Origin of the sequence: Streptomyces sp. 2A115, from assembly GCF_052245575.1 — a bacterium.
Taxonomy (GTDB): Bacteria; Actinomycetota; Actinomycetes; order Streptomycetales; family Streptomycetaceae; genus Streptomyces.
This window is the reverse complement of sequence record NZ_JBQQCG010000007.1, coordinates 170,130-224,254: the sequence shown is the minus strand read 5'-3', so window position 1 is coordinate 224,254 and position 54,125 is coordinate 170,130. Positions and strand designations below refer to the sequence as shown.

General features: G+C 70.7%; 52 protein-coding genes, 5 tRNA genes and 1 pseudogene (1 of these 58 only partly in view). 39 read left to right on the top strand and 19 right to left on the bottom strand.

Annotation, left to right across the window (positions count from 1 at the left end):
* Positions 1 to 140: 140 nt before the first annotated feature.
* Positions 141 to 1,013: a 3-hydroxybutyryl-CoA dehydrogenase gene (locus tag ACTWQR_RS09570; RefSeq protein WP_443226500.1), complete on the bottom strand. Its 873-nt coding sequence runs from the start codon at positions 1,011 to 1,013 to the stop codon at positions 141 to 143.
* 173 nt (positions 1,014 to 1,186) lie between these two features.
* On the opposite strand from ACTWQR_RS09570, the gene ACTWQR_RS09565 reads away from it, so the two are divergent.
* Entirely contained in the window at positions 1,187 to 2,440 is a 1,254-nt protein-coding gene (locus tag ACTWQR_RS09565; protein ID WP_443226499.1) for a glycoside hydrolase family 10 protein, read from the top strand.
* 1 nt (position 2,441) lies between these two features.
* Here ACTWQR_RS09565 and ACTWQR_RS09560 read toward each other — a convergent pair whose 3' ends face one another.
* Together ACTWQR_RS09560 and ACTWQR_RS09555 are read right to left on the bottom strand one after the other, a co-directional pair.
* Positions 2,442 to 2,636: a DUF1918 domain-containing protein gene (locus ACTWQR_RS09560; RefSeq protein ID WP_443226498.1), complete on the bottom strand. Its 195-nt coding sequence runs from the start codon at positions 2,634 to 2,636 to the stop codon at positions 2,442 to 2,444.
* 102 nt (positions 2,637 to 2,738) lie between these two features.
* Positions 2,739 to 3,731 carry a DMT family transporter gene (locus tag ACTWQR_RS09555; RefSeq protein ID WP_443226497.1) on the bottom strand — a complete coding sequence of 331 codons (993 nt, stop codon included), beginning with the start codon at positions 3,729 to 3,731 and terminating at the stop codon, positions 2,739 to 2,741.
* Between ACTWQR_RS09555 and ACTWQR_RS09550 the strand changes: the two genes are divergently transcribed.
* The 3 genes from ACTWQR_RS09550 (at position 3,730) to ACTWQR_RS09540 (ending at position 6,295) form a co-directional block, all read left to right on the top strand.
* Complete coding sequence (locus tag ACTWQR_RS09550) at positions 3,730 to 5,178, top strand: aminotransferase-like domain-containing protein (RefSeq protein ID WP_443226496.1); 1,449 nt, start codon at positions 3,730 to 3,732, stop codon at positions 5,176 to 5,178. The two genes, ACTWQR_RS09555 and ACTWQR_RS09550, sit on opposite strands and share 2 nt — an antisense overlap.
* A 17-nt stretch (positions 5,179 to 5,195) precedes the next feature.
* Entirely contained in the window at positions 5,196 to 5,633 is a 438-nt protein-coding gene (locus ACTWQR_RS09545; RefSeq protein ID WP_443226495.1) for a GNAT family N-acetyltransferase, read from the top strand.
* Positions 5,634 to 5,710: 77 nt separating this feature from the next.
* Positions 5,711 to 6,295: a histidine phosphatase family protein gene (locus ACTWQR_RS09540; protein ID WP_443226494.1), complete on the top strand. Its 585-nt coding sequence runs from the start codon at positions 5,711 to 5,713 to the stop codon at positions 6,293 to 6,295.
* Between the two features lie 93 nt (positions 6,296 to 6,388).
* Here ACTWQR_RS09540 and ACTWQR_RS09535 read toward each other — a convergent pair whose 3' ends face one another.
* Entirely contained in the window at positions 6,389 to 6,856 is a 468-nt protein-coding gene (locus ACTWQR_RS09535; RefSeq protein WP_443226493.1) for a DUF6314 family protein, read from the bottom strand.
* Between the two features lie 282 nt (positions 6,857 to 7,138).
* On the opposite strand from ACTWQR_RS09535, the gene ACTWQR_RS09530 reads away from it, so the two are divergent.
* From ACTWQR_RS09530 to ACTWQR_RS09505, 6 genes are all read left to right on the top strand, one after another.
* Positions 7,139 to 7,663, top strand: coding sequence for an ATP-binding protein (locus tag ACTWQR_RS09530; protein ID WP_443226492.1), 525 nt, complete (start codon positions 7,139 to 7,141; stop codon positions 7,661 to 7,663).
* Between the two features lie 100 nt (positions 7,664 to 7,763).
* Positions 7,764 to 8,792: an N-acetyl-gamma-glutamyl-phosphate reductase gene (gene argC, locus ACTWQR_RS09525; RefSeq protein WP_443226491.1), complete on the top strand. Its 1,029-nt coding sequence runs from the start codon at positions 7,764 to 7,766 to the stop codon at positions 8,790 to 8,792.
* Entirely contained in the window at positions 8,789 to 9,940 is a 1,152-nt protein-coding gene (gene argJ / locus ACTWQR_RS09520; RefSeq protein ID WP_443226490.1) for a bifunctional glutamate N-acetyltransferase/amino-acid acetyltransferase ArgJ, read from the top strand. The genes argC and argJ overlap by 4 nt, the downstream gene beginning before the upstream one ends.
* Positions 9,937 to 10,839 carry an acetylglutamate kinase gene (gene argB / locus ACTWQR_RS09515; protein ID WP_443226489.1) on the top strand — a complete coding sequence of 301 codons (903 nt, stop codon included), beginning with the start codon at positions 9,937 to 9,939 and terminating at the stop codon, positions 10,837 to 10,839. Before argJ ends, argB begins: the two co-directional genes overlap by 4 nt.
* Entirely contained in the window at positions 10,836 to 12,035 is a 1,200-nt protein-coding gene (locus tag ACTWQR_RS09510; RefSeq protein WP_443226488.1) for an acetylornithine transaminase, read from the top strand. The genes argB and ACTWQR_RS09510 overlap by 4 nt, the downstream gene beginning before the upstream one ends.
* Positions 12,036 to 12,045: 10 nt before the next feature.
* A complete protein-coding gene (locus ACTWQR_RS09505) occupies positions 12,046 to 12,582 on the top strand; it encodes an arginine repressor (protein WP_443226487.1) in 537 nt (178 codons plus the stop codon).
* A gap of 125 nt (positions 12,583 to 12,707) precedes the next feature.
* Here ACTWQR_RS09505 and ACTWQR_RS09500 read toward each other — a convergent pair whose 3' ends face one another.
* The 6 genes and pseudogenes from ACTWQR_RS09500 to ACTWQR_RS09475 form a co-directional block, all read right to left on the bottom strand.
* Positions 12,708 to 13,445, bottom strand: coding sequence for an FAD:protein FMN transferase (locus ACTWQR_RS09500; RefSeq protein ID WP_443226514.1), 738 nt, complete (start codon positions 13,443 to 13,445; stop codon positions 12,708 to 12,710).
* A 79-nt stretch (positions 13,446 to 13,524) separates the two neighbouring features.
* Complete coding sequence (locus ACTWQR_RS09495; protein WP_443226486.1) at positions 13,525 to 14,352, bottom strand: FMN-binding protein; 828 nt, start codon at positions 14,350 to 14,352, stop codon at positions 13,525 to 13,527.
* Between the two features lie 28 nt (positions 14,353 to 14,380).
* Positions 14,381 to 15,751 carry a ferredoxin reductase family protein gene (locus ACTWQR_RS09490; RefSeq protein WP_443226485.1) on the bottom strand — a complete coding sequence of 457 codons (1,371 nt, stop codon included), beginning with the start codon at positions 15,749 to 15,751 and terminating at the stop codon, positions 14,381 to 14,383.
* 137 nt (positions 15,752 to 15,888) lie between these two features.
* Entirely contained in the window at positions 15,889 to 16,590 is a 702-nt protein-coding gene (locus ACTWQR_RS09485) for a L,D-transpeptidase family protein (RefSeq protein ID WP_443226484.1), read from the bottom strand.
* A 3-nt stretch (positions 16,591 to 16,593) separates the two neighbouring features.
* Positions 16,594 to 17,181, bottom strand: coding sequence for a pyridoxamine 5'-phosphate oxidase family protein (locus ACTWQR_RS09480; RefSeq protein WP_443226483.1), 588 nt, complete (start codon positions 17,179 to 17,181; stop codon positions 16,594 to 16,596).
* Positions 17,182 to 17,356: 175 nt separating this feature from the next.
* Positions 17,357 to 17,797 (bottom strand): annotated as a pseudogene (locus ACTWQR_RS09475) (hypothetical protein); the annotation flags it as partial.
* 211 nt (positions 17,798 to 18,008) lie between these two features.
* Between ACTWQR_RS09475 and ACTWQR_RS09470 the strand changes: the two are divergent.
* The 12 genes from ACTWQR_RS09470 to ACTWQR_RS09415 all read left to right on the top strand — a co-directional run bounded on the left by ACTWQR_RS09470 (position 18,009) and on the right by ACTWQR_RS09415 (position 31,388).
* Positions 18,009 to 19,202 (top strand): argininosuccinate synthase, encoded by a 1,194-nt coding sequence (locus ACTWQR_RS09470; RefSeq protein ID WP_443226482.1) that lies wholly within the window; start codon positions 18,009 to 18,011, stop codon positions 19,200 to 19,202.
* Positions 19,203 to 19,356: 154 nt separating this feature from the next.
* Positions 19,357 to 20,790, top strand: a complete 1,434-nt coding sequence (gene argH / locus ACTWQR_RS09465; RefSeq protein ID WP_443226481.1) for an argininosuccinate lyase — start codon at positions 19,357 to 19,359, stop codon at positions 20,788 to 20,790.
* Between the two features lie 184 nt (positions 20,791 to 20,974).
* Positions 20,975 to 21,946 carry an aldo/keto reductase gene (locus ACTWQR_RS09460; protein ID WP_443226480.1) on the top strand — a complete coding sequence of 324 codons (972 nt, stop codon included), beginning with the start codon at positions 20,975 to 20,977 and terminating at the stop codon, positions 21,944 to 21,946.
* A gap of 182 nt (positions 21,947 to 22,128) precedes the next feature.
* Positions 22,129 to 22,680 carry a TetR/AcrR family transcriptional regulator gene (locus ACTWQR_RS09455; protein ID WP_443226479.1) on the top strand — a complete coding sequence of 184 codons (552 nt, stop codon included), beginning with the start codon at positions 22,129 to 22,131 and terminating at the stop codon, positions 22,678 to 22,680.
* Positions 22,677 to 24,215, top strand: a complete 1,539-nt coding sequence (locus tag ACTWQR_RS09450; RefSeq protein ID WP_443226478.1) for an MFS transporter — start codon at positions 22,677 to 22,679, stop codon at positions 24,213 to 24,215. The genes ACTWQR_RS09455 and ACTWQR_RS09450 overlap by 4 nt, the downstream gene beginning before the upstream one ends.
* A 214-nt stretch (positions 24,216 to 24,429) precedes the next feature.
* Positions 24,430 to 24,693, top strand: coding sequence for a hypothetical protein (locus ACTWQR_RS09445; protein ID WP_443226477.1), 264 nt, complete (start codon positions 24,430 to 24,432; stop codon positions 24,691 to 24,693).
* A complete protein-coding gene (locus ACTWQR_RS09440) occupies positions 24,690 to 25,724 on the top strand; it encodes an AAA family ATPase (RefSeq protein ID WP_443226476.1) in 1,035 nt (344 codons plus the stop codon). The genes ACTWQR_RS09445 and ACTWQR_RS09440 overlap by 4 nt, the downstream gene beginning before the upstream one ends.
* A complete protein-coding gene (locus tag ACTWQR_RS09435; RefSeq protein WP_443226475.1) occupies positions 25,721 to 26,650 on the top strand; it encodes a DUF58 domain-containing protein in 930 nt (309 codons plus the stop codon). Before ACTWQR_RS09440 ends, ACTWQR_RS09435 begins: the two co-directional genes overlap by 4 nt.
* A gap of 88 nt (positions 26,651 to 26,738) precedes the next feature.
* Complete coding sequence (locus ACTWQR_RS09430) at positions 26,739 to 27,689, top strand: VWA domain-containing protein (RefSeq protein ID WP_443226474.1); 951 nt, start codon at positions 26,739 to 26,741, stop codon at positions 27,687 to 27,689.
* 425 nt (positions 27,690 to 28,114) lie between these two features.
* Positions 28,115 to 29,422 carry a trypsin-like peptidase domain-containing protein gene (locus tag ACTWQR_RS09425; protein WP_443226473.1) on the top strand — a complete coding sequence of 436 codons (1,308 nt, stop codon included), beginning with the start codon at positions 28,115 to 28,117 and terminating at the stop codon, positions 29,420 to 29,422.
* A 101-nt stretch (positions 29,423 to 29,523) separates the two neighbouring features.
* Positions 29,524 to 30,195, top strand: a complete 672-nt coding sequence (locus ACTWQR_RS09420; RefSeq protein ID WP_443226472.1) for a response regulator transcription factor — start codon at positions 29,524 to 29,526, stop codon at positions 30,193 to 30,195.
* Positions 30,192 to 31,388, top strand: coding sequence for a sensor histidine kinase (locus ACTWQR_RS09415; protein WP_443226471.1), 1,197 nt, complete (start codon positions 30,192 to 30,194; stop codon positions 31,386 to 31,388). The genes ACTWQR_RS09420 and ACTWQR_RS09415 overlap by 4 nt, the downstream gene beginning before the upstream one ends.
* A 148-nt stretch (positions 31,389 to 31,536) precedes the next feature.
* On the opposite strand, the gene ACTWQR_RS09410 is transcribed toward ACTWQR_RS09415, so the two are convergent.
* Positions 31,537 to 32,229 (bottom strand): lysophospholipid acyltransferase family protein, encoded by a 693-nt coding sequence (locus tag ACTWQR_RS09410; RefSeq protein ID WP_443226470.1) that lies wholly within the window; start codon positions 32,227 to 32,229, stop codon positions 31,537 to 31,539.
* Positions 32,230 to 32,723: 494 nt separating this feature from the next.
* Here ACTWQR_RS09410 and ACTWQR_RS09405 point away from each other — a divergent pair, with 494 nt between their 5' ends.
* From ACTWQR_RS09405 to ACTWQR_RS09395, 3 genes are all read left to right on the top strand, one after another.
* Positions 32,724 to 33,893 (top strand): glycerophosphodiester phosphodiesterase, encoded by a 1,170-nt coding sequence (locus ACTWQR_RS09405; protein ID WP_443226469.1) that lies wholly within the window; start codon positions 32,724 to 32,726, stop codon positions 33,891 to 33,893.
* Between the two features lie 130 nt (positions 33,894 to 34,023).
* Positions 34,024 to 34,530 (top strand): RNA polymerase sigma factor, encoded by a 507-nt coding sequence (locus ACTWQR_RS09400; protein WP_443226468.1) that lies wholly within the window; start codon positions 34,024 to 34,026, stop codon positions 34,528 to 34,530.
* 46 nt (positions 34,531 to 34,576) lie between these two features.
* Positions 34,577 to 35,080: a GNAT family N-acetyltransferase gene (locus ACTWQR_RS09395; RefSeq protein ID WP_443226467.1), complete on the top strand. Its 504-nt coding sequence runs from the start codon at positions 34,577 to 34,579 to the stop codon at positions 35,078 to 35,080.
* A gap of 85 nt (positions 35,081 to 35,165) precedes the next feature.
* Here the strand turns inward: ACTWQR_RS09395 and ACTWQR_RS09390 are convergent, their stop codons facing one another.
* Both ACTWQR_RS09390 and ACTWQR_RS09385 read right to left on the bottom strand, forming a co-directional pair.
* Positions 35,166 to 35,627: a hypothetical protein gene (locus ACTWQR_RS09390; protein ID WP_443226466.1), complete on the bottom strand. Its 462-nt coding sequence runs from the start codon at positions 35,625 to 35,627 to the stop codon at positions 35,166 to 35,168.
* Positions 35,608 to 35,967, bottom strand: coding sequence for a hypothetical protein (locus ACTWQR_RS09385; RefSeq protein WP_443226465.1), 360 nt, complete (start codon positions 35,965 to 35,967; stop codon positions 35,608 to 35,610). Before ACTWQR_RS09385 ends, ACTWQR_RS09390 begins: the two co-directional genes overlap by 20 nt.
* Before the next feature lie 69 nt (positions 35,968 to 36,036).
* Here ACTWQR_RS09385 and ACTWQR_RS09380 point away from each other — a divergent pair, with 69 nt between their 5' ends.
* The 9 genes from ACTWQR_RS09380 (at position 36,037) to ACTWQR_RS09340 (ending at position 48,696) form a co-directional block, all read left to right on the top strand.
* Positions 36,037 to 36,684: an HAD family hydrolase gene (locus ACTWQR_RS09380; protein ID WP_443226464.1), complete on the top strand. Its 648-nt coding sequence runs from the start codon at positions 36,037 to 36,039 to the stop codon at positions 36,682 to 36,684.
* A gap of 399 nt (positions 36,685 to 37,083) precedes the next feature.
* A complete protein-coding gene (locus ACTWQR_RS09375; RefSeq protein WP_443226463.1) occupies positions 37,084 to 38,136 on the top strand; it encodes a methionine ABC transporter ATP-binding protein in 1,053 nt (350 codons plus the stop codon).
* A gap of 62 nt (positions 38,137 to 38,198) precedes the next feature.
* Positions 38,199 to 38,885, top strand: coding sequence for a methionine ABC transporter permease (locus tag ACTWQR_RS09370; RefSeq protein ID WP_443226513.1), 687 nt, complete (start codon positions 38,199 to 38,201; stop codon positions 38,883 to 38,885).
* A 65-nt stretch (positions 38,886 to 38,950) separates the two neighbouring features.
* Positions 38,951 to 39,778, top strand: a complete 828-nt coding sequence (locus ACTWQR_RS09365; protein ID WP_443226462.1) for a MetQ/NlpA family ABC transporter substrate-binding protein — start codon at positions 38,951 to 38,953, stop codon at positions 39,776 to 39,778.
* Positions 39,779 to 40,238: 460 nt separating this feature from the next.
* The gene (locus tag ACTWQR_RS09360) at positions 40,239 to 40,877 is read left to right on the top strand and encodes a GNAT family N-acetyltransferase (protein WP_443226461.1); all 639 of its coding nucleotides are present in this window, start codon (positions 40,239 to 40,241) and stop codon (positions 40,875 to 40,877) included.
* Between the two features lie 117 nt (positions 40,878 to 40,994).
* A complete protein-coding gene (gene cbiE / locus ACTWQR_RS09355) occupies positions 40,995 to 42,206 on the top strand; it encodes a precorrin-6y C5,15-methyltransferase (decarboxylating) subunit CbiE (protein WP_443226460.1) in 1,212 nt (403 codons plus the stop codon).
* A 335-nt stretch (positions 42,207 to 42,541) separates the two neighbouring features.
* The gene (cobT, locus tag ACTWQR_RS09350) at positions 42,542 to 46,483 is read left to right on the top strand and encodes a nicotinate-nucleotide--dimethylbenzimidazole phosphoribosyltransferase (protein WP_443226459.1); all 3,942 of its coding nucleotides are present in this window, start codon (positions 42,542 to 42,544) and stop codon (positions 46,481 to 46,483) included.
* Positions 46,484 to 46,556: 73 nt separating this feature from the next.
* A complete protein-coding gene (gene cobA, locus ACTWQR_RS09345) occupies positions 46,557 to 47,813 on the top strand; it encodes a uroporphyrinogen-III C-methyltransferase (protein WP_443226458.1) in 1,257 nt (418 codons plus the stop codon).
* 64 nt (positions 47,814 to 47,877) lie between these two features.
* The gene (locus ACTWQR_RS09340; RefSeq protein WP_443226457.1) at positions 47,878 to 48,696 is read left to right on the top strand and encodes a TrmH family RNA methyltransferase; all 819 of its coding nucleotides are present in this window, start codon (positions 47,878 to 47,880) and stop codon (positions 48,694 to 48,696) included.
* A 176-nt stretch (positions 48,697 to 48,872) separates the two neighbouring features.
* On the opposite strand, the gene ACTWQR_RS09335 is transcribed toward ACTWQR_RS09340, so the two are convergent.
* On the bottom strand, positions 48,873 to 50,144 hold the full coding sequence (locus tag ACTWQR_RS09335; protein ID WP_443226512.1) for a serine/threonine-protein kinase: 1,272 nt from the start codon (positions 50,142 to 50,144) through the stop codon (positions 48,873 to 48,875).
* A gap of 196 nt (positions 50,145 to 50,340) precedes the next feature.
* Here ACTWQR_RS09335 and ACTWQR_RS09330 point away from each other — a divergent pair, with 196 nt between their 5' ends.
* The 4 genes from ACTWQR_RS09330 (at position 50,341) to ACTWQR_RS09315 (ending at position 52,536) form a co-directional block, all read left to right on the top strand.
* Entirely contained in the window at positions 50,341 to 50,607 is a 267-nt protein-coding gene (locus ACTWQR_RS09330) for a hypothetical protein (RefSeq protein WP_151485138.1), read from the top strand.
* Positions 50,608 to 50,829: 222 nt separating this feature from the next.
* Entirely contained in the window at positions 50,830 to 51,039 is a 210-nt protein-coding gene (locus tag ACTWQR_RS09325; RefSeq protein WP_443226456.1) for a hypothetical protein, read from the top strand.
* Between the two features lie 178 nt (positions 51,040 to 51,217).
* Positions 51,218 to 52,168, top strand: coding sequence for an aminoglycoside phosphotransferase family protein (locus tag ACTWQR_RS09320; protein ID WP_443226455.1), 951 nt, complete (start codon positions 51,218 to 51,220; stop codon positions 52,166 to 52,168).
* Between the two features lie 74 nt (positions 52,169 to 52,242).
* A complete protein-coding gene (locus ACTWQR_RS09315) occupies positions 52,243 to 52,536 on the top strand; it encodes a TFIIB-type zinc ribbon-containing protein (protein WP_443226454.1) in 294 nt (97 codons plus the stop codon).
* A gap of 67 nt (positions 52,537 to 52,603) precedes the next feature.
* On the opposite strand, the gene ACTWQR_RS09310 is transcribed toward ACTWQR_RS09315, so the two are convergent.
* The 5 genes from ACTWQR_RS09310 to ACTWQR_RS09290 all read right to left on the bottom strand — a co-directional run bounded on the left by ACTWQR_RS09310 (position 52,604) and on the right by ACTWQR_RS09290 (position 53,075).
* Positions 52,604 to 52,678, bottom strand: a tRNA-Val gene (locus ACTWQR_RS09310).
* Positions 52,679 to 52,708: 30 nt separating this feature from the next.
* Positions 52,709 to 52,780 (bottom strand) — tRNA-Val (locus tag ACTWQR_RS09305).
* Between the two features lie 37 nt (positions 52,781 to 52,817).
* A tRNA-Val gene (locus ACTWQR_RS09300) sits at positions 52,818 to 52,889 on the bottom strand.
* Between the two features lies 1 nt (position 52,890).
* Positions 52,891 to 52,964, bottom strand: a tRNA-Cys gene (locus tag ACTWQR_RS09295).
* A 38-nt stretch (positions 52,965 to 53,002) separates the two neighbouring features.
* A tRNA-Gly gene (locus ACTWQR_RS09290) sits at positions 53,003 to 53,075 on the bottom strand.
* Positions 53,076 to 53,231: 156 nt separating this feature from the next.
* Here ACTWQR_RS09290 and ACTWQR_RS09285 point away from each other — a divergent pair.
* Positions 53,232 to 54,125 carry the 5' portion of a chorismate-binding protein gene (locus ACTWQR_RS09285; protein WP_443226453.1) on the top strand. It continues 171 nt past the right edge of the window, so 894 of the gene's 1,065 nt are visible here — the first part of the coding sequence; it begins with the start codon at positions 53,232 to 53,234; the stop codon falls past the right edge of the window.

Sequence of the window (54,125 nt, the reverse complement as noted above, 5' to 3'; positions counted from 1 at the left end):
TGTTGGCGCCCCGCAGGGGGCGCGGGGCTGTGACATTGTGCGGCTCCGCCGCGATGGGGGTCCCCCGCTCGAGCGAAGCCGAGAGGGGGGAGCGACCAGCCACGAACAACCCGCAGCCGACCCACAACCCGCGGGAGCGCTCAGGCGTACGTGTAGAAGCCGGAGCCGGACTTACGCCCCAGCCGGCCCGCGTCGACCATGCGCTGGAGCAGCGGGGGAGCGGCGTAGAGCGGCTCCTTGTACTCCTCGTACATGCTGTACGCGACCGACGCGACCGTGTCGAGGCCGATCAGGTCCGACAACTTGAGCGGGCCCATCGGATGGGCACACCCCAGCTCCATGCCGTTGTCGATGTCCTCCCGGCTCGCCATGCCGGACTCGAACATCCGGATCGCGGAGAGCAGATACGGGATCAGCAGCGCGTTGACCACGAACCCCGAGCGGTCCTGGGCCCGGATCGCGTGCTTGCCGAGGATCTTCTCGACCAGCGCCTGCGCCCGGCTGAGGGTGCCCTCCGAGGTCGTGAGGGCCGGGATCAGCTCGACGAGCTTCTGCACCGGAGCCGGGTTGAAGAAGTGGATGCCGATGACCTGGTCGGGACGCGAGGTGGCCACGGCGAGCCTCACCAGCGGGATCGAGGAGGTGTTGGAGGCGAGGATCGCGTCCTGCCGGGTCACCACCTGGTCGAGCACCTGGAAGATCTCGGTCTTCACCTGCTCGTTCTCGACGACCGCCTCGATCACCAGGTCGCGGTCGGAGAACTCGCCGAGGTCGGTGGTGAAGGTGAGCCGCGCCTGGGTGGCGTCGTGCTCCTCCGCGGAGATCTTGCCGCGCTCGGCCGCCTTGGAGAGTGAGTTGTAGAGCCGGGTGCGGCCGATCTCCAGCGCCTCGCCGGTGGTCTCGGCGACCTTCACGTCCAGGCCCGCACGGGCGCACACCTCGGCGATACCCGCTCCCATCTGGCCGCAGCCCACCACTCCGACGCGTGCGATATCGCCCCAGGTGTCCGTCACTTCGTCCTCTTTCGCCTGCTATCGGGCCTTCGCAGGTCTCCGTTGGTCGGCGCCTGCTCCAAACCTGCACGTTACCTTCGGCGACTGCTGATCAATTGTCCGGGTACCGCATGACAGGCTGTCCCGCAAGCGGGCCGCGACCGGGCACGCACACGGCACATGGAGGTATCAGGATGCACCGGAAACCACGGATGTCACGCCGGGCGTTCGCGGTGACCGCCCTGTCGACGCTCGTGGTGGGGGGCGGTACGGCGGCGGGCGTCGCGATGGCCGGAGGGGAACCGAGCCGCCGACAAGCGAGTGGCGCGCTGCGCGGCATGTGGCTGGCGACGGTCGCGAACCGGGACTGGCCGTCGAAGCCCGGGCTGACCGCGGACCAGCAGCGCGCCGAACTGCTCGCGCACCTCGACACGGCGGTGAAGCGCAAGCTGAACGCGGTGATCTTCCAGGTGCGCCCCACGGCCGACGCCCTGTGGCCCTCGCCGTACGAGCCCTGGTCGCAGTCCCTCACCGGTGTCCAGGGTGAGGCCCCCGGCTGGGACCCGCTCGGTACCGCGGTCGAGGAGGCCCACGCGCGCGGCCTGGAACTGCACGCCTGGTTCAACCCGTACCGCATCGCCAATCACGCCGACCCGACCAAGCTCGTCGCCTCGCACCCCGCCCGCAAGCACCCCGACTGGGTGGTGACGTACGGCGGGAAGCTCTACTACAACCCCGGCCTGCCCGAGGTCCGTGCCTTCGTCCAGGACGCGATGCTCGACGCGGTGAAGAAGTACGCCGTGGACGCCGTGCACTGGGACGACTACTTCTACCCGTATCCCGTCGCGGGCCAGGTCTTCGACGACGACGCGGCGTTCGCGGCGCACGGCGGGGACTTCTCGGACAAGGCGGCCTGGCGGCGGGACAACATCGACAAGCTGGTCCTCGAGACGGCGGCCCGGATCAAGGAGATCCGGCCGGGCACGCAGTTCGGGATCAGCCCCTTCGGCGTGTGGCGCAACATCGCGACCGACTCGAACGGCTCGGACACCAAGGCCGGCGTGCAGACGTACGACGACCTGCACGCCGACACCAGGAAGTGGGTCCGCGAGAACTGGATCGACTACATCTGCCCGCAGATCTACTGGAACATCGGCTTCGCCGCCGCCGACTACGCGAAGCTGATCCCCTGGTGGGCGGAGGTCGCGCGCGACAGCGGGACGAAGCTGTACGTCGGTGAGGCGCTCTACAAGGCCGGTGACCCGGCGCAGCCCGAAGCCTGGCAGGACCCGGCCGAGCTGTCCAAGCACCTCACCTTCGCCCGGGACTACCCGCAGGTGCGCGGGCACGTCTTCTTCTCGGCCAAGGAAGTGGGGGAGGACAAGACCGGCGCGATGGCACGCGTGGTCGCCGACCACTACCAGAGGTCGGTGAGGCCGCCGCGCTGACTCAGCGGGCGGCGTCCTTGTGCTGGACGACGCAGTCGGGGCCGGGCGACATGAGGGCCTCGTGGCCGTCCTCGAAGCGGACGCGGTAGGGGGGATTCCCCTGCTGCCCGAGTACTTCGATGACTTCCGCGACCTTGTCGTGCTGCCCGACGATCCTGCCGTGCACCAGCAGATGGTCGCCTACGGTTGCTTGCATCGGTAGGGCCTCCTCGTGTCGCACGGAGTAGTGGTTAGTGGCGGTTCGTGGCCGCAAGTCTACGGCGGGTGGCACCGGTTGCGACCGGTCCGTACGTGCCGCTCAGCCTCGCGCCCGTTGGGTGACGGCGATGCAGACGAGCACAGCCGTCGCCGCCAGCGGGGCGGCCGCCGTCAAGTGCTCGCCAAGGAGCAGTACCGACCACACCAGTGTGAGCAGCGGCTGCGCCAACTGCAACTGGCTGGCCTTCGGGATGCCGATCGCGGCCATACCGCGGTACCAGACGACCAGGCCGAGGAACTGCGAGCCGGCCGCGACCCACAGCAGTCCGGTGACGCTGTGCGCGGTCAGCCGGACGGGCTCGTACGACAGCGCGATCGCCGCCGCGGGCACCGTGAGCGGCAGGCACAGGATCAGCGCCCAGCCGATGACCTGCCAGCCGGGCATCACCCGGGCCAGGCGGCCGCCCTCCGTGTAGCCCGCCGCGCAGACCAGGAGCGCTCCGAAGAGGTAGGCGTCCGCGCTGGTCAGGGCACCGCCGCTCTGCTGCACCGTGAACACGATCACCACGGCGGCGCCCGCGACCGCCGCCGCCCAGAAGGTGCGGGAGGGGCGGGTGCCGCCGCGCAGGGCCGAGAGCAGAGCGGTGGTGAGCGGGAGCAGACCGACCACGACCGCGGCGTGCGCGGTGGTCGACGTCTCCAGCGCGAGGGTCGTGAGCATCGGGAAGCCGAGGACCACTCCGGCGGCGACGACCGCCAGGCTCGCCCAGTGACGGCGAACGGGGAGCGGGACACTCCTCCACGCTCGGCTTGGCTCGCGCGGGGGCACCCCCACGGCCAGGAGACAGCCGCCCGCGATGACCGCCGCCAGGACGGTGCGTACGGCCACGAGGGACCAGGGGCCGAAGCCCTCCAGGCCCCAGGCGGTGGCGGGGAAGGTGAGGGAGAAGGCGGTTACGCCGAGGGCGGCCTGGATGGTGCCGGTACGGGTCGCTGCCAGGGTGGGCTGCGTGGGGCCTCGGCTTGTGACCGCCTCGGTGCCGGCGGGAACTGCTATCGGCGTCTCGGCGGTAGCGCTATCCTGTGCTCTCATGCATGAGCGTAGCAGTGTGGGTGAACTGGCGAACCGGCTGCGAGGTGAGCTGGACCGCTACTCTCCCGGTGGAAAGCTGCCATCGAGTCGGGTGCTCGTCGAACGGTTCCGGGTGAGCCCCGTGACCGTGTCGCGGGCGCTGGCTCAGCTGGCCGCCGAGGGGCTGGTGGTCACGCGACCCGGAGCCGGGGCGTTCCGGGCCCGGCCGCGTGGCGACGGGCCGGCCGTCGGGGACACCTCCTGGCAGGAGGTCGCGCTCAGCGCGGACGCCGCCGCCGAACTCGTGCCGCGCACCGTGGACGCCTCCGGGGTACTGGTCACGCTGGCCGTCCCGCCGCCCGGAGTCGTCGAGTTCAACGGCGGCTATCTGCACCCTTCCCTGCAACCTGAGCGGGCGATGGCGGCGGCCCTCTCCCGCGCGGGCCGGCGTCCCGGCGCCTGGGGGCGTCCACCGGTGGACGGTCTGCCGGAGCTGCGCGAGTGGTTCGCGCGGGGCATCGGCGGCGCCATCACCGCCGCCGAGGTGCTGATCACCGCGGGCGGCCAGTCCGCGCTGACCACCGCGCTGCGCGCACTCGCCCCGCCCGGCGCTCCGGTCCTCGTCGAGTCGCCCACGTATCCCGGCATGCTGGCGATCGCTCGCGCGGCCGGACTGCGGCCCGTGCCGGTGCCCGTGGACCCGGACGGCGTGCGACCGGCGCTGCTCGCCGACGCCTTCAGGGCGACCGGTGCCCGCGTCTTCGTCTGCCAGCCGCTGTTCCAGAACCCGACCGGCGCGGTCCTCGCCTCCGCGCGCCGGGGCGAGGTACTGCGGATCGCGCGCGACGCGGGCGCGTTCGTCATCGAGGACGACTTCGTACGCCGTCTCGTGCACGAGGACGCGGGACCGCTGCCGCGTCCGCTGGCCTCGGACGACCCCGACGGAGTCGTCGTGCACGTCTGCTCGCTGACCAAGGCGACCTCGCCGAGCTTCCGGGTGAGCGCGCTGGCCGCCCGCGGACCCGTACTGGAACGGCTGCGCGCGATCCAGGTCGTCGACACCTTCTTCGTGCCGCGCCCGCTCCAGGAGGCGGCCCTGGAACTTGTCGGTTCGCCCGCCTGGCCCCGCCATCTCCGTGCCGTCGCGACGGAGCTGAAGAACCGCCGCGACACCATGACCGCCGCGCTCCGCCTGAACCTCCCCGAGCTCTCCCTGCCTCACATCCCGTCCGGCGGCTACCACCTGTGGCTGCGCCTGCCCGACGGCACGGAAGAGCCGTCCCTGGTCACGGCAGCCCTGCGCGCGGGCGTGGCCGTCACTCCAGGCCGCCCCTACTTCAGCGCCGAACCCCCGGCGGCGCACCTGCGGTTGAGCTTCGCGGCGGTCGCGGGGGCGGGGGAGATCACGGAGGGCGTACGGAGACTGCGTGCGGCGTGCGAGGAAACCGGTTCGACAGGGAGATCCTGACCTGCGACTCTCCCGCCATGAGCGACGAACCGGGCCTCGCAGAGGGCTACGAGATCTCCACCGACCCCAACCGCGTCGATGTCGACCGCGTTCACCGCTGGCTCGCCACCGACGCGTACTGGGCCATCGACCGGCCGCGTGAGAAGCAAGAGCGGGCTATGGGTGGTTCGCTCAACTTCGGGGTTTATCACACGATTTCGGGTGAGCAGGTGGCGTACGCACGGGTGGTGACCGACGAGGCGACCTTCGCGTGGCTGTGTGACGTGTACGTCGACAGGTCCGTGCGGGGCAAGGGGATGGGCACCGCACTGGTCGCCGCCGTGCGTGAATACCTTCAACCCCTGGGCCTGCGCCGCATATTGCTCGCCACCCATGACGCGCACGGTGTCTACGAGAAGCTCGGCTTCAAGGCGCTCGACAAACCCGAGCAGTGGATGGCGCTGGGCCTCGAGTGAGCCACCGTCCGTGAGCGTTCCGTGTGCGCCGTCGATCGGCCCTTGACCTGCGGCGTTCCTGGCCTCACGATCTCGGCATGCATGTTCGGGTCACGCTGATCGCCGCCGCTCGCAGCTCCTCGCTGCTCGCCGAGCGCTTCGACGACGACCGGCCGCTGGACCAGGCGGGCTGGGACGAGGTGCAGCGCGTCGCGCACGCGCTGGTGCCGTTGGCGGCGGCCGAGCTGCGGTACTGCTCGCCGACGCCCCGCAGCCGGGCCACCGGCGACGCGCTGGGCCTCGCGCCGCTGGCCCAGCCGGCCCTGCGGGACTGCGACATGGGCCGGTGGCGCGGTCTGACGCTCGGCGAGGCGATGGCCCGCGAGCCCGAGGCCGTGGACGCCTGGCTCGGGGATCCGTACTCCGCGCCGCACGACGGTGAGCCGCTGCTGGCCTTCATCCAGCGCGTGGGTCACTGGCTGGACACCCGCCCCGCCGACGACGGCGGCCGTATCGTCGCCGTGGCCGAACCGGCGGTGGTACGCGCCGCGCTCGTCTACGCCCTCATGGCGCCCCCGTCGACGTACTGGAACCTCGACGTCCGCCCCTTGTCGACGGCCACGCTCACGGGCCGGGCCCGGCGCTGGAACCTCCGCCTCGATGCTCAGCCCCTGAGTGCGTGAGCGCTCCGCTTGGGGTGCAGTGATGATCCTGCGGGTTCGTGGGGGCTGGTCGCGCCCGCGCGGCGGAGCCGCAAATGTCACAGCCCCGCGCCCCTATGGGGCGCGGTGGTTCCGCGTGTAGTCCGTGGTGAGGACCAGGTCCTTGGTCGGGCCGGCCACCCGCCAGACCGTCCGCCAGTGGTCCGCGTCCCGCACGGTGAACTCGCCCCGGTAGAGGTCCGCCGCGCACGGATGGTCGGCGATGTGGCGCCCGGAGGTCAGGTCCAGGTCGTGGAAGGGGCTGCCGTCCGAGAACCGTACGTCTGCCCGCCCCGCCCCGTCGCCCGGCAGGAACCGCAGCGTGCGCTCGGCGGGCCGGGCCACGCCCTGCCACACGAAGGTGCCGGACTCGTGGTGGAGCAGGCCGGACTCGCCTTCGTCCAGCTCGTCCAGGGGCTCGAACGCCGTCGTCCCGGTGAAGGCCCCCTCCGCCCCGCTCGCGAGATCCCGCACCGTGCGCTCCGCGCGCCAGCTCCCGGCCAGGTACGCCAACACATCGGCCACCGGCCAGAATTCGGCCATCCCTTCCGCCTCCCCGGCATCTCTGCGTAACCCATTGACGCACTCCTGCCCCCTACCCATCTTGCCGTTCGAAGTATTGATCATCGTCCGATCACCCCCGCGCCCTGGGCAGATGCCCTCCATCCTGACCTGGCCCGACCTGGCCCGATCATCCTCGCGCTTGAGGCTGAGTCTCAGAGACGTGACCGGCGCCGATGAGACGCCGAAGCCGTACCGGCCTTCTGCCGTGCCCGTGACGTGATCGGCACCGGTCGCGCCCCGCACACCGCTAGCGTCGAGCCCATGATCGTATGGCTCAACGGCACCCACGGCGCGGGCAAGACGACGACCAGTGCACTCGTGCAGCCACTCCTCCCGGATTCACGGGTGTTCGACGCCGAGAAGGTCGGTGAGACGCTCATGGACATCACGCCCGGGCTGCCGGGGACGGACAACTTCCAGCACTGGCCGCCGTGGCGGCCGCTGGTCGTCGAGACCGCCCGCCGCGTACTCGACTACACCGGCGGCACCCTGGTGATGCCCATGACCGTCCTGGTCGAGCAGTACTGGCGCGAGATCAGCGCCGGCCTGGCCCAACATGCCATCCCGGTACGGCACTTCGTCCTCCACGCCGATCAGGACACCCTCCGCGGGCGCATCGCGGGCGACACTGTCCTTGGCCCCGACTCCCCGTTCCGTCTCAAATACCTCGAGCCCTACGCCGAGGCGGCCCGCACGTGGCTGCACGCCGAGGCCGAGGTGGTCGACACCACACACCTCACGCCCACCCAGGCCGCCCTGCGGATCGCGGAGGCCGTCAAGGGCTGAGACCGCCCGCCAGGTAACGGGCCTGAAACGGGCACCCTGCCCCTGGATTGCATAAACGTGCGGCGAAACGTATAGTCATGCCATCTAGGAGGAGGGTTCCATGGCGGTACGTGCGGCGGTGGCCGGAGCGAGTGGGTACGCGGGCGGGGAACTGCTGCGCCTGCTCCTGGTACACCCCGAGATCGAGATCGGCGCTCTGACCGGCAACTCCAACGCGGGACAGCGGCTGGGCGCGCTGCAGCCGCATCTGCTGCCGCTGGCCGACCGCGTACTCCAGGAGACCACGCCCGATGTCCTGGCGGGGCACGATGTCGTCTTTCTCGCACTGCCCCACGGGCAGTCCGCCGCCGTCGCCGAGCGGCTCGGCCCGGACGTGCTGGTCGTCGACATGGGTGCCGACTTCCGGCTGAAGGACGCGGCCGACTGGGAGAAGTTCTACGGCAGCGACCATGCCGGAACCTGGCCCTACGGCCTTCCCGAACTGCCGGGCGGCCGCGCCGCGCTGGAGGGGTCCAAGCGCGTCGCGGTGCCCGGCTGCTACCCGACGGCCACCTCGCTGGCGCTCTTCCCGGCGTACGCGGCCGGGCTCGCGGAGAACGAGGCCGTGATCGTCGCCGCCTCCGGGACCTCCGGCGCGGGCAAGGCCGCCAAGCCGCACCTGCTCGGCAGTGAGGTCATGGGTTCCATGTCGCCGTACGGTGTCGGCGGCGGCCATCGGCACACCCCCGAGATCATCCAGAACCTCGGCGCCGCCGCCGGTGAGCCCGTCACCGTCTCCTTCACGCCGACCCTCGCCCCGATGCCCCGCGGCATCCTCGCCACGTGCAACGCGAAGGCGAAGCCCGGGGTCACCGCCGAGTCCGTACGGGCCGCGTACGAGAAGGCGTATGCCGACGAGCCGTTCGTGCACCTGCTGCCCGAGGGGCAGTGGCCGGCCACCGCGTCCGTCTACGGTTCCAACGCCGTTCAAGTGCAGGTCGCGTACGACGAGGCTGCCCACCGCATCATCGCGATCAGCGCCATCGACAACCTGACGAAGGGCACCGCCGGCGGCGCGGTGCAGAGCATGAACATCGCCCTCGGGCTCCCCGAGGAGCTTGGGCTTTCCACGATCGGAGTCGCACCGTGAGCGTCACCGCTGCCCAGGGCTTCACCGCCTCCGGCATCGCAGCAGGCATCAAGGAGAACGGCAACCCGGACCTGGCCCTCGTGGTCAACAACGGGCCCCGCCTGGCCGCCGCGGGCGTCTTCACCTCCAACCGCGTGAAGGCCGCGCCGGTGCTGTGGTCCGAGCAGGTGCTGAAGGGCGGCCTGGTCTCCGCCGTCGTCCTCAACTCCGGTGGTGCCAACGCCTGTACGGGACCCAAGGGCTTCCAGGACACGCACGCCACCGCCGAGAAGGTCGCCGAAGTGCTCGACCTGAACGCGGGCGAGGTCGCCGTGGCCTCCACGGGACTCATCGGTCTGCTCCTCCCGATGGACAAGCTCCTGCCGGGAGTTGAGGCCGCCGCTCAGCAACTCTCCGAGCACGGCGGTGAGAAGGCCGCCATCGCCATCAAGACCACCGACAGCGTTCACAAAACGGCCGTCGTGACGAAGGGCGGCTGGACTGTCGGCGGTATGGCCAAGGGTGCCGGCATGCTCGCCCCCGGCCTCGCCACCATGCTCGTCGTGCTCACCACGGACGCCGACGTCCAGAGCGACGTACTGGACAAGGCGCTGCGCGACGCCACCCGCACCACCTTCGACCGCGTCGACTCCGACGGCTGCATGTCGACGAACGACACGGTCCTGCTGCTCGCCTCGGGTGCCTCTCAAGTCACCCCCGAATACGCCGAGTTCGCCGAGGCCGTACGTGAAGTCTGCGACGACCTGGGCCAGCAGCTGATCCGGGACGCCGAAGGCGCCAGCAAGGACATCAAGATCGAGGTCGTCAACGCGGCGAGCGAGGACGACGCCGTCGAGGTGGGACGTTCCATCGCCCGCAACAACCTCCTCAAGTGCGCCATCCACGGCGAGGACCCCAACTGGGGGCGTGTCCTGTCCGCCATCGGTACCACCCGAGCCGCTTTCGAACCGGACCAGCTGAACGTCGCCATCAACGGCGTCTGGGTCTGCAAGAACGGCGGCGTCGGCGAGGACCGCGACAAGGTCGACATGCGCTACCGCGAGGTCCACATCGTCGCCGACCTGGCCGCCGGCAAGGAGACCGCCACCATCTGGACCAACGACCTCACCGCCGACTACGTCCACGAGAACAGCGCGTATTCCTCATGAGCACTACCCGCAAACACACCGCTCTGCCCAAGGCCCAGATCCTCATCGAGGCGCTGCCCTGGCTGACCCGGCACAACGGCAAGACCGTCGTCATCAAGTTCGGCGGCAACGCCATGGTGAACGAGGAGCTGAAGGCCGCCTTCGCACAGGACGTCGTCTTCCTGCGCCAGGCGGGGCTCAAACCCGTCGTAGTGCACGGCGGCGGCCCGCAGATCAACGCGCAGCTCGACCTGCACGGGCTGGAGAGCGAGTTCAAGGCGGGGCTCAGAGTCACCACCCCGGAGGCCATGGACGTCGTACGCATGGTCCTGGCCGGACAGGTCCAGCGCGAGATCGTCGGACTGCTCAACCAGCACGGACCGCTCGCCATAGGGCTCACCGGCGAGGACGCGCACACCATCACCGCCACCCAGCACAGGCCCGAGATCGACGGCGAGCTCGTCGACATCGGCCGGGTCGGCGAGATCACCGCGATCGACACAGGCGCGATCGAGGCGCTGCTCGCGGACGGCCGCATCCCGGTCATCTCCTCCATCGCTCGTTCCCAGGACGACGGACATGTCTACAACGTCAATGCTGATACGGCGGCTGCGGCACTCGCTGCGGCGCTTGGTGCCGAAACGCTGATGGTCCTCACCGACGTCGAGGGCCTCTACGAGGACTGGCCCAACTCCGACGAGGTCATCAGCCGGCTCACCGCGAGAGAGCTGGAGAAGCTGCTGCCCGACCTGGCCAGCGGCATGGTGCCGAAGATGGAGGGCTGCCTGCACGCCGTACGCAACGGCGTGAACACCGCCCGCGTCATCGACGGCCGGGTCCAGCACTCGATCCTGCTGGAGATCTTCACCGACGAGGGCATCGGCACGATGGTCGTGCCGGACGAACAGGGGGAGTCGTGAGCAACCAGGAACTGACCGCGCGCTGGCAGGGCGCGCTCATGGACAACTACGGCACCCCGCGGCTGCCCCTCGTCCGCGGCGCGGGCGCCAAGCTCTGGGACGCCGACGGCAAGGAGTACCTGGACTTCGTCGGCGGCATCGCGGTGAACGCGCTCGGCCACGCCCACCCGGCGATCGTCGAGGCCGTGAGCAAGCAGATCGGCTCGCTCGGCCATGTCTCCAACCTCTTCGTCGCCGAACCGCCCGTCGCGCTCGCCGAGCGGCTGCTCCAGCTCTTCGGCCGTGACGGCCGCGTGTACTTCTGCAACTCGGGAGCCGAGGCCAACGAGGGCGCCTTCAAGATCGGCCGGCTGACCGGGCGTCCGCACATGGTCGCCACCGACGGCGGCTTCCACGGCCGGACGATGGGCGCGCTCGCGCTCACCGGTCAGCCGGGCAAGCGGGAGCCGTTCCTGCCGCTGCCGGGCGACGTCACACACGTCCCGTTCGGCGACCCGCAGGCGCTGGCCGCCGCGGTCACCGAGGACACCGCGCTGGTGGTCATCGAGCCCATTCAGGGCGAGAACGGCGTGGTCGTGCCGCCCCCCGGCTACCTCAAGGCGGCCCGCGCCATCACCGCCTCCACCGGCACCCTCCTCGTCCTCGACGAGGTGCAGACGGGGGTCGGCCGGACCGGGCACTGGTTCGAGTACCAGGCCCACGAGGGCGTCCTCCCGGACGTCGTCACGCTCGCGAAGGGGCTCGGCGGCGGCCTGCCCCTCGGCGCGACCATCGCCTTCGGCCGCGCCGCCCAGCTGCTGAAGCCCGGCCACCACGGCACGACGTTCGGCGGCAACCCGGTCGCCTGCGCCGCCGGGCTCGCCGTCCTGGAGACCATTCAGGCCGAGGGGCTCCTGGAGAACGTGAAGTCCGCGAGCGAGAAACTGCGGAACGGAATCGAGTCTCTCGGTCACCCGCTGATCGATTACGTCCGTGGCTCGGGTCTCCTCCTGGGTATCGTGCTCACCGAGCCGCTCGCGCCCCAGGTGCAGCAGGCGGCTCAGGACGCCGGCTTCCTGGTGAACGCGCCCGCCCCCGATGTCGTACGGCTGATGCCGCCGCTGAACCTCGGCGATGACGAAGTGGACGCGCTGCTCCAGGCCCTTCCCGGTGTTCTGGACGCGGTAGCCAACGGGGACGGACGAGCCAAAGAATGAGACGACGACGATGAGTCAGGCGCAGGATCACGAGCACGCCGGGCCTGCCGTGCCGCAGACCCGCACCGCACGCCACCGCCGGATCGTGGACATCCTCAACCGGCAACCGGTGCGTTCGCAGAGCCAGTTGGCCAAGCTTCTCGCCGACGACGGGCTGAGCGTCACTCAGGCGACGCTCTCCCGGGATCTGGACGAGCTGAACGCGGTGAAGATCCGCAACAACGACGGCGACCTGATCTACGCGGTGCCGAGTGAGGGGGGTTTCCGTACCCCCCGTGCGCCGCTGGGCGAGTCGGCGAAGGAGGAGCGGATGCGGAGGCTGTCCGCGGAGCTGTTGATCTCCGCGGAGGCTTCGGCGAATCTCGTGGTCCTGCGGACCCCTCCGGGGGCCGCGCAGTTTCTTGCCTCGGCGATCGATCAGGCCGAGCTGCAGGACATTCTCGGGACTATTGCCGGGGACGACACGTTGCTGCTGATCAGTCGTGATCCTACGGGCGGGCAGGCGTTGGCCGATCACTTGCTGCGACTGGCTCAGAACAACCACTGACATGTACGGGAGTGGAGGCGCGCCCTTGGCCTGGGTGTGCCTCCACTCCCGTGTGTTCGTGCATTGACCGCGGGCCGTCTGGGGTTGCTCGCGCAGTTCCCCGTGGCCCCTACGGGGCCCTCACCTCAGCCCAGCCGTTGAGCCAGACCACCCGTGCACCGCACCTCGTCGCCCGCCGTGATGAGCAGGGCCTCGACGTCCGGGAGCGACTCCAGCCAGCCGAGTGCCTCCCGGGAGCCCATCGCGAAGGCCGCGGTCGCCCAGGCGTCCGCCCAGGTGATCCGGGGGCCCACCACGGTCACGGCCACCAGGTCGGTGACCGCGGAGCGGCCGGTGCGCGGATCCACGATGTGCGTGCCGCGCTCGGCGGAACCGGAGGTGGCCACAGCCAGCTCGTCGACGCCGGCCGCGGAGACCACGGCGGCCAGGCCGCCGGGCCGCAGTGGATCGGACACGCCCACCCGCCAGGGCCGCTGCGGCCCCGGCACGCCGTACATCTGCACGTCACCGCCGCCGTTCACGCTCACGCCGGTCGCTCCGGCCGCGACGAGACGCCGTGCCGCGCGCTCGACCGACCAGCCCTTCACCATGCCGGTCGGGTCGACGACACCCGCGTACGTCGTGCTGAACCAGCCGTCGCTCAACCGCTCCGCCTCGGCGCACAGGTCGAGCACCTCGGCGACCTCCGGGTCGCACTGGTCGACGGTCAGCTCGCCGCGCGCGAGCCGTGAGACCTGGCTGTCCTCGCGGTAGGTGCTGAACACCTCGTCCACCGCGTGGAGTTGGGCGACGGCCTCCTCCAACGCGGCCTGCACGGCCCCGGGATCACCACCGCGTACGTCGAAGGAGAAGACCGTGCCCATCACTTCCTCCGCGTGACGCAGCACCGCGGGCGCCCCGGCGGATTCAGCCGGAGCGGCCGGCGCGGCCGGATCGGCGGGTTCAGCCACCGGCCTGGTCCAGGGCCGACTGCAGGGACTTCTTGTAGCCGTCACTGGTGTACGTGGCACCCGAGACGGAGTCGATGTCGGCGCTGCCCGCCGCGACCGCGGACTGGTTGAGCTTGGGCATCGCGTCACCGCTGATCTGGTCGCTGCGTCCGCCCTTGGGCTGCTGCACCGCCTCGGCCTTGGTGATCTTCCCTCCGCTCACGGTGATACGGACCTGCACGGGACCGTAGTCGGTCGTGACGGCCGTACCGGTGAGGGTCTGGGCCTGGGCGGCACCTGCACCGCTCCCCGACCCGCTCCCACTGCCCGACCCGCTGGCGTCGGCCGAGCCGCTTCCACTGCCCGAGCCGCCGGCCGCCGAGGACGAGCCGGCCTTGTCCAGGGCCGACTGCAGGGACTTCTTGTACCCGCCGCTGGTGTAGGTGGCGCCGGAGACCGCGTCGATGTCGGCGCTGCCCGTCTCGATCGCGGCCCGGTTGAGCTTGGGTACCGAGTCGGCGCTGACCTGGTCGCTGCGTCCGCCGCTGGGCGACTGCAACGCCGCGGCCGAGGTGATCTTCCCGCCGTCCATGGTGACGCGGACCTGGACATTGCCGTAGTCGGTCTTGACCACGTCGCCGGTGAGGGTCTGGGGCCCTGTGTTGCCGGCGGCCTGTGCGCCGCCTTGGGGCGCGGCCGGCTGCTGCTGCTGTGGTGGCGTGCCCTCGGCCGACGCGGACGCTCCGTCCGATCCCGGCTTCAGCGTCAGCAGCAGCACGATCCCGGACACGGTGGCGGCGCCGGCCAGTACGACACGTCGCAGGGGATGACTCTTCTTCATCGGTGCGGACTCCCGTTCCTCACAGCTCTCAGAGCTCGAACGACTCGTGATGGATGCGGCGGGCCGGCACGCCCGCGCCGCGCAGTGCGTTGTACGCGTCCTGGGCGAAGCCGGGCGGCCCGCACAGGAAGACGTCGTGGTCGTCGATGTCCGGCATCTTGCGGCGCAGCGTCTCCGGGTTGATGTCCGGACGCTCCCCGTCGGGGCTGTTCACCGCGTACATCAGCCGGGCACCGCGCTCGTCGGCGATGGCCGACAACTCGTCCCAAAGGGCCAGATCCTGTGTGCTGTTGGCCCGGTACAGCAGCGTCAGGTCGCCACGCGCGGCCGGCAGCGTCTCGAACAGCGCACGCATCGGGGTGATCCCCACCCCGCCGGCCATCAGCAGCACCTTGCCGCGGCTGCGCCGGGAGGCGGTCAGCGCCCCGTACGGGCCCTCCGCCCACACCCGCGTGCCCCGCTTCAATCCCTTCAACGCGGAACTGTGGTCGCCGAGCGCCTTGACGGTGATCCTCAGCAGACCGGGGCGGGGCGCCGCCGACAGCGAGTAGGGGTGCGAGCTGAGGCGCATGCCCGGCGCCAGGAACCGCCAGCGAAAGAACTGTCCGGGTTCGGCGCCGATGCGGTGCAGCCGCTTCCCGCTGATCAGCACCGAGATGATGCCGGGCGCCTCCTCGACGACCTCCTCGACCCGCATCCGGTGCCGCAGGTTCAGCCGGATCGGCGTGATCACCCGGTACCAGAGCACCAGCGCGGTCACGGTCCCGTAAAGCGCGTACCAGGCCGTCGTCGCGGCGGGCTCGACGGCGAAGTCGTTCCCGGTGGACAGCTGGTGCCAGAAGGACAGGTAGACAGCCGCGTACGTGAGCAGATGGATGTGGTACCAGGTGTCGTACGGGATCCGTTTGCGCAGCCCGCCGACGGAGATCAGGCCGATGAACAGCAGCAGACCCGTGCCGATCGCCGCCTTGCCCATGTCGGGCAGGGTGTTGACCGAGTCGATGGTCTGGTCGACGACCCCGGTGCCGGCCTGCAAGGACATGCCGTACATGGTCAGACCGATGTGGGCGAGGGTCAGACAGAGCATGTACCGGCCGCTCATGGCGTGCCAGCGCGCGACCCGGTCGGAGCCGACCCGGCGTTCCAGCGCGGGCACCCGGGCCATCTGCAGCACCACGAGCGCCATCAGATAGCCGGCGAGCAGACCGGTGATCCGGCCCGCGTTCAGGATCCGGCCCTTGTCGTCCGCGATGGACGGGGTGTTGCTCCACCACAGCCAGATCACGCCCGCCGCACCTGCCCACACGGCGATCAGCAATGGGATGGCGGGGGAGCGGCGAGGTCGGATACGGCGCAACGTCTGGCGCCGCGCGGCGCGACCGCCGGCGATCGTGCTCACGGTTCCTCCGAGGGGACGCTGGGTAGGGGAGTGGCCCCTTGGCCCACTGGTACGTCCCGGGGCGGCCGTGTGTTCAACGGACCGCCGAGCAAGCCGCGAACTGCCGCGACCCGCGGTAACCCATGGCGACGCCGAGGTCAGTAGCGGATGATCGAGGTCGCCCCGCTGTCCGTTCCGATCGCGATGTGCGGCCTGCGGGCGGGATCGGCCCAGTCGAGAACGCGCCGCATCGCGTTCTTGGACACGGACACGCAACCGGCCGTCGCCCCACGCCCGTTGACGTGCAGGAAGATCCCCGCGCCCCGCCCCCGCACCGGCCGCTGGTAGTTGAAGCCGATGACGAGGGCGTGCGCGTACCGCGGCCCGTACGAGATCAGGTGCTCGGCCTCGGCGGCGCGGCAGTCGGCCGGGCGGGGCTCGGTCCAGCGGTTGTAGGAGCGGGAGTTGTTGTCCTGGCACCACCAGGAGCTCTGCTTCACCCGGCGGTACGTCGCCGTCGTGCCCCTGGGCGCGGGCTTGATGCCGAACGCGTACGGCAGCTTGTACAGGCCGGTCGGCGTGGTGTTCGTGCCCTGCCTGCGGGAGCGGCCCTCGACGAGCCCCTTCGCACCGAAGCGGGCGGGCGCCGAACCTGCCTTCACCCAGCGCCCGTCACGCCGGTTCCACCAGGTGACCGTGCCGGTCGTCGAGGAGGTCCGGGAGGCCTGGGCGGTTATGAGCTGGCTGCCGCCGCCGGTGTCCGCCATCCGCTCGGGCAGGGGGAGTTGGCGGGATTGGCCGCTGGGGGCCAGTACGAAAAGGGACGCGGACGCGAGTACGGCGACTCCGAGGCGGCGCATGCCTCAGACGGTACTGGGAGGCAGCGGCAGCGGCAGCCCGGGTAGGCCATCCAGGCTGCTTTCCACGTGTTCCTTCTTCTCGAAGTACGCGCTCAGCGAGACATCGTCCTCGCGCGCGAAGCGCTTGGCGTGCAGGTCGCGGTCCTCGTCGTACGACATGTTGGGCACGGCGTATCCGCAGGTGTCGCGGACGAGTTCGGCCGTCACGACGATGATGGCGCGCAGGCCGTGCGGGGTCGGGTCGATGCCTGGGAAATGGGTCAGGAGTTCCTTGAAGCGCGGGTCGTCGCGGAAGACCGGCTCACCGCGGCCGTGCACGCGCACGATGTTCGGCGGGCCCTGGAAGGCGCACCACATCAGGGTGATCCGGCCGTTCTCACGCAGGTGGGCGATCGTCTCGGCGTTGCTGCCGGCGAAGTCCAGGTACGCCACGGTGAGTTCGTCGAGGACCGCGAACGATCCGCTGAGCCCTTTGGGGGAGAGGTTGACCGTGCCGTCGCCGGACAGGGGCGCGGTCGCGGTGAAGAAGAGGGGCTGCGCCTCGATGAACGTACGAAGTCGGCCGTCTATGCGCTCATAAGTCTTTCCCATGTCTAACGATTATGAGGGGAAGTCCTTTGGCTGTCTAAGGAATTACGGACTCCGGTCGTGCGGGTCCCGCCAGAGCGAGAATCGTGCCAACGCGAGGATCCTGCCCACGCGAGAATCGCGACCGTGGCCGCCCCGGCCGGCGCTTCGTGCGGGGCGGCCACGGCGCCCGTCACCCGTTGAGGGTGCAGGTCGCGAGGGAGTCGAGGCCCTGGGGCTTCTCGGCGGTGCGGCCGATGGCGGTGGCCATGCGGTTGATGGTGGCGATGCGCTTGTCCTCGAGCGGGCCGAGGATGGCGTTGTCGACGAAGTTGGGGCCGCCCTGGCCGACGGTGTCGATGAGCCGCTGGTTGGCCTCGGCGATCTGGGTGTCGAGGAGGGTGAGGTTGCGGTCGATCTCGGCCTGTGCGGAGGCGGGGATCGCGGGCAGCTGCGACGCGACGTCCGGGCAGCTGATGGTGCCGGGCGAGGCCTTCGTCGTAGCGGACTGGGCGTTGCTCTTGGACGTCTCCCCGGCGAGGGCGGAGCCGGCGATCACCGCTCCGGACAACGCCACCGCGGCAGCGCCGCCGATGATCGCCACGCGGCGCCTGTTGTACTTCGGAAGAGCCCTGGACATGCGGATGCCTCACTCGGGTCGGGGGTGGCTTCAGTGACTTCGGTGACTGCGGTTTACAAACGCGGCGCCTGCGTTCGGGGAGAGATACGAGAAAGCGGTTTCGCGCGTTCAAACGTCCCCGAGATTGCCTTCCGGTATCCCCGAGATTGACGAACCATGCAGAGTCCTGCATACTCATGCATGTCAGCGAATGCACTGTGAGGAGAAACCCGTGACCGAGCGCGTCGTACTCGCCTACTCAGGCGGTCTGGACACCTCCGTCGCCATCGGCTGGATCGCCGAGGAGACGGGCGCCGAGGTCATCGCCGTTGCGGTCGACGTCGGCCAGGGCGGCGAGGACCTGGACGTCATCCGCAAGCGCGCGCTCGCCTGCGGTGCCGTCGAGGCCGAGGTCGCGGACGCGAAGGACGAGTTCGCCGAGGAGTACTGCCTCCCGGCGATCAAGGCCAACGCCCTCTACATGGACCGCTACCCGCTGGTCTCCGCCCTCTCCCGGCCGACCATCGTCAAGCACCTCGTCGCCGCCGCCCACAAGCACGGCGCCGGCATCGTCGCCCATGGCTGCACCGGCAAGGGCAACGACCAGGTGCGTTTCGAGGCCGGCATCCAGGCCCTCGGCCCCGACCTCAAGTGCATCGCCCCGGTCCGCGACTACGCGATGACCCGCGACAAGGCGATCGCCTTCTGCGAGGAGAAGGGCCTGCCGATCGCCACCACCAAGAAGTCGCCGTACTCCATCGACCAGAACGTCTTCGGGCGTGCCGTCGAGACGGGCTTCCTGGAGGACATCTGGAACGCGCCGATCGAGGACGTCTACGAGTACACGCAGAACCCGGGCCTCCCGCGTGAGCCCGACGAGGTCGTCGTCACCTTCAAGGCGGGCGTCCCGGTCGCCATCGACGGCAAGCCCGTCACCGTCCTCCAGGCGATCCAGCAGCTCAACCAGCGCGCCGGCGCCCAGGGCATCGGCCGGATCGACATGGTCGAGGACCGGCTCGTGGGCATCAAGTCCCGTGAGGTGTACGAGGCTCCGGGCGCGATCGCGCTGATCACGGCCCACCAGGAGCTGGAGAACGTCACGGTCGAGCGCGAACTGGCCCGCTACAAGCGGCAGGTCGAGCAGCGCTGGGGCGAGCTGGTCTACGACGGCCTGTGGTTCTCCCCGCTCAAGCGCGCCCTGGACGGCTTCATCAACGAGGCCAACCAGCACGTCTCCGGCGACATCCGGATGACCCTGCACGGCGGCCGCGCCGTCGTCACCGGCCGGAAGTCCCAGGAGTCGCTGTACGACTTCAACCTCGCCACCTACGACTCGGGCGACACCTTCGACCAGTCCAAGGCGCAGGGCTTCATCGACATCTTCGCGCTGTCGTCGAAGATCGCGGCGAAGCGGGATCTCGCGTAGGCGCGGGTTCGGTTCGCGACGTGCGGGTTGCGGGGGCTGGTCGCGCGGTTCCCCGCACCCCTGACGGGGCGCCCCCGTACTAGCCTGACGACCGCCTCCCCACTGAACGCGTGGGGAGGCGGTCGCACATCCACAGCTTTGAGGAGCAGCGCAAGTGAGCAGCAACAGCGGTGACGTACGGCTCTGGGGCGGCCGTTTCGCCGACGGTCCCGCCGAGGCCCTGGCCAAGCTGTCCGCGTCCGTGCACTTCGACTGGCGGCTCGCGCCCTACGACATCGCCGGTTCCCGCGCCCACGCGCGCGTGCTGCACAAGGCGAACCTCCTCACCGACGACGAGCTGGAGCGCATGCTCGCGGGCCTCGACCAGCTCGCGACCGATGTCGCGGACGGCACCCTCGTCGGCACCATCGCCGACGAGGACGTCCACACCGCCCTGGAGCGGGGTCTGCTGGAACGGCTCGGTCCGGACCTCGGCGGCAAGCTGCGCGCGGGCCGCTCGCGGAACGACCAGGTCGCCACGCTCTTCCGGATGTACCTGCGCGACCACGCCCGGATCATCGGCGGCCTGATCGCCGACCTCCAGGACGCGCTGATCGGCCTCGCCGAGGCCCACCCGGACGTCGCCATGCCGGGCCGTACGCACCTTCAGCACGCCCAGCCGGTGCTCTTCGCACACCACGTTCTCGCGCACGCCCAGTCCCTGTCCCGGGACGCCGAGCGGCTGCGCCAGTGGGACGAGCGGACGGCCGTGTCCCCGTACGGCTCAGGCGCGCTCGCCGGGTCCTCGCTGGGCCTCGACCCGGAGTCGGTCGCCAAGGACCTCGGTTTCGAGCACGGCTCCGTCGGCAACTCCATCGACGGCACGGCCTCCCGTGACTTCGCCGCCGAGTTCGCCTTCATCACCGCGATGATCGGTGTGAACCTCTCCCGGATCGCCGAGGAGGTCATCATCTGGAACACGAAGGAGTTCTCCTTCGTCACCCTCCACGACGCCTTCTCGACCGGCTCGTCGATCATGCCGCAGAAGAAGAACCCGGACATCGCGGAGCTGGCGCGCGGCAAGTCCGGCCGGCTGATCGGCAACCTGACGGGCCTGATGGCCACGCTCAAGGCACTGCCCCTCGCGTACAACCGCGACCTCCAGGAGGACAAGGAGCCGGTCTTCGACTCCTGCGACCAACTGGAGGTCCTGCTCCCGGCGTTCACCGGCATGATGGCCACGCTGACGGTCAACCGCGAGCGCATGGAGGAGCTGGCCCCGGCCGGCTTCTCGCTCGCCACCGACATCGCCGAGTGGCTGGTCAAGCAGAACGTGCCGTTCCGTGTGGCGCACGAGGTCGCGGGCGAGTGCGTGAAGGCCGCCGAGGCCGACGGCATCGAGCTCGACGGACTCACCGACGAACAGTTCGCGAAGATCTCCGCGCACCTGACGCCCGAGGTGCGTTCCGTGCTCAACGTGGCGGGCGCGCTCGCCTCCCGCAACGGCCGCGGCGGCACGGCGCCCAGCGCGGTCGCCGTCCAACTGGCAGAGGTCAAACAGGACGTGGCGGCCCAACACACGTGGGCCACGGCAAAATCCAAGCGGTAAGGCCACTGCCCCTTCAGGAGTGCGGGGCTGCGTCGATATGCGGCTCCGCCGCGCGGGCGCGAGCAACCACGGAAGACCCGCGCTCGCCAGAGCACCCGATGAACCGAGCTCTGAGGCGGGTGTCGAAGGTCATCGCGGGTACGTTGGTCAGAGCCGTACCGGAGCCGACCGAACGGAGCCCGCGATGCCTTTTGCCCGACTGGCCACAGCAACAACCCCCACCTGCCACATCGGACTGGGCCTCGCCGCCGTCGGCCGCCCCGGCTACATCAACCTCGGCCGTGACCACGACCTCGGAGAGAACCGCAGCGTCGAGACGCTGCGCAACCGCACCCACGAACTCCTCGACGCCGCCTACGCCCAGGGCGTGCGCTACTTCGACGTCGCCCGCTCGTACGGCCGCTCCGAGGAGTTCCTCGCCGACTGGCTGCACGCCCGGCCCGACGTCGACGACATCGTCATCGGCAGCAAGTGGGGCTACACCTACACAGCGGGCTGGCGTGCCGACGCGGAGGCGCACGAGGTCAAGGACCACAGCGTCGGGACGTACGAGCGGCAGCGCGCCGAGACCGCCGAGCTGCTCGGCGACCGGCTCGACCTCTACCAGATCCACTCGGTGACTCCGGACAGCCCGGCGCTCTCCGACAAGGAACTGCACGCCAAGCTGGCCGAGTCGGCCGCGCAGGGCCTGACCGTCGGCTTCTCCACCAGCGGTCCCGCCCAGGCCGAGGCGATCCGCACCGCGCTCGCCGTGACCGTCGACGGAGAGCCCCTCTTCCGTACCGTCCAGGCCACGTACAACGTGCTGGAGACCTCCGCCGGGCTCGCGCTCGCCGAGGCGCACGACGCCGGGCTCACCGTGATCGTCAAGGAGGGCATGGCCAACGGCCGTCTCGCCGATCCGCACGCACCGGACGCCGTACGCGCCATCGCCGAGGAGGCGGGCCTCGGCTCCGACGCGGTCGCCCTCGGGCTCGTCCTGCGCCAGCCGTGGGCCGGTGTCGTCCTCTCCGGCGCGGCCACCGCCACGCAACTCCTGTCGAACCTGCACGCCGCCGTGGTCGACCTCGACGACGAGCAGCTGGCCCGGCTCGCCGCGCTGGTCGAGGAACCGGGGGCGTACTGGGAGCGGCGCGGGCAGCTGCCCTGGCACTGAGCACCTTTTGAGCACCGGTTCAGTGAGAACACCGGTTCAGTGAGAACACCGGTTCAGTGAGAACACCGGTTCAGTGAGAACACCGGTTCAGTGAGAACACCGGTTCAGTGAGAACACCGGTTCAGTGAGACTCATACGCACCTGATGAGACAGACATGTCTCATGTGGTCTATGGTTGTCTCATGGCTGTCGATCGCGAATACGTGCTGCGCAGTGCCGCGGCCCTGCTGACCCGGAAATCCACCGCCACCATGGACGAGGTCGCCAAGGCGGCCGGGATCAGCCGTGCCACGCTGCACCGCCAGTTCGCCGGGCGCGACGCGCTCGTGCGAGCGCTCGAAGAGCTCGGCATCCAGGAGTGCGAGGCGGCGCTGGAGACGGCGCGGCTCGACGAGGGCGCCGCTCGCGAGGCCGTACGCCGCCTGGTGAAGGAACTCGAGAGCGCCGCCGGGCTGCTCGCCTTCCTCTACACCGAGAACCAGTTGTTCGAGGGCGAGGAGCGGAACGAGGGCTGGGCCCGGCTCGACGCCCGGATCGGCGCGCTGTTCCGCCGCGGCCAGGAGAGCGGCGAGTTCCGTATCGACCTCACCCCCGCCTGGCTCACCGAGGCCCTCTACGGGCTCATGGCCTCGGGGGCGTGGTCCGTGACCGAGGGCCGGGTCGCCGCCAAGGACTTCCACTACATGATCGTCGAGCTGCTGCTCGGCGGCGCACTACGGAGAGAGGAATCATGACCAGCACTGTGCGGCCGGCCGCCGTGGCGGAGGTGGAGAAGCGTCCGGGCCGCTGGCTCGCGCTCTCCGTCCTCGTCCTCGCCGTGCTGCTGGTGGCCGTCGACGCGACCGTACTCGGTCTCGCGACCCCGTATATCAGCGAGGACCTGAAGCCTTCCGGCACTCAGCTCCTGTGGATCGGCGACGTCTACTCCTTCGTCATCGCCGGACTGCTCGTCTCGATGGGCAGCCTCGGCGACCGCGTCGGTCGCAAGAAGCTGCTGCTCATCGGCTCGGTCGCGTTCGGTCTCGTATCCGTGCTCAACGCCTACGCGAGCACACCGGAGTTGATGATCGTGGCGCGGGCGCTGCTCGGTGTCGCGGGCGCGACCCTGATGCCCGCCACCCTCGCGCTGATCCGCAACCTCTTCCACGACCCGCGCGAACGCAGCCTCGCCATCGGCATCTGGGGCGCGACCGCCTCGGCCGGCACGGCTGTCGGTCCGGTCGTCGGCGGCTTCCTGCTCGAACACTTCTGGTGGGGCTCCGTCTTCCTGATCAACCTCCCCGTGATGGTTGTCCTCGTCCTCGTCGGCGTGAAGCTGCTGCCCGAGTCCCGCAACCCCGAGCCCGGCCCCTGGGACCTCACCAGTGTCCTGCTGTCCCTCGTCGGCATGGTCGGCATCGTGTACGGGGTGAAGGAGGCCGCCGCGCACGGACCGAGTGGCGAGTCGGTCGCCGCGGGTCTGCTCGGCGCCGCCGCGCTCTTCTGGTTCGTACGCCGCCAACTCACGCTGAACACACCGCTGTTGGACATGCGGCTGTTCCGCCACCGCGGCTTCTCGGGGGCCGTGCTCGCCGATCTGCTGACCATCCTCGGCCTGTCCGGGCTGGTCTTCTTCCTCTCGCAGTATCTGCAACTCGTGCAGGGGAGAGGGCCGTTGGAGGCGGGCCTGGCCGAACTGCCCGCCGCGATCGGTGCGGTGGTGGCGGGGCTCATCGCCGGTACGGTCGCGCGCCGGTACTCGGTGCGTGCCGTCGTCGCCGGCGGACTTGCCGCGATCGGGCTGGCCCTGGGCGCGCTGACCCTGCTCAGCCAGTCCACCGGTTATCCGCTGCTCGGCGGGGCCCTACTGGTCGTCGGCGTCGGCGCGGGCTTCTCGTTCACCGTGACCGCCGACGTGATCCTCTCCAGCGTGCGCAAGGAACAGGCGGGCGCCGCGTCCGCGGTCTCCGAGACGGCGTACGAACTGGGCGCCGCCCTCGGCATCGCCCTGCTCGGCTCGATCGTCACCGGCGTCTACAGCGGCTTCACGGCCCCAGCGGGTACGTCGCCCGACGTGGCCGCCGCGGCCCACGAGTCCCTCGGCGGAGCGGTGGAGGCGTCGGCGGCCCTGCCCGAAGCGGAGGCGCTCCTCAACGCCGCCCGCACTGCCTTCGTCGACGGCCTCACCTTCGCGGCAGGCATCGGCGCGGCGGTCCTGCTGGCCGCGTCCGCGGCGGCATGGGTACTCCTGAGAGGCCAGAAACTGGAGAGCGGGACGGAGCACGCGTAGGGGCGGCTCCTGTCTGGCGCAGTTCCCCGCGCCCGTTCACTTCAGGGGCGCGGGGAACTGCGCGACCAGCCACGACTCACCCGCAGCCGACAAACGCCCCCCCCCCGGCCCCCAAACCCGCAGGCAGCGCCCCGCTTTAAGCGCGCTTTCGCCCTCACCTGATGGTCTTGGCCCCGTACCCGATGTCGTCCACACGGCTGAGGAGCCACTGACCATGACACGTCGTACCCGTAAGACAGTTGTCGTCGCCGCCACCGTGCTGGCCGCCGCGGGGCTGGCCGGCGGCGGTGTCGCGCTTGCCGCCGACGGTGATCAGGCGCCGCGCGAGAAGGTTCGGTTCGTCGTGGAGGAGGGGGCCTCGGACGACAGCGGAACCGGTGCCTGGAGCCGCGAGGACTGCCCCGAGAAGGACGGGAGCGGGGAGAGCCCGTCCGAGGCCCCGTCGGCGGGCACGAGCAATCCCGCCGAAGCGCTGTGACCGCCGCACTCCCGTCCCCCGAGGGCTCCGTAGACCCCGTAGACCCCGCAGACCCCACGGGCAAGCTCCTCGAAGAAGCGCTCTTCGAGGTCAAGCGGGTGATCGTCGGCCAGGACCGCATGGTGGAGCGGATGTTCACCGCGGTCCTGGCCCGCGGCCACTGCCTGCTCCAGGGCGTGCCGGGCGTCGCCAAGACGCTCGCCGCGAAGACGCTCGCGCAGGTGGCCGGCGGCAAGTTCGCCAGGCTGCAGTTCACCCCCGACCTCGTCCCGTCCGACATCACCGGCACCAGGATCTACCGCCAGTCCCAGGAGACGTTCAGCGTCGAACCGGGTCCGGTCGTCGCCAACTTCGTTCTCGCCGACGAGATCAACCGCGCCCCCGCCAAGGTGCAGTCCGCGCTCCTCGAAGTGATGGGCGAGCACCAGGTCTCCATCGGCGGCACCACCATCCCCGTCCCCGAACCGTTCCTCGTCCTCGCCACCCAGAACCCCATCGAGTCCGAGGGCGTCTACCAACTCCCCGAAGCCCAGCGCGACCGCTTCCTGCTCAAGGTCGACGTCGGCGCGCCCAGCGAGTCCGAGGAGCTCGCGATCCTGTACCGCATGAGCGTCGACCCGCCCCGGGCGCGCCCCGTCCTCACCCCCGAGCGCCTCATCGCGCTCCAGCGCGCCGCCGACGAGGTGTTCGTACACCACGCGATCGCCGAGTACGCCGTACGACTTGTCGTCTCCACTCGCGAACTCGCGGGCGCCGACAGCCGGTTGGCGCACGGCGCGGGCCCACGCGCCACGCTCGGCCTGGTCGCCGCCGCCCGGGCGCTCGCCCTGCTGCGCGGCCGCGGCTACGTCCTGCCCGAGGACGTGCACGACCTGGCACACGAGGTCGTCGCCCACCGCCTTGTGCTGTCCTTCGACGCGCTCGCCGACGGCATCACGGGCGCCGAGATCGTCGACGAGGTGCTGGCCGCCGTGGAACAGCCGCGCATCAGCCCGCGTCAGGCCGCCGCACGCGAGGAGGAAGCGGCATGAGCGGCACCCCCACGCTCCGTGAACTGACCCCCGAACAGGCCCTGAAACACTTGGAGTTGCTCTTCACCCGCCGCCCCGACGGCCTCCTCCAGGGCGACCACCCCAGCCTCATGCCGGGTCCCGGCAGCGAGGTGTCCGAGACCCGCCCGTACGTGATCGGCGACGACGTACGCCGGATGGACTGGAACGCCACCGCGCGCACCACCGTCCCGCATGTCCGCCTCACCCTCGCCGACCGCGAACTCACCACCTGGATCGTCCTCGACGCGTCCGCGAGCATGGACTTCGGCACGGCCCGGATGGAGAAGCGCGATCTGGCCGTCGGTGCCGCCGCGGCCGTCGCCTTCCTCACCGAGCGGGCCGGAAACCGGCTCGGCGCGCAGATCACGGGACCGGACGGCATCCAGCGGATTCCGCCGCGCGCGGGGCGCCGCCACCTCCTCACGATCCTGCACGCCGCCCTGGACCGGCCCCGCGTGGCATCGGGCGCGGCCGGACAGTCCCCGCCCTCGCAATCCCTGGCCGACGCCCTGCGCTCCCTGCGCACGCTGCCCGGTCGCGGCCTGGTCGCCGTTGTCTCGGACTTCCTGGAAACCGGCTGGGAGGAGCCCCTCCGCAGGGTCGCCCACCGCCACCAGATCCTGGCGGTCGAGACGGTCGACCCGCGCGAACTGGAGCTGCCCGCCGTGGGGTTGATCACCGTCGTCGACCCGGAGACGGGCCGCAGACGCGAAATCCCCACCCACGCACGACGGTTGCGCGAGCGGTATGCCGAAGCGGCCCTTGAGCAACGAGCGTTGATCAAGGCGTCGATCCGCCGGTCGGGCGCGGCACACCTGCGGCTGCGCACGGACCGTGACTGGGTACGGGATGTCGTACGCCATGTCGCAGAGCAGAGGCGCCGTGCGGGAGGCGGTGCCGCGTGAACGTATCCGTGCCCGTGGCCATAGCCGTATCGGTGGCCGTATCCCTTGCCGTGGAGGTGTCCATGAGCCGAGTGGAGCTGGAGGTGCCATGAGTCTGCGCTCCCCGGGCTGGCTGCTGCTCCTGGTTCCGCTCGTCGCGCTGATCGGCGCGTATCTGCTGGTGCAGCGCAGGCGGGGCCGGTACGCGGTCCGGTTCACCAACCTCGATCTGCTGGACAAGGTTGCGCCCAGGCAGCCGGGCTGGCGCCGCCACGTCCCCGCGGGCGCCTTCTGCGCCACGCTCGCCCTGCTGGTGGTGGGCTTCGCGCGGCCGACCACGGAGGTTCAGGTACCGCGTGAACGGGCCACCGTCGTCGTCGCCTTCGACGTGTCCGCCTCCATGGAGGCCACCGATGTCGAACCCACCCGCTTCGAGGCCGCCCAGCGTGCCGCGCTCGCCTTCGTCGACCGGCTGCCAGAGCGCTTCAACGCGGGGCTCGTCCCCTTCAGCGGCACCGCCACGGTCGCGGTCCCGCCGACCACCGACCGGAACGCGCTGCGCTCGGCCATCGAACGGCTCACCACCGGCGAGGGCACGGCGATCGGCGAGGCCGTCGTGGCCGCCCGTGATGCCGTCCGCATGCTCGACCGGGAGGCCGAGACCAAGCCGCCGCCCGCGCACATCGTGCTGCTGTCGGACGGCTCCAACACCACGGGCCGGTCCATCGAAGCGGCGGCCCGAGAAGCGGCCGGCGACAAAATCCCGGTCTCGACCATCGCGTACGGCACCGAAGGCGGGACCATTGACCTGGGGGTGGGCAACACCGTGAGCGTCCCCGTCGACGGCCCCGCCCTCGAGGACCTGGCGTCCCGCACCGGCGGCGACTTCCACGAGGCCGCGACGGGGGAGGAACTCCAGGACGTGTACGAGGACATCGGCAGCTCCGTCGGCCACCGCACGGAGGAACGCGAGGTCTGGCAGTGGTTCGTCGCGGCCGGCCTCATCACCGCCCTCGCCGCGGCCGCCACGTCACTGCTCTGGTTCTCCCGTCTCCCATGACCGGCAACCCGGTCCGGCTTCCGGCACCACCGGTTCCGTCCCCCGGCCACTCCGGCTCCGGACCCGGCTCCCGCGACCAAGGAGGAACGACCGTGTCCGACCACCGACACACGGGCCACTCCGGCTTCCCGGCTCGCTCAGACTCTCCGGGCGGCTCCGGCTTTCCGACCCACTCCGATGTTCCCGGTCACTCCGGTCACTCCGGTCTTCCCGGTCACTCCGGTCTTCCGGGTGCCTTCGGCTTTCCGGGGCACTCCGGGCCTCCGGCTCACCCCGGCCCGTCCCGCCCCTTGGGCCCGTCACGGCCGTCGGGTCCGCCACGTCCGTCCGGCCCTCTGGGGCCCAATGGCCCGAGGGCGGGCGGCCGTTGGGCCGAGGCCGAGGCCGAGGCCGACGGCCGCGATCCGCATCCGGGGCCCGACAGCGTGGGCCCGGCCGCAGGCTCCAGCGCCCCGTACCGCGACGCGGCGTCCACCGATGCGGCCCCCACAGCGGGGAGCGATGACGCTCACCCGGGCCAGGGGCCCATCGGCCCGTACGGCGGTGGGGGACTCGACGCCGCACACGGGACCGAGAGTTCCCTCGACCCGTACCGGGGTCAGGCCCCTGACAGTTTCGGCCCGACCGCGCCGACAGGCGACCCGTACGGTGGCCGGGCTCCCGACAGTCCGACCCCGGCCGCGCAAGCCGGCAACCCGTACCTGGACGGTCAGTCCGGCGACCCGTACCCAGACGGTCAGTCCGGCGACCCGTACCAAGATGGTCAGTCCGGCGACCCCTACCCGAGCGGGCGGCCCGATCCCCCGTATCGAGGCGGTACCCAACCCGATCCCCCGTACCAGGGCGGGCGGCCCGACACCCCCTACCTCGGCCTCGGGGAGCCGCGCGGCCCCTCGTTCGTCCCCGGGCGGCCCCCGCCGGGATTCGGGCCGCCCGAGCCGTCGCAGGCGTATGCGAACCCGTACGGGACGCCGCAGCCCGCCCCGGCTCAGCCGGCTCAGCGGGCTCCGCGCAAGCCACGTCCCATCGTCGCCGCGGTCCTCGCGGCCGTCCTCGCGGGCGGTGGCGCGGGATACGCGGCGGGGGCGATCGGCGACGACGACCCCGCCACGTCGGCCACCGCGCAGAACGTCACCGGGCTCGAAGCCGTCGCCGCGCGCGTGCTGCCCAGCGTCGTGTCCATCGAGACGGCGGAGGGACAGCAGGGATCCGGATTCGTGTTCGACGAGCGGGGCAGGATCCTCACCAACGCCCATGTGGTGGCGGGCAGTTCGGAGGCGTCGATCGAGCTCCAGGACGGCCGCCGACTCCGCGCGGACGTCCTCGGCGACGACCCCGCCAACGACGTGGCCGTCCTGGAACCGGAGACGGCACGCGGTCTGCGAGCCGCCGACCTGTCCACCGGCGCCCGCCCGGGCGTCGGCGACACCGTACTCGCCATCGGCTCCCCGCTCGGCCTCAGCGGCACTGTCACCTCGGGCATCGTCAGCGCCCTGGACCGCTCCGTGCGGCTCGGTGAGGGCGGCGAGCGGCGACGCGCCCTGCAGACCGACGCGTCGATCAACCCGGGGAACTCCGGCGGGCCCCTGGTCGACGCCGACGGCCGTGTCATCGGCATCAATACGGCCATCGCGACGTTGGCCCAACAGCGGGGCGGTTCCATAGGCATTGGCTTCGCGATCCCCATGGCGGACGCGCGGGACGCCGCACGGGCGATCATCGACGGCAGCTGAGCGCTCCGCGGGAAGGCCGGGGTAAAGGTGCGGGTTGGTTGTGGCTGGTCGCGCGGTTCCCCCGCGCCCCTGACGGGCGCGATGAAAGTCAGGTGGCACAGATGAGGTTGCTGGTGGTCGAGGACGAGGAAGACCTGGTCGTCGCGCTCAAGGTCGGTCTGGTGAGGGCCGGTTACGCGGTCGACACCGCCCCGGACGTCGACACGGCCACGGAGAAGCTCGCCGTCAACGACTACGACCTGGTCCTGCTCGACCTCAACCTGCCCGACGGCGACGGCTTCTCGGTCTGCCGCGCCATCCGTACCACCGCCGGCGGCCCCCGCATCCTGATGCTCACGGCCCGCGACCGCCTCGCCGACCGGGTCCGCGGCCTCGACGAAGGCGCCGACGACTACCTGGTGAAACCCTTCGCCCTGCCCGAACTCCTCGCCCGCATCAGGGCCTTGCTCCGCCGCGAGGACGGCGGCACCTCGGTCGTCGAGGTCGGCGAACTCCGCCTGGACACCGCACGCTTCGAGGCCTTCCGGGGTGAACGCCCGCTCCAGCTCACCCCGAAGGAGTTCGGCGTCCTGCACTACCTGATGACCCGCCCTGGCCGCGTCGTACCGGCCGAGGAACTCCTGGAACACGTCTGGGACGAACACGCCGACCCGTTCACCAACACCGTGCGGGTCACGGTCGGTTCACTGCGCCGGAAGATCACCGGGGAAGAAGAACCCCTCATCGAGACGGTGATCAGGCAGGGCTACCGCCTGAAGGAGACGCCGGCATGAAGTGGCTCACGACGCTCATGGCGGTCAAGCGGCGCCTGCGCCTCCCCGCGTTCACCCACACCATCCGCTTCCGCCTCACCGTCCTCTACTCCGGCCTCCTCTTCGTCCTCACCGCACTCGTCCTCGGCGGGACGTACTTCGCGGTCGAGCGCAGTGGCGAGGCACACCCCGTCAGCAAGCAGTTCCGCGCGGAGAAGTACCAGAACGGCGTCTACGTGGGCGAGTTCGACGCCGTGAAGCTCCAGGAGGTCGAGGCCGCCGTCAACTACGAGACCCTCGCCAACCTCCGCCGCTTCTCCTTCTCCGTACTCGGCGGCCTCGCCGTCGCCAGTCTCGCGATCGGCTGGATCCTCTCGGGCCGCGCCCTGCGCCCCGTACGCGCCATCTCCCGTACGGCCGCCGAGATCCAGGCCACCGACCTCTCGCAGCGCATCCGCCTCGACGGACCGAAGGACGAACTCCGCGACCTCGCCGACACCGTCGACTCCATGCTCGACCGCCTCGACGAGGCCTTCCACGCCCAGCGACAGCTCATCGACGACGCCTCGCACGAGCTGCGCAGCCCGCTCGCCATCATCCGCGCCAACCTGGACGCGGTGCTGACCGCCGAGGAGTCCGACGAGGCGGAACGCAGGGCCGCCGCCCGCAGCGTGGACCGCGCGACGACCCGTATGACACGCCTCGTCGAGGACCTGCTGGCCACGGCCCGCCGTACCGCCCCCGCCCTCGCCGACGCGGACGTCAGCCTGGCGGCGGTGGCCGGCGAGGCCTGCGAGGAGTTCGCGCCGCTGGCCGCCGAACGCGGACTGGTCCTGCACCGGCGCCTCACCACGGGCCTGACGGTCATCGGCGACCACGACGCCCTGCGCAGAGCCATCGGCAACCTGCTCTCCAACGCCGTACGGCTGGCCCCGCCCGGCACCCGCATCACCGTCGCGGCGGGCCGGGCGGAGGGCTGGCTGTGGGCGTCCGTGCAGGATGAGGGGCCGGGCATCCTGGACGACGACCAGGCCCGTGTCTTCGACCGGTTCTGGCGGGCGAAGGGCAACGGCGGCGGCCGCGACCGCCACGCGGGCCTCGGCCTCGCCATCGTGCGCCAGATAGTGGAGTCCCATGGCGGCCAGATCCGCCTCTTCTCCCGGGTGGGGGAGGGCTCGACGTTCGTACTGTGGTTCCCGGCGCCCGGCAAGTGAGCGATGGTCCCCCCGACGAGCGGCCGACCTGACCTCCACCAAGTCAGGTGCTCCGTCGCGCCCCTTCAGGGGCGCGGGGAACTGCGCGACCGGCCACGAACCACCCGCAGCCGACAACCGACCCGCATCCCTCGCCCAACCAGCGGAGCTATGCCGCTTCTTTGGCCTTCGTGGCGTACATGTCCACGTACTCCTGGCCCGATAGCCGCATGACCTCGGTCATCACCGAGTCCGTCACGGCCCGCAGCACATAGCGGTCACGGTCCATGCCCTCGTACCGCGAGAACTCCATCGCCTCGCCGAAGCGAACGGTGACCCGGCCGGGACGCGGGAAGCCGGCGCCCCCGGGCTGGATCTTGTCCGTGCCGATGATGGCGAACGGGACAACGGGTGCGCCGGTCATCATGGCCAGCCGAGCGATGCCGGTGCGGCCCCGGTAGAGCCGGCCGTCGGGGGAGCGGGTGCCCTCCGGGTAGATGCTGAAGACCTTGCCCTCCTCCAGCACCCGGCGGCCGGTCATCAGTGCCGCGACACCGCCGCGGCCGCCGTCCCGGTCGACCGGGATCATGCCGCAGCCCGTGAAGAACCAGGCCATCAGCCGCCCTTTGAGGCCCTTGCGGGTGACGTACTCGTCCTTGCCGATGAAGAAGACCTGGCGGTCGCAGAAGAGCGGCATGATCATCGAGTCGATGAACGTGAGGTGGTTGCCGGCCAGGATGACCGGACCCGTGCCCGGGATGCGCTCCGCACCCTCCACCCGTGGGCGGAACATCAGGCGCATGATCGGTCCGAGCACTGCCTTGATGAGCGCGAAGCGGGACAACGGGCCCTCCGGTGTCAAGGGATCGGTATAAGTCTGTGCAGGTGAGGACGATACTCGCGGGCCCCCGGGTCTTGCACACCGGGTTCACCGACTGGATACGCAGTGTTGACCCTTGTTTACCTGATGTGGCTCCCTGTTGCACGGCTGACATCCGCCCGAGACGGAGTGACGGATGTCGCACTCGATGGGCGCACCCGAAAGGGGCCCATGGGCGAACCCGGGGAATCGAGTTGTACGTGTTCGCCCACGCCTTCTGACGGTGTTCGGCCGTGCTTTGTTCGGCCGTTCCTTCCGACCGCGTACCCGCTCGCCCCGAACCCAAGCTCACAGCCAGACTGACGGCGACGGCCCACCGACTCGTCGGTTCAGAAACCGACCGTCCGTCAACTCACCCACCCCACGCGACATCCAGCGTCACCCGCGTGTTCCGTCCAAGGTCTCCCACCCGTCACCCGAGCGCACCTACGATCGTCCCGCTTTGACAGGTGCAGGGCACTATGGGAGGAGCGCTCATGGCGACGCAGGGGTCGAACGAGGGACTGAACGGGGTCACCCCGGGACGGCGGGCGCTGCTCGGGGCCGCGGTGCTGGGTGCGGGCGGAGCGGTCCTCGGACTGCCCGGCACGGCGAGAGCCGACGAGCGGCAGAGCGGCGGTGGCTACAAGAGCCTGCCCAAGCCGACGATCATCGGACACCGCGGGGCCAGCGGCTACCGGCCGGAGCACACGCTCGGCGCGTACCAGCTGGCCCTCGACATGGGCGCGGACGTCGTCGAGGCCGGCGACCTGGTGCCGACCAAGGACGGTCACCTCGTGTGCCGTCACGAGCCCGAGATCGGCGGGACGACCGACGTTTCGGCGCACCCCGAGTTCGCGGGCCGCAAGACCACCAAGCTCCTCGACGGGGTCTCCCTCACTGGCTGGTTCACCGAGGACTTCACGCTCGCCGAGCTGAAGACCCTGAGCGCCAAGGAGCGCATCCCCGCCAACCGTCCGCACAACACGCTCTACGACGGCCGCTGGGAGATCCCCACCTTCGAGGAGGTGCTGCGCTGGGCGGACGAGCAGACCAGGAAGCGCGGCAGGCAGGTCTGGATCTACCCCGAACTCAAGCACCCCACCTACTTCCGGAAGCTGGGCCTGGGCCTGGAGGAGCGGGTCGCCAAGGTGCTGCGCAAGCACGGCAAGGACAAGAAGAACTCGCCCGTCATCCTCCAGTCCTTCGAACCGACCAGCGTCCAGCGACTGAACAAGCTGGTCGGCAACCCACTCGTGGTGCTTCTCTCCGGTGCGAGCACCCGCCCCTGGGACTTCGTCGAGGCGGGCGACCCGCGTACCGTCGCCGACCTCGTCAAGCCCGAAGGCCTGGAGTGGATCGCCTCGTACGCCCAGGGCATCGGCCCGACCCTCGACCTCGTCATTCCGAAGGACGCGAGCGGCAACCTCACCACGCCGACCACGCTGGTCGACGACGCGCACGAGGCCGGCCTGATCCTGCACCCGTACACGATGCGCAACGAGAACCCCTTCCTCCCGGCGAACTTCCGCAAGGGCACCGACGCGGACGGCTACGGAAACGCCTTCGGCGCCTTCAGCACGTACTTCGCCACCGGCATCGACGGGGTCTTCACCGACAACCCGGACACCGGCGTCCTCGCCCGCGCTGACTTCCTCAAGGGCTGAGTGGAGTCAGTCAACGGCCGAGTCGAGCCAGTCAACGACTGAGCTCGTCAACGGCGGAGCAGCTGGCCCCGTTGGGGTGACAGACCGCCGTCCCGGCAACCTGTGCCGGGACGGCCGCGTCGTGTCGCACATGACCCACGACATGGTTGCCACGCTGCGTCCGCTGCTCGCCGCCGAGGCCTCGGCGGAGGCATATGCCTCCGGGGCCGAGCCTGGCGACCTGGAACAGGCCGTCTGGCTGCGCCTCCTGGAGCGCCTCGGCACGGACGGCCCGCCCGCCGACCCGGCCGCCTGGCTGCGCGGCGCGGTCCGCTCCGAGGCACGCCGCACTCGCCGCGCCGCGAGCATCGAACAGCCGTACGCCTCCGAGCCCGCCGACGTCAGCGGACCGGGACCGGAGCAGCTCGCACTCAGCGCCGCCCGGCGCCGCGCACTGCACTCCGCCGTGCGCCGGCTGCCCGGCCGCTGCCCCCGCCTCATGGCGGCACTGCTGTCACCACAGGACCTCACCTACCGGGAGATCGCGGACGAGTTGGGTATCTCACAGGGCAGTCTCGGTCCGGAACGTTCCAGATGCCTGGGATGTCTGCGTCGAATGCTCACTGCGGAGGTTGCGGCCCGCGAACCGCGGGGATAGGAGTGAGGGACAACCGGCGGAGCAGGTGAGCGGGAGGCATGCACACATGGGCATGAGCGTGACCATCTCTGCGGCGACCGAGCAGGACGCCGAACAGATCCTCAAACTGCAGTTCCTCTGCTACCAGAGCGAGGCCGAGCTGTACGGCGACTACAGCATCGAACCCCTCACCCAGCCCCTCGACTCCCTCAAGGCGGAGCTGGCGGGCGGCACGGTCCTGGTGGCCCGGCTCGGCGAAGAGGTGGTGGCCTCGGTGCGCGGCCTTGTGGACGCGGACGGCACGGCGCGGATCAACAAGCTGATCGTGCATCCACGGATGCAGCGGCATGGGCTGGGCGGGCGGCTGCTGGACGCCATCGAGACGAGGCTCTCCGAGGGTGGGGCCGCCAAGAGGTTCCAGCTCTTCACCGGGCACCGCAGTGAGCACAACCTGACGTTGTATCGCAGGCACGGGTACGAGCCGGTGTCCAAGCGGCGTGTCGATGAGCGGCTCACGTTGGTGACCCTGGCGAAGGGTGCGACAGCCGGTGCCTTCGTCGCGAGTGCGTGAGCGCTCCGCTTGGGGCGCCGGGTAGGCGGAGCCGGTTCGCGAAGTGCGGGTCGTACTGGGCTGAGCACGCAGTTCCCCGCGCCCCTTACGGGGCGTCGGCCCTGCTTCGGCGCAGCCAGAACATCGCCGTCACCGGCAGCAGTACCGGGATGAACAAGTACCCCATGCCGTAGTCCGACCAGACCGTGGCGTCGGGGAAGGCGGAGGGGTCCGCCAGGGTCCAGGTGCCGACGGTCAGTACGCCCGCGAGTTCGACGGCGCAGCACACCAGCGCCGCCTTGCGGGCCGTCTCGCCGCCGCGGACGAGCGAGTACGTGATGAAGCCGTAGACGAGCCCGGCCACCGCGGACAGCGCGTAGGCGAGCGGCGCCTTGTCGAACTCCGTCGCGATCTGCACGGCCGAACGGGACACGGCGCCGACCACCATCACGCCGTACAGCCAGACCAGCAGCATGCCGGGACCGCCGATGAGCCGCGTCCGCCCCGGCTTCCCGGGCTTCTCGAGTTCCCCAGCGGGCTCCGTCATCTCAGCCTCCCCAGATGTCATAGAGCCGCACCTGAAGCACGGCGAGCACCACACCGCCGGCCGCGACCGTGATCGAGCCCCAACGGGTGCGCTCCGCAAGGGACATGAAGCCCGCCGCCGGGATGCACGCGAAGGCGCCGATCAGATACGAGACGAAGATCGTCGTGCCCTGCTCCGGCTTCTCGCCGCGCGCCAACTGGACGATGCCGACCACGAGCTGGACCAGGGCGAGCACCGTGACCACGGCCATACCGATGAAGTGCCAGTCCTTGGTCGGCTGGTCGCGGTAGGCGGCCCAGCCGCACCAGGCGGCGAGCGCGAGCGCGGCGACGGCCGTCGCGACCGTCAGGGCATCAAGCATGCCGCGACCCTATTACGGGCCAAAAGACCCGGTGCGCTCGGCCCCGAGGTGCCCCGTAGGGTCGAGGGCATGAAGATCCAAGCCGATGCCCTGCTGTTCGACAACGACGGAACGCTCGTCTCATCCCTTGAGTCGGTGTACCGGTGCTGGAGCCGCTGGGCAGAGGAGTACGGGATCACCGCGGAGGAATTCGCCCGGGTCGAGCTGCACGGCCGCCCGGCCGCCGAGATAGCCGCCGACCTGCTGCCCGCGGACCAGGTCCCCGATGCCGTCGTGCGCATCGAGCAGCTGGAGGTCGAGGACGTCGCGGGCGGCGTGCTTCTGCTGCCGGGGACGAAGGCGCTCCTGGAGTCGCTGCCCGCCGACCGCTGGGCCGTCGTCACCTCCGCCACGCACCGCCTGGCCGAGGCCCGCCTCGGTGAGGTCGGCATCCGCCCGAAGACCATGATCACCGCCGACGACATCACGCGCGGCAAGCCCGACCCCGAGCCGTTCCTGCTCGCCGCCCGCGAACTCGGCGTCGACCCGGCCCGCTGTGTCGTGTTCGAGGACGCGCCCGCCGGCCTGCAGGCCGGCCGAGCGGCCGGAATGACCACCGTGGCATTGGCCACAACACATGAGGCCGCCGAGCTGGACGCGGACGTCGTGGTCGACGATCTGTCGGCCGTGTCGGCGCTGGTCACGGCCGAGGGAGTGGAGATCTCCACCCGGCCCTGACGCGTGTCCACCGCTGTCCGTCATGCGGACAGCGGTTCCGGGTCACGCGCGTACGTCTGCTTTACTTTTCTCATGACCACGACGAGCAGCCGCATCCTTGCGACCGAGGCGACCACGACGCCCGGTGCTCGCTGTATGTGTCGAATGTGCGCCTGCTAGAGGGCCCCCGCACCACCCCTGGCCTCGCGCCCCGAAGCGAGCCGCTCACGTCTGCCCGTACGTCCTCGTACGCGACTGAGCCTGCCCCGCGCACGCCGTTCTGTTGAAGCCCCGGCTTGAAGCTCCGTCTTGAAGCACCGGCTTCCATCGCCACCGCGAGAACCGTGCCGCGTTCCGACCGAATGCACCCGTGCCCGGCGCACACCCACGCCCTGCACTCGACAGTGACGGAAATCCCCAGTGATCACGACAACAGGCCTCAAGAAGGTCTACCGTTCGCGCGGCCGTGAGGTCACCGCCCTGGACGGCGTCGATCTGCACGTCCGCGAAGGCGAGGTGTACGGCGTCATCGGACAGTCCGGCGCCGGCAAGTCCTCGCTCATCCGCTGCGTCAACCTCCTGGAGCGTCCCACCTCCGGCACCGTGACCGTTGCCGGACAGGAGCTCACCGCGCTGGCCGGCCGAGGCCCGCGCGCGAGCAGGGAGTTGCGGCAGGCGCGCAGTCACATCGGCATGGTGTTCCAGCATTTCAACCTGCTGTCCTCGCGGACGGTTCAGGACAACGTGGAGCTACCGCTCGAAATCCTTGGCAAGTCAGGGAAGGAACGTTCCCGCAAGGCGCTCGCACTCCTCGACCTGGTCGGCCTGTCCGACAAGGCCAAGTCCTACCCGGCCCAGCTCTCCGGCGGCCAGAAGCAGCGCGTCGGCATCGCCCGCGCTCTGGCCGGCGACCCGAAGGTGCTGCTCTCGGACGAGGCGACCAGCGCACTCGACCCCGAGACCACCCGCTCCATCCTCCAGCTGCTGCGAGACCTGAACCGGCAACTGGGCCTGACCGTCCTGCTCATCACGCACGAGATGGACGTCGTCAAGACCGTCTGCGACTCGGCCGCCCTCATGGAGAACGGCAAGATCGTCGAGTCCGGCACCGTCAGCGAGCTGCTCGCCACCCCCGGATCCGAACTGGCCGCCGCGCTCTTCCCGGTGAGCGGCGACGCCTCCGCCGACGACCGCACGGTCATCGACGTCACCTTCCACGGCGACGCCGCGACCCAGCCGGTCATCTCACAGCTCTCGCGCACCTACAACATCGACATCTCGATCCTCGGCGCCGCGATGGACACCGTCGGCGGCAAGCAGGTCGGCCGGATGCGCATCGAACTGCCCGGCCGCTACGAGGAGAACGTCGTGCCGATCGGCTTCCTGCGAGAGCAGGGCCTGCGGATCGACATTCAGGGCCAGGAGCCGGTGCTGGTGCAGGAGCCCGTACTGGTGAAGGAAGGTGCCAAGTGACCTGGGCCGAAATTTCGGCGAGGCAGCCCCTGCTGGAGCAGGCCTGTTGGGACACGCTCTACATGGTCGGCTGGTCCACGCTCATCGCCGTCGTCGGCGGTCTGCCGATGGGCGTCCTGCTGGTCCTCACGGACCGGGGCGGCCTGCTGCAGAACACCGTGCTGAACAAGGTGATCGGCCAGGTCGTGAACGTCGCCCGCTCGATGCCGTTCATCATCCTGATGGTCGCGCTGATGGGCTTCACCCGCTCGATCACCGGCACCACCATCGGCCGCGAGGCCGCCATCGTGCCGCTCGCGATCGGTGCGATCCCCTTCTTCGCGCGCCTGGTTGAGACGGCTGTCCGCGAAGTGGACGGCGGTCTGGTCGAAGCCGTGCAGTCGATGGGCGGCAACACCTGGACCGTCGTCCGCAAGGTGCTCGTCCCCGAGTCGCTGCCCTCGCTGATCTCCAGCACCACCACGACGATCGTCGCGCTCATCGGCTACTCCGCGATGGCCGGCACCGTCGGTGCCGGCGGCCTCGGCGACATCGCCATCCGATACGGCTACCAGCGCTTCGAGACCGAACTGATGTGGATCACCGTGGGCATCCTCGCCGTGGTCATCTCCGTCATCCAGCTCATCGGCGACCACGCCGCGCGCAGGCTGCACCGGCGAGGCGGACGTTCCGGCGAGCCGCTGCTGTTCCGGCGGCTGCGCGGCATCTTCCCCGGCACGGTCGCGGCCGACACCGCCAAGACCCGCTGACCTTCCTCAAGACTCCCCGCACACCCAACGCGGGGTCGCACCACCCCTCAGGAAAGGCACTTTTCGTGCGTAACACCGCCAAGATCACCACCGCCGTCCTCGCCGCCGGAGCCCTCACCCTGGGTCTCACCGCCTGCGGCTCGGGGGACGCCTCCGGCTCCGACGCGAGCGGACCGCTCGTCGTCGCCGCCAGCCCGGTCCCGCATGCCGAGATCCTCACCTACGTCAAGGACAACTTGGCGAAGGACGCGGGTCTCGACCTGGAGGTCAGGGAGTTCACGGACTACGTGACGCCGAACACGGCGACCGAGGACGGGTCCGTAGGCGCCAACTACTTCCAGAACCAGCCCTACCTCGACGACTTCAACAAGAAGAACGGCACCCACATCGTGCCCGCCGTCACGGTTCACCTGGAGCCGCTCGGCCTCTACTCCAACAAGGTCGACAAGGCCGACGCGCTCAAGAGCGGCGCCACGATCGCCGTCCCGAACGACACGGTCAACGAGGCGCGGGCGCTCAAGCTCCTCGACGCCAACGGGCTCATCGAGCTCAAGGACGGCGCGGGCAACGACGCGACCCCCAAGGACATCGCCGAGAACCCGAAGAAGTTCGAGTTCAAGGAGCTGGAGGCGGCGCAGACCCCGCGCTCCCTGGACGACGTCGACGCCGCGGTGATCAACGGCAACTACGCCATCGAGTCCGACCTCGAGCCTGCCGAGGACGCCCTCGTCCTGGAGTCCGCCAAGGGCAACCCGTACGGCAACTTCCTCGCCGTCAAGGAAGGCGACGAGGACGACCCGCGTGTGAAGAAGCTCGCCGAGCTCCTGACCTCCGCCGAGGTCAAGAAGTTCATCGAGGACAAGTACGCAGGCTCCGTCGTCGCGTCCTTCTGAGCCACGCTTACCAGGAACCCTGAGGACGACCTAAGACGCGTAAGCCCGTAGTTCCCGCCGTCGCGGCCGCACTTGCCCTGGGGCTCGGGTCCCGCATCGTGCGGTCCACCGAGGCCACACGGTGGATGCGATCCGTGGCTGTCCTGTCGTAGGGGGTAGCGGGAAGCGCGAATCGGTGAGAGCGATGGGCCCACGGGCGAGGCCGAGAAGCCGGCGAAGCTCCTCACCTCGCCCGAGGTGAAGAAGTTCATCAGGACAAGTACAAGGGTCGTTCCTGCCCGTCACCTCGGGCTGACGCCCTTTCACCGCCGGCCACGGGGTCCGCTCCCTCACAAGGCGGGGTAACCCCCACACCCTTCAGGCAGTGGGGGACGACCCCGTGGCGCGGTTGAGTGCTTACATGCTGCATGCTGGGCAGTTCAGCAGGCCCTGAAGGTTTCCGACGGTTACGGAGTGGCGCATGACTAGCACCTTCCCCAACATCTCCATCAGCACGGAGCGGTTGGTCCTGCGCCCTTTCGATGAGTCGGACATCGAGGCGTTCGCCGAGATGATGAACGACGAGATGGTCACCGCCTGGACCTCAGTGCCGCAGCCTTACACCGAGGCCCACGCCCGCGCCTGGATCAACCGACTCGCCCCCGCCGAACGCACCGAGGGCCGCGGCATCGTGTTCGCAGTCGCCGAGTTCCTCACCCAGCGGCTCGTCGGCATCGTGCACCTTCAGAACACGGACTGGCGTGTCCGAGCCAGTGAGATCTCGTATGTCGTCGCGCCCTGGGCCCGCGGCGAGGGCTACGCCTCCGAGGCGGCCCTCGCCACCGCCCAGTGGCTCTTCCACGACCAGAAGTTCGAGCGGCTGGAGCTGCGCACCGCCGCCGACAACACGGCCTCCCAGCAAGTGGCCCAGAAAATCGGGTGTATCAGCGAGGGCGTGCTCCGCAACTCCTGGATAGCCCGCACCAGGACCGAGGACGGTGAGTGGGTCGACGTACGCACCGACGTCATCGTCTGGAGCCTGCTGCCGGAGGACCTCGCAGGCATCGCCGAGCAGCTGGCCGACACCGGCGGTTTCACGTCGTACTCGGACTGGAACTGAACCCAGGCGGCCACGACACCGCCGCCGCCCCCGGCAGGCTCCACCAGGTACCCTCACGGAGCCCGCTCGCGGGCTGCCCCCCGACGACCTGCGAAAACCTCTGGAGACTGAGAGACGATGGCCGACCGGGTCACGGTGATCGGCTGGGACGGCTCGCCGCTGACCAACGCGGCACGCTCCGCCCTCGGCGCCGCCACGCTCGTGGCCGGCGCGGGCCATCATCTGGCGCTCCCCGAGGTGCCGGTGGCCGCCGAACGCATCCGGCTCGGCAGTGTCGCCCTCGCCGCCCGCCGCATCGCCGCCCATCGGGGCAGCGCGGTGGTCCTGGCCGACGGCGATCCGGGCTTCTTCGGAGTCGTACGCACCCTGCGCGCCCCCGAGTTCGGCCTCGAGGTGGAAGTCGTCCCCGCGGTCTCCTCCGTGGCCACCGCCTTCGCCCGCGCGGGCATGCCCTGGGATGACGCACAAGTAGTCGTCGCACACAGGCGCACCCTGCGACGCGCGGTGAATGTGTGCCGCGCCCACAGCAAGGTCGCCGTCCTCACCTCGCCCGGCGCCGGACCCGCCGAACTCGGCCTGCTCCTCGACGGAGTCCACCGCACCTTCGTCATCTGCGAGGAACTCGGCACCGACCGCGAGCAGGTCACGATGCTCAGCTCCGACAAGGCCGCCGACCACACCTGGCGGGACCCGAACGTCGTCATCGTCCTGGGCGGGCCCGTCGCCTCCTCCGAGGGCGGCGGCTGGATCGCCGGGCGGGACCCGGGCACCGGCCCGCGCGGCTGGGCACTGCCCGACGACGTGTACGGCAGCGAACTCGGCGAGGGCGAGAACGAGGTGCTGCGCGCGGCCCAACTCGCCCGCCTGGGACCACGTGTCGGCGACCTCGTCTGGGACATCGGCTCGGGCAGCGGCGCCTTCGCCACGGAGGCCGCGCGCTGCGGAGCCGCGGTCATCGCCGTCGACCGCGACCCCAACGCGTGTGCCCGCACCATGGCCACCGCCCGCCGCTTCGGCGTACAGCTCCAGATCGTGCACGGCATGGCACCGTACATCCTGGAGAACCTGCCCGAACCGGACGTCGTACGCGTCGGGGGCGGCGGGGCCCAGGTGGTCTCCGCGGTCGCCGACCGGCGCCCCCAGCGGATCGTCGCGCACGCCGCGACACGCGACGCCGCCGAACTCATCGGCCGGGACCTGACGGAGCACGGATACCAGGTCGAGTGCTCCCTCCTGCAGTCCGTTGAGCTGGACACCCGCGCCTGGACGGAGACGGAGCGGAGCGTCGCGTTCCTGCTCACCGGGCTACTTCCCGACCGCGCCCTGTGATCCTGTAGTCGTATCGCGCGCGGTAGGCTGGCCGATCGTTGTACCGCACTCGGGTGACTGGCACTTCGTTGGTCAATGTCCGGAAAACACGCCCGTTTTGGGATGCGTGTGGTACGGCGGAACCGGAGGACGCGCAACGTGGCGCAGTCCACAGCGGGCCGTGGCGGATCAACCTGTCGCGGCGGCCGGCCGACCGCGACAATGCCTGTTAATGGCTTTGTCGACCGGCCGTTCGTGCCGCCCGGCACACACGCTCGTTCTTCACTACGGGCGGTCGGTGTGCCGCTCCGGATGAGCGGGTCGTAGGAGCACTAACCGATGGGCGAGGGGTACGCATGACCGACACCGGCCAGGTCCCGGGCGAGGGACTGCCGGAGAACGTAGGCATGGTGGAGCAGCCGGGTGTCCCGGCGCCCGGTGCGTACACCTACCTCTCCGAGACCCCCACCGAAGACGAAGACCTGTTGCTGCTGCCCGGCGCCCAGGGCGCGTGGGGGAACGAAGTGCCCCCGCCTGCCCCCGCGCCGGTCGTCGAGGCCGTCCACGAGCCCGGTCCGCACGAGATGGCCGGCCGGGACAGCGGCTCGGTCGACCTCAGCGCCGTGCGGATGTCCTCGGCCGCCCCGCAGTCGCCCGTCGCCCGTCGCCCGCTGCACCTCGGCCCGCCGACGCCGGACAGCGCCGGAAGCCCGGTGCGTTCGCTCGCCGACCGAGGCCCGGCGGGAGCGTCGGCGGGCCCCGTTCCCGTACGCCAGGCCGGTCCGCCCACGGCCGGGCCCGAGTACCTCGACGTGCCGCGCGACGAGATCGCGTTGCGGGGCGCGGCACCCTGGGGCGCGCAGGCTCAGGTACAGGTCGCGCCTCCGGTGGCCCAGGCGAGTTCAGAGGGGGCGGCTGCAGAAACGGTCTTCCCGGGAAGCGGGGGAGCGCACGCCGCCGAGGGGCCACGGGGTGACGAAGCCGCGCAGCTCGCGGAGGGCGCACCGCAGTTCGCGCAGGGCACGCGGTCGCCCGACGCCGGGGGCGTACCGGTCGCCGAGGGCGAAGGCGTCGCGGCCGCGCAGGTTCCCGAGGACGCGCCGGTCTCCGCGCAGGCCCCGGTCGCCGAGCCGGTCCAGCCGCAACAGGCCCCGAGCGTCGCGGAGATGCCCGAGGCAGCGCAGCAGGTACCGGCCGCCGCCGAGGCGGCCGACGTCACGCAGACCCCGGACGCCGCGTACGTGCCTGAGGCCCCGGAAGCCGCCCAGGCCCCGGAGCCGGCCCAGGCCCCGGACCCGTCGGTCGCACCGTTCCCGGACTACGCCGAGGCCCCTCAGCTCGCGGACGGCTCGCTCTTCCCCCAGGCCCAGGAAGCGCCCCAGATTGCGGAACCCGCCCAGGCCGCCCCGGAGTTCGCGCACGCCCCGGGGTCCGCCCAGGTTCCGCAACACACGCCTTTCCCGGCCGCGCCCGGTTCCGCGCACCTCTCTCAGCCGTCGGACGACGCCGGGCAGTACGCGCCCGAGCCCCACCTGCCGCCACAGGCCGCCGACGAGGTTCAGGCCGCGCACCCGGCGCAGGACCCGCAGGCCGTGCACCCGGGAGAGCCGCAGTTCCAGGACCCCGCCGTCCAGTTCGCGGAGGCAGGACCGCACACCGGGATCCCCCAGCCCGAGCCCCAGTCCCAGCCGCTCGAAGCCGCGCCGGCCGTCGACGAGGTCGTCCAGGTCCTGGACGTCCAGGTCCAGGACGTCCAGGCTCAGGACGTCCAGGGACAAGAGGCTGCCCCGGCCCCGCAGTTCGCGGAGCACTCCGAGCCCGCGGAGTCGGCCGAGCCCGCGGAAGCGCCTGCCCAGATCGCCGTAGACGCCGAGTCGGCGCAGGCCGTGCAGTCGCAGGCGGTGCCGGTCGGTGTCGCCGTCCAGGCCGAGGCGACCGCCCTCCCCGCTGAGCCCCTGGGAGGCCAGGAGGAGCAGCCCGTCGGCCAGTTCATGCCGGTCGAGGGCACGGTCCCGACGACTCCGAACCTGGCTCCGACCCCGCCGCACGCCATGAGCGTGCCGCCCCTCCCGGAGGCGGAGGCCGGCGCCCCGGAAGAGACGGCGGAACCGGTAGCCGCCGCGCCGGAGACGATCGAGCCGTCGCCGTCGCCGTCGCCGTCGCCGTCGTCCGCGGTCGCGCCCGAGGAACCCGTCCTCGCCGTGCCCGCGCCAAGGGAGGCCGAGCCGGCTCCCGAGGCGGAGGCAACTCCCGTAACGGAGGCACCGGTCGAGGACCCGGAGCCGGTAGTCGCACAGAACGCGGAGGACCTGGACACCAGGGCCGCCGACCAGGAAGAGAGCACGGCCGCCGTGGCGGAGACAAGGACAGAGTCAAGAGAGTCCACCGGTCCCGCGGCGCCCGGCTACGACGACGCCGAGCGGGACGCCGTTCTGCGCGTGATGCGCGAGCGCCGCGACATCCGCAACGGTTTCCGCAGCGACCCCATCCCGCACGACGTACTGCTCCGCGTCCTGGAGGCCGCCCACACGGCGCCGTCCGTCGGCCACTCCCAGCCCTGGGACTTCGTCGTGATCCGCTCGGCCGACACGCGCCGCACGATGCACGAACTGGCCCAGCGCCAGCGCGAGGCGTATGCCAGGTCGCTCCCCAAGGGCCGCGCGAAGCAGTTCAAGGAACTGAAGATCGAGGCCATCCTCGACACTCCGGTGAACATCGTCGTCACCGCCGACCCGACCCGCGGCGGCCGCCACACCCTGGGCCGTCACACCCAGCCGCAGATGGCCCCGTACTCCTCCGCGCTCGCGGTCGAGAACCTGTGGCTCGCGGCCCGTGCCGAGGGTCTCGGCGTCGGCTGGGTCAGCTTCTTCGACGAGCGCGAGATGGTCCGCACCCTCGGTCTGCCCGAGCACCTGGAGGTCGTCGCCTACCTCTGCGTCGGGTACGTGGACGAGTTCCCGGAGGAACCCGAGCTGCTGCAGGCGGGCTGGTCCAAGCGCCGCCCGCTGTCCTGGGTCGTCCACGAGGAGACGTACGGCCGCCGCGCGCTGCCCGGCGAGGAGCCGCACGACCTGCTCGGCGAGACCGTCGCCAACATCCGCCCGCTGGACGCCAAGGCGCTCGGCGAGGCGTGGGAGCGCCAGAAGCGGATGACCAAGCCCGCGGGCGCGCTCGGCATGCTGGAGATCATCTCCGCGCAGCTCAGCGGCCTGTCCCGGATGTGCCCGCCGCCGATCCCGGAACCGGCCGCCGTCGCGATCTTCGCGGGCGACCACGGCGTCCACGCCCAGGGCGTCACTCCGTGGCCGCAGGAGGTCACCGGCCAGATGGTGGCCAACATCCTCGGCGGGGGAGCGGTCTGCAACGCCTTCGCCAACCAGGTGGGCGCGGAGGTCTGCGTCGTCGACGTGGGCGTCGCCTCCGACCTGCCCGCGACTCCCGGCCTCCTGCCGCGCAAGGTCCGCGCGGGCACGGCCGACATGACGACCGGCCCCGCGCTGACCCGCGAGGAGGTCAAGGCAGCCATCGAGGTGGGCATCGAGACCGCCCGCGACCTGGTGGCGGCCGGCAACAAGGCCCTGATCACCGGTGAGATGGGCATCGCCAACACCACCGCGTCGGCAGCCCTGATCTCCGTCTTCACCGACAGCGACCCGGCCGACGTCACCGGCCGCGGCACCGGCATCAACGACGAGACCCTGGCCCGCAAGACCGAGGTCGTACGCCGCGCCCTGGACCTGCACCAGCCGGACCCGGCCGACCCGATCGGCGTTCTGGCGGCGATCGGCGGCCTGGAGCACGCCGCGATGGTCGGCCTCCTCCTCGGCGGCGCCTCCCTCCGCACCCCGGTGATCCTGGACGGCGTCAGCGCCGGCGCCGCCGCCCTCGTCGCCCGTGCCATCGCCCCCGAGGTCCTCGCGGCCTGCATCGCGGGCCACCGCAGCGCGGAACCGGGCCACGTGGCCGCCCTGAACAAGCTGGGCCTGCGCCCCCTGGTCGACCTGGACCTCCGCCTCGGCGAGGGCACGGGAGCCCTCCTGGCTCTCCCGGTGGTCCAGAGCGCCGCAAGGGCGATGCACGAGGTGGCGACGTTCGACTCGGCGGGGGTAACTGAGAAGGAGGCCGGGTTTGTCGGTCTGTTCGTGGTTGTACCCACCGCCCCGCGGGGCGGTGGGTACAACCACGAACAGACCGACGACGACGAGTGCTCAACCACCCACCGGGGTCCGGGGCGCAGCCCCGGTTTCGGGAAGGGGCGGGCTCGGGGAAAGAACTCCTCCCACCCCGCCGTATCGTGAACCCGCACCTGAAACAGCACGTCAAGGCCGCCCAAGCCCAGCGCAGCGGCCCCGCACGAGGAGCCGCACCTCCATGGCCGAAAACCCCGCCTATCCCGTAGGCCTCCGCCTCACAGGCCGCCGCGTAGTGGTCCTGGGTGGCGGCCAGGTAGCCCAACGCCGCCTCCCGGCCCTCATCGCGGCAGGCGCCGACATCCTCCTCGTATCCCCGACGGCGACCCCGTCGGTCGAGGCGATGGCGGACGCGGGCGAGCTCACCTGGACCAGGCGCCCGTACGAGACGGGCGACCTCGCGGAAGCCTGGTACGCGCTCATCGCCACCAGCGACGCCGAAGCGAACGCCCGGGCCTCGGCCGAAGCGGAGGCGAACCGGGTCTGGTGCGTCCGCTCGGACGACGCGGACGCGGCCACGGCGTGGACCCCGGCGACGGGCCACAGCGAGGGCGTCACGGTGGCCGTCCTGACGACGAACGCGAAGGGCCGCGACCCCCGCCACACGGCAGCCATCCGCGACGCGGTCGTCGAGGGCCTCCGCGACGGCACGCTCGTCGCCCCCCACCACCGCACCCGCACTCCAGGTGTCGCCCTGGTCGGCGGCGGTCCCGGCGACCCGGACCTGATCACTGTCCGCGGTCGCCGCCTCCTCGCCGAGGCGGACGTGGTCATCGCCGACCGCCTCGGGCCCCGCGACCTCCTCGCCGAACTCCCGCCCCATGTCGAGGTGATCGACGCGGCGAAGATCCCGTACGGCCGCTTCATGGCCCAGGAGGCCATCAACAACGCCCTGATCGAGCACGCGAAACAGGGCAAGTCGGTGGTCCGTCTGAAGGGCGGAGACCCCTTCGTGTTCGGCCGTGGCATGGAGGAGGCCCAGGCACTCGCCGAGGCGGGCATCTCCTGCACGGTCGTCCCGGGCATCTCCAGCTCGATCTCCGTCCCGGGCGCGGCGGGCATCCCGGTCACGCACCGCGGCGTCGCTCACGAGTTCACGGTCGTCAGCGGCCACGTGGCCCCCGACGATGAACGCTCCCTGGTCGACTGGCCGGCGCTCGCCAAGCTCCGCGGCACCCTCGTGGTCCTGATGGGCGTGGACAAGATCGGCGCCATCGCCCGTGCGCTCATGGCCAACGGCAAGGCGGCCGACACCCCTGTCGCCCTGGTCCAGGAGGGCACGACAGCCGCGCAGCGCCGGGTCGACGCGACCCTCGACACGGTCGCCGAGGCCGTACGCGCCCAGGACGTGAAGCCCCCGGCCGTCATCGTCATCGGCGAGGTCGTGAACGTGGGCGGCGGACTCCCGCGGAACGCAGGCTCCGGACGTCCCGAGTAACCCCGGGTAACCCAACCCGTTCCAAGCCGTTGGCACGACACCCAGGACAAGGCAGTATCACCCTGTGGCCGATCTCATCACCGTTGAGGACCCCGCCGACCCGTGTCTGCGCGACTACACGGGTCTGACCGACGTGGAGCTGCGCCGTAAACGCGAGCCCGCCGAGGGCCTGTTCATCGCCGAGGGCGAGAAGGTCATCAGACGGGCCAAGGACGCCGGCTACGAGATGCGTTCGATGCTGCTGTCCGCCAAGTGGGTCGATGTCATGCGGGACGTCATCGACGAACTTCCGGCCCCGGTGTACGCGGTCAGCCCGGAACTCGCCGAGCAGGTCACCGGCTACCACGTGCACCGCGGCGCGCTCGCCTCCATGCAGCGCAAACCGCTGCCCACCCCCGACGACCTCCTCCAGTCGGCCCGCCGGGTCGTCGTCATGGAGTCGGTCAACGACCACACCAACATCGGCGCGATCTTCCGCTCGGCGGCGGCCCTCGGCATGGACGCGGTGCTGCTCTCCCCGGACTGCGCGGACCCGCTCTACCGCCGCAGCGTGAAGGTCTCCATGGGCGCGGTCTTCGCGGTGCCCTACGCGCGTCTCGACTCCTGGCCCAAGAGTCTGGAGTCGGTCCGCGAGGCGGGTTTCGGCCTGCTCGCGCTCACCCCCGACGAGAAGGCCAAGCCCCTCGACGAGGTGGCCCCGCACCGGATGGACCGCGTCGCCCTGATGCTCGGCGCGGAGGGCGACGGCCTGTCCACCCAGGCCCTGGTGGCCGCCGACGAATGGGTCCGCATCCCGATGGCCCACGGGGTGGACTCACTGAACGTGGGCGCGGCGGCGGCGGTGGCCTTCTACGCGGTGGCGACGGGCAGACCACAGACCTAGAGCACCCTGCACTGGAAGTCCCGTGACCGAGGCGCCCCGGCACGGACGCGGGGCTGTGACATCACGCGGCTCCGCCGCGATGGGGATCCCCCCGCTCGAGCGAAGTCGAGAGTGGGGGAGAAGCCGAGAGCGGGGGAGCGACCAGCCACAAACGGCCCGCAGTCGGCGAACAACGCTCAGCCGCCCTGATGAGTCCCACTCCGCTGGTACGACTGCTCCTGCCGTACGTCCTTACCCGGGCCCTCATGATCAAGCCCCCGAGCCGGCCCCTGACACCCTTGCGCCGCCGCGATGCCCAACGCCACCAACAACGTCACCACGACGAACACGAACAGCCGCTGCCGCAACAGCCGCGGGTTGGCGGGCCGCCGCCCGGTCCCGGTGGTCCGCGGCCCCGGACGCCCCGCCCCGCTGCGAGGCGGCACGGGCCGACTGCCCGTGCCGGAGCGCGAGGGCGCCGGACGCGCCCCCGACCGCGACGGGCTGCTGCTGCCGCGAGGTGCGGGAGTGCCCTGCGTACGCCGCTGGGTGCGCTGGTCGGGGTAGCTCTCGGTGAGCCGCCCGGTCGGCCGGTCGGCCTCGGCGGCACGAGGCGCGGGCGGCCGGCTGTCGTTCAGCCCCTGCGTCTCCCGGGCCGCGATCTCCTTGAGCCGCAACGACAACTGGAGCGTGCTGGGCCGCTCCTCGGGGTCCTTCGCCAGACACGCCCGTACGAGAGGGGCCAGCGCGTCCGGCACTCCGTGCAGCTGCGGCTCCTCGTGCACCACTCTGTAGAGCATCACTTCGGAACTGCCGTGCCCGAAGGGCGAGTCCTGGGTCGCCGCGTACGCGAGCGTGGCCCCGAGCGCGAACACGTCCGTGGCCGGCGTCACGGCGGCACCCCGCACCTGCTCCGGTGCCAGGAAGCCGGGCGATCCCACCGCCGTACCGACGTGCGTGAGCGTGCTGGCGCCCGTCGCCCAGGCGATGCCGAAGTCGATGATGCGTGGCCCCTTCGGGGACAGCAGGATGTTCGACGGCTTGAGGTCCCGGTGGACGACACCGGCCTCGTGCACGGCGACCAGCCCCTCGGATAGGGCAGCGCCGACGGCTGCGACATCCGCCGCGGTGAGCGGGCCCCCGTCGTTGACCTTGTCGTGCAGTGAGGGCCCGGGAACGTACTGCGTCGCGAACCAGGGCCGGTCCGCTTCCAGGTCCGCGGCGACGAGCCGCGCGGTGCACCCGCCGCGGATCCGCCTGGCCGCCGACACCTCGCGCGCGAACCGCGACCGGAACTCCTGGTCCTCCGCCAGATCCGGCCGGATCACCTTCAGCGCGACCCGCTGGCCACGCCGGTCGGAGCCCAGATAGACAACGCCCATCCCACCCGCGCCGAGCCGTCGGTGAAGCCTGAACGAGCCGACGACACGCGGGTCCTCGCGCCTCAGGCGCATCATCGCCATGTCCATCCCCGCTGCCCGGTCCGTTTGACGAGCCACAGCTTACGTTTCCGCGGCCGGGTGCGCGCAGAGGCCGCGCCCTCGCGGCCCGATCGATTGTCAGTGCCGGGTGAGAAACTTGAAAGGTGGTCAGGGGACGGGGGAAACAGGCGGCGTTGAGCTGCCCGAATCCCCAACCATCCGTCGCAGAAGGGGGATTGAGCCCGTGAAGGGTGATCGCGTGGAGATAGTGGTCGACGCGGGAGACACGACACGTACCTACGAGGTGGTGGCGAGCCGCGCGGGCCGCCGGGTGGAGACAGCGGTGCGCAGGGGAGTCGTCGAAGTGAGCGAAGTCACCCGCAGCGGATCAGTCGTCCGCACGGCCCGCTTCATGGCCACCAGGGTGCTCGCCCTCGTCGAACAGCCGGTCCCCAGAGAGGACACCTCGGAACAGACCGGACGTCCCCTCCGGGAAACCCCTGAGACCTAGGACCTCTTCTCCACCCAGGGGAGTACAACGCAGGTCACCGCTCATCCTCCGGGAGGCCCGGCAATAGGTACGAGGGCATGACGACCCATCGAGGCCCCGCACCTAGATTTGTTCTCAAGCGGCGGGTGCAGCACTCGTCCCCCGAGGTCAGACACCCGCCGCTGCCAGACAACAGGAACCGGACAACAAGAGCCAGCCAACAGAACGGTCAGGAGAGGGATCATGGCGGACACGGCATCGCGGATCATGATCCGCACGCGGGGACGCAAGGCGTATATCGCCGCGTTCGGTACCCGCCGGTCCGGCCAGCGCCACCCCTTGGTGGCGACGGCCATGGTCCTCCCCCTGGCAGCCCTGCTCGTGGTCGTCTTCGGCGGCTGGGAAGCAGTGGTCACACAAGCGTCGTCCGTGGGCGTGATGCTGGGGCGCTGAGCGGCGCCCCAGGCCCGGAAGAGCGGTCCGGGCGGGGACATCCGGCCATGAAACCCCGTGGGGACGGGGGTGCGGCGGACGGCAAAAATGCGGGTGCAGCTGGGGAGCTGCACCCGCATTGCTTTGCTTGCGTACGCTCCGGGAGAGACTGGGGACGTACGACCTGAGGGGGACCCGAGTGACCGTAGACGTGCTGCCCGCGCTGCGTGCGAAGGCGAGGGCCGCGGCCCACTCGGCAGCGGCGGAGGTCTGTGTCTGCGGTACCGACACCACCGTCCTGGCCGACCGCCCCGACGGCACCGTCGTCCGGCACGCAGGCACCGTGGCGAAGGCGCACGCCTCCGATACGGACCCCGCCGAGCTGACGGTACGCATGTCCGTAGCCGCCAACCCCGAACTCACCGGAGTCCTCCTGCCGCCACTCAGCCCGACCGCGGTCGAGTTGCACGGTCGCCCTGTCACCTTCTGGCCCTACGGCACTCCGGTCGACCGTGATGACCCCGATGCCGCCCCCTGGGAAGAGGCCGCCGCCCTCCTCGCGTACCTCCACCGCACACCTCAGTCCGTACTTCCGCCCGGCCTCCCGCCGATGCGCGGCCCGGCGAAGGCGGCTCGTGCCATAGCCCGCCTCCACGCGGCCGGCCCGCACCCCGCGGCCGCTCCGGTCCTGCGCGCCTGGGCCGTTCTCCCCGCCTGGGCGCGGAACGAGGCCCCGATGCCGGATACGCGCACGTTGTGCCACGGTGATCTCCACCTGGGCCAACTCGTGCGCGCACAGGCCGGCGACTGGCTGCTCATCGATATCGACGACCTGGGCCGGGGGGACCCCGCGTGGGACCTGGCCCGCCCCGCGGCCTGGTTCGCCTGCGGCCTCCTCCCGCCCGACGAGTGGGCCCGCTTCCTCACCGCGTACCGGAAGGCCGCAGGCCCGGCCGTTCCCGCGGACTCCGACCCGTGGCCCGCCCTGGACGTGCCGGCCCGCGCCCTGACCGTGCAGACCGCGGCCCTGGCGATCGCCAAATCGGTCGCGGAGCAGCGTCCGTTGGACGAGGTGGAGATGTCCGTGATCGACGCCTGTGACCGAATGTCCGCGCACCCGCCGGAGTTGGCGGACGGTTTCGCGAAGTAGGGTGCAACCGACCGGACCCGGGCAGTGTCTGTCCTGGCGGAAGCAGTACCGACCGGCGAGGAGTTGAGCCGAGCATGCAGTGTCCGAAGTGCCGTGCGCCGATGCACACGTACAACCGCAATGGCGTCCAGATCGAGCAGTGCAGCAACTGCCGCGGGATATTCCTCGACTATGGCGAGCTGGAGTCACTGACCCGCCTGGAGTCGCAGTGGTCGCAGCCCGCGGCACCGCCCCCGCCGGCCGCCCCGCAGGCGTATCCGGCCGCTCCGGCACCAGCCTGGGGTGCTCCGCAGCACGGAGGTCACGGCGGTCACTACGGCCACAACAAGCACCAGAAGGGCTTCGGGCGCATGCTCTTCTCGTCCTGAACCGTTCTACCTGAGCCGTTGTGAACGACGAAGCCCCCGACCGTACGAGACGGCCGGGGGCTTCGGCTGGTGCGCGATACTGGGATTGAACCAGTGACCTCTTCCGTGTCAGGGAAGCGCTCTCCCGCTGAGCTAATCGCGCGGGTGGGACCTGCTGGTGGTGCGTACTGCGTGCGCGATACTGGGATTGAACCAGTGACCTCTTCCGTGTCAGGGAAGCGCTCTCCCGCTGAGCTAATCGCGCGGGTCCGGATCTTGCCGTACGAAACCAGAAGATCCAGTGGACGATACTGGGATTGAACCAGTGACCTCTTCCGTGTCAGGGAAGCGCTCTCCCGCTGAGCTAATCGTCCTTGGAGGTGGAGACGGGATTTGAACCCGTGTAGACGGCTTTGCAGGCCGTTGCCTCGCCTCTCGGCCACTCCACCAGGAGTGCGGGGGTCGTGAAGAGCCCCCACTTCCTGCGAGCGGACGACCAGGTTCGAACTGGCGACCTCAACCTTGGCAAGGTTGCGCTCTACCAACTGAGCTACGTCCGCTTGTCGTTTCCGGCCCGCTTGCGCGGCCCGGCGACGTGTTGAACTCTAGCGGATTCCGGGGCCAGCACAAAAACGCGTTTGTGCAGCGTGCTGCGCTGCGTCCGCTCAACGACACGGCCGGGGCACCCGCAGGTCACCCACCATAGACTCACAGCCGTGCCCGACCTCCCAGCTCTCGCCCGCTTCGGCGACCTCGTCGCGACCGGCCTCATCGACGTCACCGGCGACCCCTCGGCCCTTGGCTCCAGCGGCTTCTGGGCCGTGAGCGCCGACTTCGAGGGGCGTCTGGTATGCGCCCGGTTCGAGGACGTACGACGCGAGCCCGTGCCCGCGCCGGCACCGGGGGAGTGGCGAGGACCCGCCGTCGGTGACTGGACGTCGTCGCTCGACCGCGACGCGTATACGGCGGGTGTGCGCCGCATACGTGAGCACATAGCGGCCGGTGAGGTGTACCAGGCGAACCTCTGCCGGGTTCTGTCCGCGCCCGTCGCGCCCGACGCGGACGTGGACGCGCTGACCGCCGTGCTGGCACGCGGCAACCCGGCGCCGCATGCCGGAACGATTCGCCTGCCCAGCCACGGCGTGGAGATCGCCACCGCGTCGCCCGAGCTCTTCCTGCGCCGCAGCGGCCGTGTCGTCGAGTCGGGCCCCATCAAGGGCACCGGACGCACCGAGGCGGACCTTCTGGGGAAGGACTACGCGGAGAACGTGATGATCGTGGACCTGGTGCGCAACGACCTGGGCAGGGTGTGCGCCACGGGGACCGTGACCGTCCCGGACCTGTGCGTCGTCGAGAAGCACCCAGGTCTGGTCCACCTCGTCTCCACGGTCCGCGGCGAGTTGCGAGAGGACGCGGGCTGGCCGGAGCTGCTGGCCGCGACCTTCCCGCCGGGTTCCGTCACGGGCGCCCCCAAATCCAGCGCCCTGCGGATCATCGAGGCCCTGGAGACGGCGCCCCGGGGCCCGTACTGCGGCGGCATCGGATGGGTCGATGCCGACCGCGGGACCGGAGAGCTGGCCGTGGGTATCCGTACCTTCTGGATCGAGCGG

Coding starts and splice junctions, on each gene's coding strand:
- ACTWQR_RS09565 (WP_443226499.1), top strand. CDS start 1,187: ATGCACCGGAAACCACGGATGTCACGCCGGGCGTTCGCGGTGACCGCC.
- ACTWQR_RS09560 (WP_443226498.1), bottom strand. CDS start 2,636: ATGCAAGCAACCGTAGGCGACCATCTGCTGGTGCACGGCAGGATCGTC.
- ACTWQR_RS09550 (WP_443226496.1), top strand. CDS start 3,730: ATGCATGAGCGTAGCAGTGTGGGTGAACTGGCGAACCGGCTGCGAGGT.
- ACTWQR_RS09555 (WP_443226497.1), bottom strand. CDS start 3,731: ATGAGAGCACAGGATAGCGCTACCGCCGAGACGCCGATAGCAGTTCCC.
- ACTWQR_RS09545 (WP_443226495.1), top strand. CDS start 5,196: ATGAGCGACGAACCGGGCCTCGCAGAGGGCTACGAGATCTCCACCGAC.
- ACTWQR_RS09540 (WP_443226494.1), top strand. CDS start 5,711: ATGCATGTTCGGGTCACGCTGATCGCCGCCGCTCGCAGCTCCTCGCTG.
- ACTWQR_RS09535 (WP_443226493.1), bottom strand. CDS start 6,856: ATGGCCGAATTCTGGCCGGTGGCCGATGTGTTGGCGTACCTGGCCGGG.
- ACTWQR_RS09530 (WP_443226492.1), top strand. CDS start 7,139: ATGATCGTATGGCTCAACGGCACCCACGGCGCGGGCAAGACGACGACC.
- argC (WP_443226491.1), top strand. CDS start 7,764: ATGGCGGTACGTGCGGCGGTGGCCGGAGCGAGTGGGTACGCGGGCGGG.
- argB (WP_443226489.1), top strand. CDS start 9,937: ATGAGCACTACCCGCAAACACACCGCTCTGCCCAAGGCCCAGATCCTC.
- ACTWQR_RS09505 (WP_443226487.1), top strand. CDS start 12,046: ATGAGTCAGGCGCAGGATCACGAGCACGCCGGGCCTGCCGTGCCGCAG.
- ACTWQR_RS09500 (WP_443226514.1), bottom strand. CDS start 13,445: ATGGGCACGGTCTTCTCCTTCGACGTACGCGGTGGTGATCCCGGGGCC.
- ACTWQR_RS09495 (WP_443226486.1), bottom strand. CDS start 14,352: ATGAAGAAGAGTCATCCCCTGCGACGTGTCGTACTGGCCGGCGCCGCC.
- ACTWQR_RS09485 (WP_443226484.1), bottom strand. CDS start 16,590: ATGCGCCGCCTCGGAGTCGCCGTACTCGCGTCCGCGTCCCTTTTCGTA.
- ACTWQR_RS09480 (WP_443226483.1), bottom strand. CDS start 17,181: ATGGGAAAGACTTATGAGCGCATAGACGGCCGACTTCGTACGTTCATC.
- ACTWQR_RS09460 (WP_443226480.1), top strand. CDS start 20,975: ATGCCTTTTGCCCGACTGGCCACAGCAACAACCCCCACCTGCCACATC.
- ACTWQR_RS09455 (WP_443226479.1), top strand. CDS start 22,129: ATGGCTGTCGATCGCGAATACGTGCTGCGCAGTGCCGCGGCCCTGCTG.
- ACTWQR_RS09450 (WP_443226478.1), top strand. CDS start 22,677: ATGACCAGCACTGTGCGGCCGGCCGCCGTGGCGGAGGTGGAGAAGCGT.
- ACTWQR_RS09445 (WP_443226477.1), top strand. CDS start 24,430: ATGACACGTCGTACCCGTAAGACAGTTGTCGTCGCCGCCACCGTGCTG.
- ACTWQR_RS09435 (WP_443226475.1), top strand. CDS start 25,721: ATGAGCGGCACCCCCACGCTCCGTGAACTGACCCCCGAACAGGCCCTG.
- ACTWQR_RS09430 (WP_443226474.1), top strand. CDS start 26,739: ATGAGTCTGCGCTCCCCGGGCTGGCTGCTGCTCCTGGTTCCGCTCGTC.
- ACTWQR_RS09420 (WP_443226472.1), top strand. CDS start 29,524: ATGAGGTTGCTGGTGGTCGAGGACGAGGAAGACCTGGTCGTCGCGCTC.
- ACTWQR_RS09415 (WP_443226471.1), top strand. CDS start 30,192: ATGAAGTGGCTCACGACGCTCATGGCGGTCAAGCGGCGCCTGCGCCTC.
- ACTWQR_RS09405 (WP_443226469.1), top strand. CDS start 32,724: ATGGCGACGCAGGGGTCGAACGAGGGACTGAACGGGGTCACCCCGGGA.
- ACTWQR_RS09400 (WP_443226468.1), top strand. CDS start 34,024: ATGACCCACGACATGGTTGCCACGCTGCGTCCGCTGCTCGCCGCCGAG.
- ACTWQR_RS09395 (WP_443226467.1), top strand. CDS start 34,577: ATGGGCATGAGCGTGACCATCTCTGCGGCGACCGAGCAGGACGCCGAA.
- ACTWQR_RS09390 (WP_443226466.1), bottom strand. CDS start 35,627: ATGACATCTGGGGAGGCTGAGATGACGGAGCCCGCTGGGGAACTCGAG.
- ACTWQR_RS09385 (WP_443226465.1), bottom strand. CDS start 35,967: ATGCTTGATGCCCTGACGGTCGCGACGGCCGTCGCCGCGCTCGCGCTC.
- ACTWQR_RS09380 (WP_443226464.1), top strand. CDS start 36,037: ATGAAGATCCAAGCCGATGCCCTGCTGTTCGACAACGACGGAACGCTC.
- ACTWQR_RS09370 (WP_443226513.1), top strand. CDS start 38,199: ATGGTCGGCTGGTCCACGCTCATCGCCGTCGTCGGCGGTCTGCCGATG.
- ACTWQR_RS09360 (WP_443226461.1), top strand. CDS start 40,239: ATGACTAGCACCTTCCCCAACATCTCCATCAGCACGGAGCGGTTGGTC.
- cbiE (WP_443226460.1), top strand. CDS start 40,995: ATGGCCGACCGGGTCACGGTGATCGGCTGGGACGGCTCGCCGCTGACC.
- cobT (WP_443226459.1), top strand. CDS start 42,542: ATGACCGACACCGGCCAGGTCCCGGGCGAGGGACTGCCGGAGAACGTA.
- cobA (WP_443226458.1), top strand. CDS start 46,557: ATGGCCGAAAACCCCGCCTATCCCGTAGGCCTCCGCCTCACAGGCCGC.
- ACTWQR_RS09335 (WP_443226512.1), bottom strand. CDS start 50,144: ATGGACATGGCGATGATGCGCCTGAGGCGCGAGGACCCGCGTGTCGTC.
- ACTWQR_RS09325 (WP_443226456.1), top strand. CDS start 50,830: ATGGCGGACACGGCATCGCGGATCATGATCCGCACGCGGGGACGCAAG.
- ACTWQR_RS09315 (WP_443226454.1), top strand. CDS start 52,243: ATGCAGTGTCCGAAGTGCCGTGCGCCGATGCACACGTACAACCGCAAT.